The organism is Kineococcus sp. NBC_00420 (assembly GCF_036021035.1).
Classification (GTDB): domain Bacteria; phylum Actinomycetota; class Actinomycetes; order Actinomycetales; family Kineococcaceae; genus Kineococcus.
The window spans coordinates 5,279,825-5,336,524 of the sequence record NZ_CP107930.1 but is presented as its reverse complement, the minus strand read 5'-3'; the positions used below and the strand labels follow the sequence as shown (position 1 = coordinate 5,336,524).

The window sequence follows — 56,700 nt, the reverse complement described above, 5'->3', positions numbered from 1 at the left end:
CGCCTACGCCGAGGCCTTCGGCACCAACATCCCGGTCACCGACTCCTACCGGACGCTGGCCGAGCAGATCGACGTCAAGCAGCGCAAACCCGGACTCGCCGCGACGCCGGGCACGAGCCGTCACGGGTTGGGCATCGCCGTCGACCTCGGCGGTGGGATCCAGAACGCCGGCTCGCCGCAGCACCTGTGGATGGACCGCAACGCCGCCCTCTACGGCTGGATCAACCCCGCGTGGGCGCAGAACCGCGGTGGGCAGTTCGAACCGTGGCACTGGGAGTTCACCGACTGATGGTTCCCCGGCCGCCGGCCCGGCACGCGTTCTGCGCGTGGGAGGGACCGATCGCGATGGCCCACCGCGGCTTCTCCGCCACCCCTGAGCTCGCTGGGCTGGAGAACTCGCTGCCGGCCTTCGCGGCGGCGGTGGAGCTGGGGTACCGCTACCTGGAGACCGACGTGCGGGCCACGGCCGACGGTGAGCTGCTCGCCTTCCACGACGAGCGCCTGGACCGGGTCACCGACCTGCGGGGTGAACTGGCGAGGACGCCCTGGGCGCAGGTCCGCCGCGCCCGCATCGCCGGGCGGGAACCGGTCCCCCGGCTGGAGGACGTCCTGGGCTCGTTCCCGCAGGCCCGGTTCAACCTCGACGTGAAGACGACCTCGGCGATCCCGGGACTGGACGCGGTGCTGCGTCGGACGAGGGCGCACGGTCGGGTCCTGGTGACAGCGTTCGCGGAGGACCGTCGCCGGGCCGCGCTGACCGCCGTCGGCGGGGCCGAGGCGACGTCGGCGTCCTCGCGCTCCACCGCCCTGGCCCTGGTGGGGACCGGTCTGCGCACCCCGCCGCTGGTGCGGCGGGCCCTGGCCGGGGTCGACGCCGTGCAGGTCCCGGTGCGCCAGAACGGGGTCGAGGTGGTGTCCCGGCGCTTCGTCGACGCCGTGCACGGTGCGGGCGCGCAGGTGCACGTCTGGACCGTCGACGACGCCGTGCAGATCGGTGCTCTCCTCGACCTCGGGGTCGACGGGATCATCACCGACCGCGCCGACGTCCTGCGCGAGGTCCTGCTCGCCCGCGGTGAGTGGTCCTCGTGAGCACGACGCTCGACCCGGCCCTGGGGCGGGCGCGTCGTTCCTGGTACGTCTACGACTGGGCCAACTCCGCGTTCGTCACCACGACCCAGACGGTCCTGTTCGCGCCCTACCTCACGGTGCTGGCCCGCCGGGCGGCGTGCCCGGAGGCGCCGGACGGCTGCGCCCGCACCCTGTCCGTGCTGGGGTTGCCGATCGCCCCGGGTTCGCTGGCGCTCTACACGATCACCCTGGCGACGATCCTCGCGGCGCTGGTGCTGCCCTTCGTGGGGGCGCTGGCCGACCGCAGCCGTCACCGGCACCGCCTGCTGGCCGGTTTCGCCTGGGTCGGCGCGGCGGCCGGGACGGCGATGGTCGCGATGGGTGGGGACCGGTGGTGGCTGGGGGTCCTGCTGGCCCTCGTCGCGGTCGTCAGCCTGGTCTGCTCCCTGGTGGTCAACGACGCGCTGCTCTGCGACGTCGCGGCCCCGGAGGACCGCGACGAGGTCTCCTCGCGCGGGTGGGCCGCGGGCTACCTCGGGGGTTTCCTGCTGCTGGCGATCAACCTGCTGCTGGTGTCCACGCCGTCGACCTTCGGTCTCGACGACGAGTGGGCGGTGCGGGTCTCGCTGGCCTCGGCCGGGCTGTGGTGGGGACTGTTCACGTTCGTGCCGTTCTTCGGTCTGCGGCGGTTGCCGGCCCGCCCGGTGCTCGACCTCGCGCCCGGTGCGCAGGGGTCCCTGACGGCGCCGGTGCGCCAGCTGATCGCCACCCTGCGCGGGTTGCCGGCCCACCCCCAGGTGCTGCGGTTCCTGGTGGCGTACCTGATCTTCAACGACGGCATCCAGACCGTCATCGCGGCGGCGAGCGTCTACGGCCAGGAGGAGCTCGGCTTCAGCCAGGCGCAGTTGCTGACCACGATCCTGCTGGTGCAGGGCGTCGCGTTCCTCGGGGCGCTGCTCTTCGGCCGCCTCGCCGGTCGGTTCGGGGCGAAGCGGACCGTCATGGGTGGGCTGGGCCTGTGGACGGTGGTCGTGGTGATCGCCTTCGGGGTCCCACGGGGTGCGTTCCCGACGTGGCTGGGTCTGGCCGTGCTCATCGGAGTGGTACTCGGGGGGACGCAGGCCCTGTCGCGCTCGCTCTACAGCCGGCTGGTGCCGGTGGGGGCGGAGGCGGAGTACTTCAGCCTCTACCAGGCCGGCGAGCGGGGGACGAGCTGGCTGGGCACACTGGTCTTCGGGCTGGTCGCGCAACTGACCGGTTCCTACCGCCCGGCGCTGATGGCGTTGCTGGTCTTCTTCGTGGTGGGGGCGTTGCTCCTGTCGAGGGTAGATGTGGATGCCGGGGTTCAGCAGGCACGCCGAGGTACCGATCCAGTACGCTGAGTAACCAATCAACCTCGCTGCGCACATGACCTCCACACTCCGAGTGCGGAAGTCGCGGAACAGCGGGGGTCGTCACGGCGTTCAACCATCAAGTCCCCTTCACTCTCCCCGGACCGCGGGAGTAGCCGTGACGAGGGGGACGATGGGGAGGTCACTATGAGCGAGCGCAACCTGCGAGGGTCCCGCCTCGGAGCCGCGAGCCTCGAGAGCGAGTCCGGTGTCGAACCGGCCGAGCGCCAGATGGTCACGTACAACTGCCCCGAGGGGCACACGGTCGTGGTGCCGATGTCGCTGGAGGCCGACGTGCCTCCGTTGTGGGAGTGCCGCTGCGGGGCAGAAGCCCTGCGTGCGGACACCGACGCACCGGAGCGCAAGGCCGGCAAGCCGGCGCGTACGCACTGGGACATGCTCCTGGAGCGTCGCACCATCGCCGAACTGGAAGTCCTGCTCGACGAGAGGCTCGCGCTGCTCCGCAGCCGCGAACTGATCAAGCGCAGCGCCTGAGCCAGCGCGCACCACGAAGGCCGGTCCACCACCTGGTGGGCCGGCCTTCGTGGTGTCCGGAGCTGCCGGTCGGGGTCAGCGACCGAGTTCGCGCGGGTCCTCGACGACCTCACCGTCGACGATGTCGTCGTCCCGGACGACGTCACCCACGACGACCGCGCCCCCGGCCTCGCGCACGGCGCGTTCCACCCGGGTCCGCACCAGGCGGACGAAGAGGGCGCGCAGCAGCCGGCGCGTCGGCGGCAGGATGCACAGCAGGCCCACGACGTCGCTGATCAGGCCGGGCAGGATGAGCAGCACGCCACCGGCCCCCGCGAGGACGGCGTTGCCGACGACGCCGGGCTGCTGGCCGGGGACGGGCGCCCCGAAGGGCACCGACGCCGTCTGGCGGAACGCCGCCACCGCCCTGCGCCCGGCCCGGCGCAGCACGAGAGCCCCGCCGAACGTCTCGGCGACGATCAGCACGAACACCCAGCCACCGCCGACGAGGTGCCCGAGCTGGACGAGCAGCCAGACCTCCAGCGCCAGCAGCACCACCAGGCCCACCGGGATCCACGACGTCCAGCGGCGCCGGCGCACCGGGGGGAGGAAGGAGGCGCTCACGCCGACACCGGATCACCCGTGGGCGCGTCGGGGACCCGCCGCCGGGTGCCCCGGCCACGGCGGTCGGGCCGGGTGCCGCGGCGGGCGGTCAGCAGCAGGAGCAGCGCGAGGCCGCTCAGCACGTACTCGGGTCCGGCCCCGACCTTCGTCGCGATCGTCTCGGTGGAACGCAGCACAACATCTCCCTGGAGGACGTCCTGGGTGAACAACGTGCTCTCGTCGTGGGCCGTTCCGTCGGGGCTGATGATCGAGCTGACCCCGACCGTGGAGATCTGCACGACGGCCCGCCCGCTCTCCACGGCCCGCAGCCGCGACATCGCGAGCTGCTGGACGGCCTCACCGGAGTAGCCGAACGTCGCGTTGTTGGTCTGGACGACGAGGAACTGCGCGCCGGCCCGCACGGAGTCGCGGACGGTGTCGTCGAAGGCGACCTCGAAGCAGATGACGTCACCGACCCGGACGTCGTCCATCCGCAGCAGCCCGACGTGGTCACCGTGGACGAAGTCCCGGGTGACGAGGTCGACCTTGTCGCTGAACATCCGGAAGAAGGAGCGGTAGGGCATGTACTCCGCGAACGGGGCCGGTCGCTGCTTCACGTAGTGCCGGCTGTCGTCCTCGAGCGCCCCGGCGAGACCGTCCTGAGGGGTCACCACGATCCCCGTGTTGGAGACGAAGCGGCCGGGACCGTCGAGGACGGCCCCGACGAGCACGGGAGCGCCGATGGCGGCGGCCGCGGACTCGATGACGGCCTGCGCGTCGGCGTTCTCGTAGGGATCGATGTCGCTGGAGTTCTCCGGCCACAGCACGAGGTCCGGCTGCTGAGCCGTTCCCGCCCGGACCTCGGCCGCGAGGGCCTGGGTGGCACCGGCGTGGTTGTCGAGGACTGCGCGGCGTTCGGCGTTGAACTCCAGCCCGGCCTCGGGAACGTTGCCCTGGACCGCGGCGATGCGTCTGGTGCCGTCCTCCTCCCCCGTCGGGCGCGGGACGAGCGCGCCCGCCCAGGTGACCAGCACGGCCACGAGCAGGGACACCACCGCTGGACGCAGTCGTGGGGCGCTTCGCACCGCACCGAGGGGGGCGGGCAGACGGAACAGCGCGAGCACCGCGGAGGCCAGCAGCGCCCCGGCGAGGGCCGTCCCGAACGTCACTGCGGGCGAACCGCCCAGCGCGGCGAGCCCGAGGGTCGGGGAGTCGGCCTGGGAGAAGGCGATGCGCCCCCACGGGAACCCTTCGAACGGCACCCGCAGACGTGCTGCCTCCACGCCCACCCAACCGGCGGCGACAGCCAGCGGCGCCGTCCCCCAGCGGGCCCGCTGCAGGCGGGGCAGGAAGGTCCCCAGGACGGCGTAGAAGAGCGCACAGAGGATGGAGAGGGCCGACCAGGGGAGCAGGCCGACGTAGGTCCCGCTCCAGGCCAGCAGGGGGAACATGAACGCGAGGCCGAAGAGGAGGCCGGCCAGGAACCCGCGCCGCGCGCGCACCCCGTGGGTGGCCAGGCTCAGCAGGGCGATGCCCAGGACGGCGGTGGGCCACCATCCCGACGTCGAGAGGGACCCGGGGAACGCCGCCCACGTGGCGACACCACCCGCGAGGGCCAGCAGCAGCGCCACCGGCAGCTTCGCAGGAGCAGGATCGGCCGGTCGCACGCGCATCCCGCGAGGGTAAGCGAGAGAGGTGGGAACGGGGCCACCGCGGGTCGCGTCAGGTCGCGTCGAGTCGGGGCCGAACAACAGGTCGAGTCCGCGCGCCCTTCGTGCCGTCGCGCGCCCCGTCGGCCACGAGGTGCGTGCCGTTGTCTAGGGGTGCACGGACTCGACCCCGCCCACTCCGGTCGGTCAGCGCTCCACACGTCGTCGCAGGTGGTGCGGCTGAAACGGCGGTGGCGCGGCGCACCGATCGGTACTCCTCGTCGTGGACTGCACCTCAGAAGCTACTCAGCCGCCGCCTGCTGTCAACCTGCCCGTGACCTGCGACGACGTGCATCGCGGCAGGTCACACCCGACCCACGAGCAGCCACCAGCAGCCCTCGCCCGGCGTGTCGCCCGGCGTGTCGGACAACGGGTCGGACGACGGCAGGTGTCCTAGGACCGGTCGTGCACGACGACCCCGTCGACGACGGTCCGGCGACACACCGGCTCCGGCGCACCGGGCCCCAGGTCGGGCAGTCCCGGAGTCCCCGAACGGGCGTCCGTGCTCCACCCCGACAACCGACGGTCGGGAGCCTGCACCACGAGGTCCTGCACGTCCCAGACCGCGTAGGTCGCCGGTGCGCCCGGACGCAGGACGCCCGGGTGGCCCAGCCCCGCCAGCCGGTGACCGCCCCGCGTGTGGGCCAGGAACGCCGCCCGCACCGACACCGCCCGCGCCTCGTCGTGCCCGAACCCCGCCGCCCGCACCGCAGCCCACGGCGCGAACGGGGTCACGGGCGTGTCCGACCCGAACGCCAACGGCACCCCGGCCGCCGCGAACGCCGCGAACGGGTGGCTCGCCCGCACCCGCTCCACCCCGAGGCGGGTCTCGTACAACCCGCCCGGGCCGCCCCACCGCGCGTCGAACGCGGGCTGGACGCTGAGCGAGGTCCCGAACCGCGCCAACGCCGCCACCACCTCCGGCCCCGCCATCACCGCGTGCTCGACGCGGTGACCCGCCGAGGCCAGCGCCGGAATCCCCAGGTCACCCGCCACCGCCTCCAGCGCCTCCACGACCACCGCCAGCGCCGCGTCCCCGATGGCGTGGAACGCGGCCTGGACCCCCGCCCGGGTGCAGGCGTGCAGGTGGTCCCGCACGGCGCTCGCGTCCAGGTGCAGCGAGCCGCGGTGCCCGGGGGCGTCGGCGTAGTCGGCGCGCAACGCGGCCGTGCGGGAACCGATGGCCCCGTCGATCGTGAGATCGCCCCCCACCCCGGCGAGGCGCGCGCTCGTCCCCGCCAGGACCGCGGCGACCTCTTCGGGCGAAGCGACCCGGTGCGCGAGGTAGCCCACGACGTCCGGCAGGGCCTCGGCGTCCGAGAGCGCCTGCAGCGCCTCCAGGTCACCGGGCGGGGCGAGCCAGGGCCCGGACATCTCGTGGACCGTGCCGATCCCCGCGGCCGCCGCGGCCTGCAGGGCGGCCCGGCGGGCGGACTGCGCCGCCTGCGGGCTCAGCGCGTCCCAACGCGCCTCCAGCGCCGCGTGGTGGGCCTCCCGGCGCACCCAGCCGTCCTCGTCCCAGCCCTCCAGGCCGCGCAACGCCGCCGCCTGGGCCAACGACGTCGACACCAGAGCGCTGTGACCATCCACCCGAGACAGCAGGACCGGTACCCCACCGGCGGCCCGGTCGAGCTCGGTGCGCGTCGGGACCCGCCCGTCCTCGAAGCGGGACTCGTCCCACCCGAAACCGGCCAGCAACTCCCCCGGCCGCGCCCGGGCCGCCACCGCGTCCAGCAGGTCCCCCGCGCTGCGGACCCCCGCGAGGTCCAGCCCGGTCTCGCGCAGACCCGTCTCGGTGAGGTGCACGTGCGCGTCCACGAACGCCGGCGTGATCAACCGGCCGTCCAGCTCGACGACCTCGTCACCCTCCCGCGTCCACGCCGACGCGGCCTCCTCCGGCCCCACCCACGCGACCGAGGAGCCCTCCACGAGCATCGCCGTCGCGAACGGGTCGGCGGGTGAGTACACCGCCCCACCGCGGTAGAGCCGTCGGGTCGCACCAGCGCTGGGTTCCACGCGAGGCAGCGTAGGAGCCGCCCCGCGCGGGACCCACCGCAGGGTTCAGGCGCCCGCAGCCGCCGGCTCGCCCGCCAGGGCGCCCATGTTCGGGGCCTCCGTGACGCTGGCCGGGTCCGGAGCGGCCACGTCGACCGAGCTGCCCCAGTCGTAGTAGTCCATCGAGACGTTCAGCGTCGACCCCTCGACGGTGATCTGCTCGGTCATGCGCACCGGACGGTTCTGGTCGTCGACGTAGAGCGTGAACGGGATCGAACCCAGCTGCGCCGCAGCCTTCTTCGCCTCGTCGGTCTGCTGCTCGGCCGGAGCCAGCTCCAGGGCCTTCGTCGCGTCGATCGTCCCCGCGTACCCCTTCGCCTGCACCCCGCGCACGGAGATCTGAGCGACCTCCTTGACGCCGTCGGCGACACCCTGCAACTGCTCCAGCGACTTCGCCGGGTCCATCGAGGAGGTGTCCAGACCCGTCGCACCCAGCTGGTCCAGCGGCATCTTCATCCACTGCCCCTCGGCCGTCAGCGGTGCACCCGAGAGGTACGCCACACCGTCGACCATCCGGAAGGTCAGCTTCGACCCCCCGGCCTCGGCGGGCAGCGACATCGTCATCTCGAAGGCGTTCTTGGCGATGTCGAACGCGCCGTCACCCGAGAAGTTCAGCGCCTGCCCGGAGGCGGTGCCGTCCATCGTGAAGGAGAACTTGCCGCTCCCGGCCTCCTTCGACTGCACCGAGGAGGCCTTGACGACCTGCATCGCGGTCAGTTCGGTCGCGGGCGAGGACGTGGCGGTCGTCGGCTTGCTCGCGGAGTCGTCACCGCCACCACACGCCCCCAGACCGAGAGCGAGCACGGCCGCGCCGCTCACGGCCAACGTGCTGATCCGACGACGGCGACGGGTGCTGGTGTTCATGGAAGGTCCCCCCTGGTCGGGCTGTGACTTCGGTGTGGATTCGATTCCCACCCTCACAGCTTGACCCGTCCGGCGCTCGTCGGCGTCACCCATCCGGACCGAACCTCCACGACATCCGACGGACCCCACCCACCCCCTACGGTGAGGCTCATGACGTCGTCGACCGGGGCCCCCGCGCAGAAGCTGATGCTGATCGACTCCGCCTCGCTCTACTTCCGCGCCTTCCACGGCGTCCCCGAATCGATCACCGCCCCCGACGGGACCCCCGTCAACGCCGTCCGCGGGTTCCTCGACTCCATCGCCCACCTGCTCACCACCTACCGCCCCACCCGGCTCGTCGCCTGCTGGGACGACGACTGGCGCCCCGCCTTCCGCGTCGAGGCCCTGCCCTCCTACAAGGCCCACCGCGTGGCCCCCGACGGTGGCGAGGAAGCCCCCGACCTGCTGCTCCCCCAGGTCGACGTCATCGTCGACGTCCTCGCCGCCCTCGGCCTCACCCGCGTCGGCGCCCCCGGCTACGAAGCCGACGACGTCATGGCCACCCTCACCGTCCGCTCGAAGGACCCCGCCGACGTCGTCACCGGCGACCGCGACCTCTTCCAGCTCGTCGACGACGACCTCGGCGTCCGCGTCGTCTACTGCGGCAAGGGCGTCCGCAAGGCCGACCTCGTCGACCAACCCTGGCTGCACACCAAGTACGGCGTCAGCACCGGCCAGGCCTACGCCGACATGGCCGTCCTGCGCGGCGACCCCTCCGACGGCCTCCCCGGAGTCCCCGGCATCGGCGAGAAGACCGCCGCCGCCCTGGTCAACCGCTACGGCGACCTCGCCGCCCTCCTCGCCGCCGCCGACGACCCCACCACCGGGCTCTCCCCCGGCCAGCGCCGCAAGCTCCTCGACGCCCGCGACTACCTCACCGCCGCGCCCGTCGTCGTCAACACCGCCCGCGACGTCCCCCTCCCCGACCTCGACGACACCCTCCCCCGCGAACCCGCCGACCTCGACGCCCTCGGCGCGCTCGTCCACCGCTGGGGCATCCAGTCCAGCGTCGAGCGCGTCCTCACCGCCCTCGTTCAGTCCCGCGACTGAACCAGGCGCTCCCGCAGGAAACCCACGACCTGCCCCCGCGCCTCGAACGCCGGATGACCCGGGCGCTCGCGGACCTCGTGGGTGAGGACGGAGTGGGCGCCCTTCGAGAACCCGCCGGGGTTGCCCGGCCCGGAGTCGAGTTCGATGACCCGGAACGCCTCCCCGAGGCGGGCCGAGATCGTCGCGAAGCGCGCCGCGGGGACGGCAGCGTCGCGGGTGAAGCGCAGACCCAGTGCGCACACCGAACCCGTCGCGGCGCGTTCGGCGATCCGGTCCAGCTCCGCCGGGCTCGTCGCCGGGTCGGCCCGGTGCCTCCTCGACACGGGAAAGGGCAGGGCCGGTTGGCTCAGGACGGCGGCGCCCACGGAGTCGTCGACGGCCGCGGCCAACGCGAAACCTCCCGTGAAGCACATCCCGATGACCCCCACGCCCCGGCCCGGCGTGCGACCGGCGAGGTCGGAGGCCAGGGCGCGGAGGAAGTCGGTGAAGGGCCGGTGCGCCCCGAGCGCGAAGGCGCGGAACTCGCTCGCGACGCACAACCTCGCCACCGTCGCCGCGACGTAACCGGTGCTCGCCACCCGCCCGGGCGTCCCGAACGGCGAGGGCACGACGACGGTGAACCCCTCCGCCACCAGGTGGTCGGCCAAGCCGGCGACCTCGGGCGTGAATCCGGGGATCTCCGGGACGAGCACGACCCCGGGACCCTGGCCCCGTTCGTAGCAGTCGTAGGTCTGGCCCCCACCGGTGAACGGACTCCGGGCCCAGTCCTGCACCCTCCCGACCGGGGCGGTGTCAGTCACGGTGCAGCGCGTCCAGGACCGTGAGGTCGGCGGCGGAGATCTCGAAGTCGAGGTCGGCGTTCTCCGCGATGCGCGAGGGGGTCGTGCTCTTCGGCAGCGGCAGGACGTCCTTCTGCAGCAGGTACTTCAGGCAGACCTGCGCGACCGTGCGGCCGCAGTTCGCCGCGACCGCCGCGATCGCCTCGTCGTCGACGAGACCACCGGTGGCCAGCGGGGAGTACCCCTCGACGAGGATCCCCCGCTCCTTGCACCACGCCGTCGTCTCGTCCTGGGTGTTGCCGATGAACCAGCGGATCTGGTTCACGTGCGGCAGCACGCTCGTCGCGGCGGTCAGCGACTCCAGGTCGGCCACGGAGAAGTTCGAGACGCCGATGGAACGGGCCCGTCCGGAAGCGTGGATCTCCTCCAGCGCCGTCCAGACCGCGATGTTGCCCTCGCGGCAGTCCTTGCCCATCTCGCTCCAGGGCCACGGAGCGTGGACGAGGTAGAGGTCGACGTGGTCGAGCTGCAGGTCGGCCAGGGAGGCCTCGAAGCTGGCGAGGGCCTCGTCGTGGTCCTTGATCTCGGCGGGCAGCTTCGTGGTGACGAAGACGTCCTCGCGGGCCAGGCCGCTGTCGCGCACGGCGCGGGCGACGCTGGCCTCGTTGCCGTAGGCGCGGGCGGAGTCGACGTGGCGGTAGCCCGTCGTCAGCGCCGTCGCGGTGGCGTCGTAGGCGGCGTCCCCGTCGGGGATCTGCCAGGTGCCGAACCCGACCTGGGGGATCTCGACGCCGTTGGAGAGGGTGAAGGTGTCCGTCAGTGTGCTCACGCGCTCAGGCAACCACACGCTCCCCGCAGGTGCGCGGGCGTACCGTCCAGCATGGCCTTCGACGTCGCCGCGGACTACGACCGGTTCATGGGCCGCTTCGCCGTCCCCCTCGCCCGGCGGACGCTGACCGCCCTGGGACCCCGGCCCGGTCAGCGTGCCCTGGACGTCGGGTGCGGTTCCGGCGCCCTCACCGCGGAACTCGTCGGCGCGCTCGGTGCGCCGGCCGTCGCTGCCGTCGACCCCGCCCCGGAACCCGTCGCCGCGGTCGCGCGACGTCTCCCCGGCGTGGACGCGCGGGTCGCCGCGGCGGAGTTCCTCCCCCACGACGACGAGACCTTCGACCTCAGCGTCGCCCAACTCGTCGTGCACTTCATGGCCGACCCGGTGGGTGGGCTGCGGGAGATGCGCCGGGTGACCCGTCCCGGCGGACGCGTCGCGGCCAGCGTCTGGGACTTCGGCGGGCAACGCAGCCCGCTGACCACGTTCTGGACGGCGGTGCGCAGCCTCGACCCCGCGGCCCGGGGCGAATCCGGCCGGGCCGGGAGGGGGCAGGGCGAACTCGCAGACCTCTTCCGGGGTGCCGGTCTGCAGCCCGACCTCGACGACGAGCTCACGGTCGAGGTCGGCTACGACTCCTTCGACGCGTGGTGGGAGTCCTACACCCTCGGCGTCGGGCCGGCCGGGGACCACGTGGCCCGGCTGGGGCCCAGCGCCCGAGAGTCCCTGCGCCGGCGGTGCGCGGAACTCCTCCCCCACGGGGCGTTCACGGTGGAGGCCACCGCCTGGTTCGTCACCGCACCCCGGTGAGGGCCCCGGGACGGCTCAGGTCAGGGAGGTGTGGGCGACGACCCCGCGGCGCACCGCGTCGACGGCGTCCCGCGCCGCCTTGCGCACTCCGGGCTCGGTGGAGGCGATGCCGATCTGGTCCAGCAGGTCGACGAGCTGCTTGCACCGCCGCACGAAGTCGCCCGCGGCCAGGTCCGCCTCGCGGAGGACCTCGTCGAGGCGGTGCCCGCTGGCCCAGCGGTGCACGGCCCAGGCGAGCCCGGCGTCGGGCTCGCGGGTCGCGGGCACCTTGTGGTGGTCCTCGCGGTCGGTGAGGTCGCTCCACAAGCGGTGGGTCGTGGCGATGGCCGCCTCGACCTTGCGCGGGATGCGGTCGGGGCGTCCGCCCTCGTCGCGGCGCGACTCGTGGACCAGCGTCGAGACCGCGGCCGCGAGGTCGGGGGCGCTCAGCCCCGTCCACGCGCCGTGGCGCAGGCACTGGGCGACGAGCAGGTCGGTCTCGGCGTTGATCCGGCGCAGCGTGCGCCCCTCGTCCGTGACGGACAACCCGTCCGCCCCGAGGTAGTCCAGTTCCGCCAGCAGGTCGCAGACCCGGTCGAAGGTTCGGGCGATCGTGCCCGTGCGGCCCTCGATCTTGCGCTGCAGACCCTGGGTGTCGTGGCGCAGCTTCTCCTCGCGCACCGCCCAGCGGGCGTGCTCCTCGCGTTCGGCGCAGCCGTGGCAGGGATGGGCCTTCAACCGGTCGCGCAAGGTCGCCAGTTCCCGGTCCTCACCCGCCGTCGACGTCCGGCGGTGGCGCGGGACGTCGCCGCCCCCGACCTCGGCCAGGGCGTTGCGCAACGACGACGCCAGGTCGCGGCGTTCCTGCGGGGACCGCCAGTTGAAGTTCTTCGGGATCCGCACCCGCGTCACGGGTTCCACGGCACCGGAGAACTCAGCGGAGTCGATGGTCCGGACCTGGCGGTCCTGGCTGAGGATGCGCGGGGACGGCCCGTCGAACCCCTTCCCGGGCAGCAGGTCCAGGACGACGCCGAACGTCGCGCGCCGCCCGCCGGGGAGCTTCACCACGTCACCGCGGGACAGGCCCTCGATGGACTCGCGGGCCTCGCTGCGCCGCGCCGCGACCCCGGAGCGGGAGAGTTCCTTCTCGCGCTCGCTGATGGCCTGGCGGAGCGCGAAGTACTCACCGAAGTCGCCGAGGTGGCAGGTCATCGCCTCGGTGTAACCGCGCAGCGCCTCCTGCTGAGACCGGATCTTCTGCGCCTGCCCGACGACGGCCCGGTCAGCCTGGAACTGCGCGAAGGAGGTCTCCAGGATCTCGCGGGCCCGTTCGCGGCCGACCTGCTGCACGAGGTTCACGGCCATGTTGTAGGTCGGCCGGAAGCTGGAACGCAGCGGGAACGTGCGCCGCGAGGCGAGACCGGCGACGGCCTCGGGGTCGGTCTGGTTCGACCACAGGACGACGGCGTGGCCCTCGACGTCGATCCCGCGCCGCCCCGCGCGACCGGTCAGCTGGGTGTACTCCCCCGGCGTGATGTCGACGTGGGTCTGCCCGTTCCACTTCACCAGGCGTTCCAGGACGACGGAACGGGCCGGCATGTTCACGCCGAGCGCGAGGGTCTCAGTCGCGAAGACGGCCTTGACGTAGCCGGCCGCGAAGAGGTGCTCGACGGTCTCCTTGAACACCGGCAGCAGCCCGGCGTGGTGGGCGGCGAGTCCGCGTTCCAGCCCGTCCAGCCACTCCCAGTACCCGAGGACGGCGAGGTCGGAACTGGGGATCTCCGAGCAGCGCTCCTCGGCGATCGCGCGGATCGCCCGGCCCTCCTCGGGCGTGGTGAGCCGCAACCCCCACGCGACGCACTGCTGGACGGCCGCGTCGCAGCCCGCACGGCTGAAGATGAACGTGATGGCCGGTAGCAACCCGGCCTGGTCGAGGGTGTCCAGGATCTGCGCGCGCGAAGCGGGACGGCCGACCCCGGAGGGGCGGTGACCGCCCGGGCCGGGCCGCTGCTGGCTCCGGCGCCGACCGCGACCACCCGGTCCGGCGAGCCAGTCGGACCGGACCTGCTGGCGCGACATCGCGACGAGCTCGGGGTTGACGATGGCGCCCGGCACGAGCGACCCCTCGTCACCCTCCAGGGCCTCGCCGTCGGGATCGGTGAAGAGGTCGTAGAGCCGGGTCCCGACGGCGAGGTGCTGCCAGAGCGGGACCGGCCGGTGCTCGGACACGACGATCTCGGTGTCCCCGCGCACGGTGTCCAGCCAGGCGCCGAACTCCTCGGCGTTGCTGACCGTCGCCGACAGCGAGACGACCAGCACCTCCGAGGGCAGGTGGATGATCACCTCTTCCCAGACGGCGCCGCGGGAACGGTCGGCGAGGTAGTGGACCTCGTCCATCACGACGTAGCCGAGGCCGTCGAGCAGCGGGCTGTCCGCGTAGAGCATGTTGCGCAGGACCTCCGTCGTCATGACGACGACGGGTGCCTCACCGTTGACGGAGTTGTCACCCGTGAGCAGGCCGACGGCGGCGGAGCCGTGGCGCTCGACGAGCTCTGTGTACTTCTGGTTGGACAGGGCCTTGATGGGCGTCGTGTAGAACGCCTTGCGACCGGTCTGCAGCGCCAGGTGCGCCGCGAACTCCCCGACGACGGTCTTGCCCGCGCCGGTGGGAGCGGCGACGAGGACGCCGCGACCTGCTTCCAGGGCCTGGCACGCCTGCAGCTGGAAGCCGTCGAGCTCGAAGCCCACCGTGCTCGCGAACTGCGCCAGCTCGGTCCTGGAATCTTCGGTGCGACGGCGCGCTGCCGCGTAGCGTTCCGCGGGGCTCGCCATGGGCTGACAGTACGTCAGCCGAGCACCCGCAGCGCGCCCGGCACCACGGTGCAGGTGACGGGGAGGTGCCCGAACGGTTCGCCGTCGGCGTGGGGGTGCGGCTGCGCTGCGCCGGGGAGGACCTCGAGGGTGACGCTGCGGACCCGGTGGACGTGGACGGCGGGCAGCTTCAGGTGCGCACCCCGGCGAGCCCGGGGGAAGAGCTGCAACGCGGCGATCGGCGGCAGGCGGTCGACGACGACGACGTCGAGGAGCCCGTCCGTCGGGTCGGCGTCGGGGGCCATGAGGATGCCGCCGCCGTAGCTGCGGGTGTTGGCGACGGCGACGAGCAGGCACTCCTGGTCGACGGTGGTGCCGTCGAGGGTGATCCGCATCGGCAGCCCCCGGACGACGGCGAGCTCCCGCACCGCGGCGAGGGTGTAGCGCGCGGGCCCGCGCGGCCAGCGCCAGGAGTTGGCACGTTCGTTGATGAGGGCGTCGACCCCGGAGGCGAGGATGCTGCCGAACCAGTGCGACCCCACCCGCACGGCGTCGACCGTCCGCGACCGGCCCTCGTGCAGGGCCGTGGAGACGAGCTCCGCCGAACGCACCGGATCACCCAGCGGGAGGTCGAGCCCGCGGGCGAGGTCGTTGCCGGTGCCGGTGGGGACGATGCCCAGGGCGGTCGACGTGCCGGCGACGGCCTCGAGGCCGGCGTGCACCAGACCGTCGCCCCCGACCACGACGAGGGCCTCGAACTCGCCGGCTCGCTCGCGCGCGGCGCGAGCGGAGGAGGCGAAGTCGATGCCCGAGAGGTCGGTCACCGGGTGACCGAGGTGCTGCAGGGTCGAGAGGACGTGCGCACCTGCGACACGGCCGACCCCGCGACCCGCCGTCGGGTTCACGAGGAGGCCGACCCGCCCCCGAGAGGTCATCGGGTCAGATGGCGCTGGCTTCGTCGTCGCTGAGGTTCGTGTAGTCCGGCTCGTCGGAGTTCTTCGAACGGCGACGGTCACTGAGGAGACAGATGACCGTGGCGACGGCGAAGAGGATGAGCAGTGGGCAGGCGAGCAACAGCATCGTCGTGATGTCGGACGTCGGCGTCACGATCGCGGAGAAGAGGAAGCTCAGGAAGACGCTGATGCGCCACTGCTTCAGGATCGCCTTGCCGGACAGCAGGTGGGCGAAGTTGAGCCCGACCAGGACCACCGGCATGAGGAACCCGACGCCGAAGGCCAGGATGATGCGCATCGTGAAGCTGAGGTAGATCGAGGAGTCGATGACGTTCGACCCGTTCTCGGGGGTGAAGTCGATGAGGAACCGGACTGCGTTCGGCAGAACGCTGTAGGCGATCCCCGCCCCGAGGAGGAACAGTGGCACCGCAGCGGAGATGAACCCCACCGCGTAGCGACGTTCCTTCCGGGTCAGCCCCGGCGTGATGAACGCCCAGAACTGCCACAGCCAGAACGGACTGGAGGCGATGACACCGACCCAGATCGCACCCTTGATGGCGAAGTCGAAGGCAGACCCGACCTGACCGAAGTTGATGCTGACGTTGCTCAGGTTCTTGGCCGCCGCAGCCTTGACCAGCGGGTCCTGGATGAGACCGAAGATCCCGCCGTGGAAGCTGGGCAGACCCCAGAACGGCTCGTTCCACCCACGCCACAAGAACCAGCCCAGCACGCTGCCGATCAACAGGGCGATACCGGCCTTGACGGCGCGGTTGCGCAGCTCCTTCAGGTGGTCCATGAGGGGCATGCGCCCCTCGGGATCCTTGGAGGAGCGTCGTCGGACAGTGGTGACGGCCATGTCAGGGATGCGATCTCAGGCGGTGCGGCGGGTCAGGACGCGCGCGTCTGGTGCTCGGACGCCGCCTTGGCCTGCGCCTCTTCGGCGGCCAGCTTGGCTTCGAGGGCCGTGGGTTCGGAGTCGAGGCCGGCGGCGGTCGGAGACTTCGTGGTCTCCTCCTTGCCGTCGTTCTTCATCTCCTTGACCTCGGACTTGAAGATGCGCATCGAGCGGCCGAGGCCACGCGCGGCGTCGGGCAGACGCTTGCTGCCGAACAGCGCGATGATCAGCACGACGAGGATGACGAGCACCCAGGGGTGGTCGACGAGGTTGCGGAACATCAGTCCTCCAGGGTTGGACGAAGCGCGGCCATCGTACGTCGATCGAAGCCGTCTGTGGGACAAGCATGCGCGTCGAGTCGCCCGAATACCTCTCTTGAGGCGTCTCCGGGGCACACTCCCGGTGAACACCCAGGAAGCACGAGAGCCGCCCTGCGGACGCCGTGGCGTCCGCGGAGCGGCTCTCGGGAGTGTGGGGTGCGTCAGCGCACGGTGCGCAGGCCGCGGGCGGCCAGCGAGGCGAGGTCGTCGCAGGAGTCGAGCACGAGGGCGAAGTCCAGGACGTCGTCCCAGGCGATGGTGGAGCCGTTGTGCTCCTCCATGGCCTCGGCGGGGATGGTCCAGCGCTCCACGGCGACGCCGCCGGAGACGAGCAGCGCGACGACGTCCTCGCCGGCGGGCTTGCGGACCTCGTCCTTGCACTTGGGGCAACCGAAGGCGTAGAACGACCGCTCCTTGGCGGAGCACACCACGAGGCGGACCTGCTTCGGGGTCAGTTCAACGTCGCCGCAGCAGGGGCAGGAAGCCTTGATCGTGGTCATCTCGAGCACCTTCCGTTTCGTGGTGTAGGTCCGGCGGACGCTTTCCGCCGTCCGACAACCACTGCTTCGGCACGTCCTCGCGATCCCTTGAACGCCCTTTCGGCCCCAACCTTGACACATGCCGTGACCTTGTGCGTTCACTTCGTTACACACAGTCGCCGAAACGGCTCAGCGGTACCTCTCCAGGGCGGCCAGGGCGCCGTTGCGCACGTCCACGGCCAGCTCCGGCGGGTCGACGACGCGGGCACCGGCACCGAGGCGCAGGAGCAACCGGTGCACCCAGTGCGTGTCCGCCGTGCGGAGCCTCACGCGCAGGGCGGCCTCCTCCCAGCCGTCCTCCGGCGCGTCCTCGACGGAGTCGACGGGGTAGTAGTCGACGACCCACGCGGCCTGCTGCGCAAGGTCGATGGTGACGACGAGGTCGTCCGGGCTGGGCTTGAACAGGTCGGAGCCCACGTCGCGCGAGACCGCCTGCGTCGGTGGGGTCCCGTCGACGTCGAGGACCTCGGCGGACTCGATCCGGTCGACCCGGAACAACCGGACGCCCTCGGCGCGGTGGCACCACGCCTCCAGGTACCAGCGTCCCTCCACGCTCACCAACCGCATCGGGTCCACGTCGCGTTCCGTGCGCTCGTCGCGGCTGGGCACGAGGTAGCTCAGGTGCAGGCGCCGGTGATCGCGCAGGGCGGCCCGGCAGGTCTCGAGGACACCGGCGCTCTCCTCCCCCGAGCTGACGTCCACGGTCACCGACCCCGCGGCCCGGCCCGCCTCCCCCGTCGCCTCCGACAGCTTCGCCGTCGCACCCTCGAGGGCCTCGCGGTCGTGCAGACCCGGGACCTGGGCCAGCGTGCGCAGACCCACGAGCAGGGCGACGGCCTCGTCGACGCCGAGGCGGGCCGGGCGCGCGATCGGGTCGGCGTTGGAGAGGTAGATCCGCCCGGAGTCCCAGCGGGCGTCGATGAGGTCGTCGGGCATGTGCCCGGGCGTCCCGCAGACGAAGAGCAGCTCCAGGTCGTGCACGAGGTCGTCGTCGCTGATGCCGAAGTGCTCCGAGGCCTCCTCCAGCGGGATGCCCTGGTGGGTGAGCAGGTAGGGGACCATCGCCAGCAGCCGCGACAGCCGCTCCGTCGACGCGCTGCCGCTCATGCGCCCGCCGCCCCACGGAGTCGACGCACCACGGCGTCGCGCAGGTCCTGCGGTGCGAGGACCAGGACGTCCGCGCCGTAGCCGGCGATCTCGTCCGCGCTCACCTCCACGTCGCTGACCTCCACCACGACCACGTCCTCCCCCACGCTCTCTCCCGCGCCCACCTCGACGCTGCGGGCCCGGCGTCGCAACGCCAGTCCGCTGCCCTCCGTGACCAGCAGCCGTGCCTCCCGGGGCGGCCGGACGGGTCCGATGCTGCCCGCGACGATCTCGCGGGGGTCGATGCCCGCGGGCACGTCGTAGCTGCCGGCCCGTCCGATCCGCTTGACCGCGGAGGCGACCCGGGACAGACGGAAGACCCGCGAGTCCGCACGGTCCCGGTCGTGCCCGACGAGGTACCAGCGCCCGTGCCAGCTGACGATGGCCCACGGTTCGACGTGGCGGGTCGCGGGTTCGCCGCCGGCGCGGCGGTAGGTGAAGGACACCGGGGTCTTGTCGCGGGTCGCGGCGTAGAGCGGGTCGAAGGCGGGTTCCGCGGTGCGCACCCGCGGTTCCACGCCGATGAGGGAGCTCTCGTCGGGTTCGACGCCGAGGCTGCGCAGCTTCACCAGCGCGCGGGTCGCGGGGCCGGCGAGGCTCGCCTGCTGCCAGACCCGGCTGGCCAGCGACAGGACGGCGAGCTCACCCGGGGTGAACCGGATCTCGGGCAGCGCGTAGGCCTCGCGGTCGATCCGGTAGCCGGCCTCGTCCTCGAACAACGGGTCCTCGCCGCCGGTGTCGAGGGGGACGCCGAGTTCGCGCAGGTCCTCCTTGTCGCGCTCGAACATCCGCTCGAAGGCGACGGTGGTGGCGCAGTCGGCGTACTGCGGGACGGCCGTGCGGATCTGCTCCTTGGTGAGCCAGCGGCGCGTCGCCGACAGCGCGATCACGAGGTTCAGCAGCCGTTCGGTGCGACGGGCTCCGCGGGCAGCCGCGGCCGCCCCACCCGGTGGGCTCGAGGACGTCGCTGGGGTCGTCGTCATGGTGAGCCGGACGCTACCGGAACCGCGCGCGGAAGCACCCTGCGTACGCTCGAAGCGTGACGATCCGGTGGCGTTCTGCAACTGTCCAGCGACTCGGGGCGTCGTGGCCCGGTTCCCAGGAGCTGTTCGCGACCCTCGCGTCGGGGCCCGAGGCGGGCGCCGAGGTGAAGGCCCTGGCCCACCCCGACCTCGTCGGCTTCCCGCAGCCGGGCGAGCGGGTGCTGCTCAACACCTCCGCGCTGGCCCGGGGCCTGGGGACGGGTGGCTACGCCCTCGTCGTCGCGCTGCCCGACGCGTTGCCCGCCGATCCGCCCGCCGGGCCCGGCCACCTCGTGAAGGCCCGCTACACCCCGCTGCAGACGATGGTCCTGGGCGTGGACGACCAGGAGTCGGAGCACCACGCCCTGCTCGCCGACGCCGACGACCTCGACGCCACCCCCGTCGTCGTCGCCGACCTGCACTCCGCGCTGCCCGCGATCCTGGCCGGGGTCCGCGCCGAGGCCCCCGACGCGAGAGTCGTGTACGTGATGACCGACGGCGGGGCGCTGCCGGCCGCGTTCTCCCGCGCCGTCGCCGGGCTGCGGGAGGCGGGGTGGCTCACGAGCTGCGTGAGCACGGGCCAGGCCTTCGGGGGCGACCTGGAGGCCTCGACCGTCCACACCGGTCTGCTCGCGGCGAAGCTCGTCGCGGGCGCCGACGTCGTCGTCGTCGCTCAGGGCCCGGGCAACCTGGGGACGGGATCACGCTGGGGCTTCTCCGGCGTCGCCGTCGGTGAGGCCCTCAACGCCGCCGCCGTGCTGGGGGGCCGCCCCGTCGCGGCCCTGCGGGTGTCGCAGGCCGACGCCCGCGACCGCCACCGCGGTGTCTCGCACCACACGCTCACCGCGGTCGGGCGTGTCGCCCTGGCCCCCGTCGACGTCGTCGTCCCCGACTCCCCCGGCGCGTTCTACGACCGCGTCCGCGAGCAGGCCCGCTCCCTCTGCGGCCGCCACACCTACGTCGAGATCCCCGAAGCCGGCCTCGACGACGCCCTGGCGACGAGCCCCGTCCGCCTCTCGACCATGGGCCGAGGCCTCGACACCGACCGCGCCGGCTTCCTCACCGCCGCCGCCGCCGGCCGCCACGCCGCCCGCCTCCTCACCTCGTGAAGGGGAACGTGGTGCGTGGCCCCCTAGAAACTGCCTGATCGAGCCTCGCCGACCCCGTGGCCGTTCAGGAGTCCCACGAAGGGCAACGCACAAGGGCGGCGGCTGACCCTCGTCCTCGGATGTCCGGAGTGAGCGCCGACGCCAGGACGTGAGTCCTAGCGCGAACCAGCGCGAACGGAGTATCCGAGGACGAGGGTCAGCCACCGCCCGGAAGCAGACCCGAGGGGACTAGCTGACGTCCACGAGGTCGACGACGAAGATCAGGGTTTCCCCACCTTTGATGGCGCCGCCGGCGCCGCGGTCCCCGTAGCCGAGGTGCGGGGGGATGACGAGCTTGCGCCGGCCGCCGACCTTCATGCCCAGCAGGCCCTGGTCCCAGCCCTTGATGACCATGCCCGCGCCGACGGGGAAGTCGAGCGGCTGGCCGCGGTTCCAGGAGGAGTCGAACTCCTCGCCGGTGCTGAAGGCGACGCCGACGTAGTGCGCGCTGACGGTCTTGCCGGGGGTGGCCTCGGTGCCGTCGCCGACGATCTCGTCGGTGATCACGAGGTCGGCCGGCGGCTCGCCCTCGGGGAAGTCGATCTCGGGCTTGGTGCGTTCAGTCATGGTGGGAACCCTAACGTCAGCGTCGTCGGTGAGGACTCAGTAGCCGTCGAGGATGTCGACGACGAAGATCAGCGCACCGGCGGGCTGGCCACCGGTGGGCTCGTCGCCGTAGGCCTTGGCGGCGGGGATGACGAGCAGCACGCGACTGCCGACGGTCTGGCCGATGAGGCCCTCGTCCCAGCCGGTGATGAGCTTGCCGGCCCCGATCTGGGTCTCGAAGGCCTGGGAGGTCCACGAGGTCTGGAAGACCTTGCCGTCGGCCAGCGTCGCGCCGACGTACTGCATCTTGACGTTCATGCCCGGGGTCAGCGGGGCGCCGGTGCCCTGGATGAGCGGCTGCACGATGGTGTCGGCGGGCGGGGTCGGGTTCGAGACGGTGAAGCCGGTGGGGACGTTCTTGTCGTCGTAGGTCACGACGGGGAGGTCCGCGGGCGGCGTCACCGGGGTGCCCTCGGCCATCGAGGGGATGACGCGGACGACGTCGGCGACCATGACGATGGTCGTGGAGGCGTCGACGTTCTCCTTGCCGAACTGGCTGACGGAGTTGCCGAACCCGTCGGCGGGGGCGATGGCGATGACGAGGCGGTCACCGACCTTGGTCCCCACGAACCCGCGGGCGAGTCCCTTGGTGATCTCGGCGAGGGTGAAGCGGGCGTTGGTCTTGCCGTAGCTGGAGTCCAGCTTGTCGTGGGTGGAGCCGGCGTAGAGGACGTAGGCGAACTCGACCTCGTCGGTGGCCTTGACCTCGGCCCCGGTGCCGGGGGCGACGATCTTGCGCGAGGTCTGCGTGACGGTCAGCGGCGGGGTGAAGTCGACGGTCGGTTCGATCGTCGGGTTCACCTCACCGGTGACGGTCACGGCGAGCTTCTCGTCGTCGACGGCAGGTTCGATGGTGTTGGCGGACTCGGTCGCCGACGCGCTCTGCTCTGCCTCGGTGGGCGCGTCCCCCTCGGAGGCGCAGGCGCCGAGCAGGGTCATCGCCAGGGCGGCGGAGGCGGACAGGACGGCGGTACGGCGGCGCACGGAGGTCCTCACAGTCGTGACGGTCGAGGTGGAACTGCCTCACCCTAACCGTGGAGCCTGTGCCCGCGCCGCGAGACCGATCACATGCTGTCGATGAGCCGTTCCACACGGTCGTCGACGGCCTTGAACGGGTCCTTGCACAGGACCGTGCGCTGCGCCTGGTCGTTGAGCTTCAGGTGCACCCAGTCGACGGTGAAGTCGCGGCGCTTCTCCTGCGCGGCGCGCACGAAGTCGCCCCGCAGCTTGGCGCGGGTCGTCTGCGGCGGGACGCTCATCGCCTCGAACACCTCGATGTCGGAGCAGACCCGGTCGGCCATCCCCCGGTCGGCGAGCATGTAGTGCAGGCCGCGCTTGCGGTGGATGTCGTGGTAGGCGAGGTCGAGGCGCGCGATGCGCGGCGACGTCAGCGGCAGGTCGTGCTTGGCCATGTAGCGGTCCAGCAGCTTCTTCTTGATGACCCAGTCGACCTCGTGGTCCACCAGGGAGAAGTCCTGCGTCGCCACGGCCCGCAGCGCCCGCTCCCACAGGTCCAGGACGCGCTTGACGTTGGGCGTCTGCAGTCCGCGGTGCTCGACGAACTCCTTGGCCTTCTCCAGGTACTCCTCCTGGATCTCCAGCGCGGAGGCCTCACGGCCGTTGGCGAGACGGACGGGTTTGCGCCCCGTCATGTCGTGACTGATCTCCCGGATGGCCCGGATGGGGTTCTCCATGGTCATCTCCCGCAGCACGACGCCTTCCTCGACCATCCGCAGCACGAGGTCGGTGGCGCCGACCTTCAGCATCGTCGTGGTCTCGGACATGTTGGAGTCGCCGACGATCACGTGCAGGCGCCGGTAGCGCTCGGCGTCGGCGTGCGGTTCGTCGCGGGTGTTGATGATCGGGCGGCTGCGGGTGGTCGCGGAGGAGACGCCTTCCCAGATGTGGTCGGCGCGCTGGGAGAGGGAGTAGACCGCACCGCGGGGGGTCTGCACGACCTTGCCGGCGCCGACGATCAGTTGGCGCGAGACGAGGAAGGGGATGAGGACGTCGGAGAGGCGACCGAACTCCCCGTGCCGCGACACCAGGTAGTTCTCGTGGCAGCCGTAGGAGTTGCCCGCGGAGTCGGTGTTGTTCTTGAAGAGGAACACCTCACCGGCGATCCCCTCCTCCTCGAGGCGTCGTTCGGCGTCGACGAGCAGGCCTTCGAGGGTCCGCTCCCCCGCCCGGTCGTGGACGACGAGCTGGCGGATGTCGTCGCACTCCGGTGAGGCGTACTCGGGGTGGGAGCCCACGTCGAGGTAGAGGCGTGCGCCGTTCTTCAGGAACACGTTGCTCGAACGGCCCCACGACACGACCTTGCGGAACAGGTAGCGGGCCACCTCGTCCGGGGACAGCTTGCGCTGTCCCTCGAACGCGCAGGTGACTCCGAACTCGGTCTCGATCCCGAAGATCCGGCGATCCATTTCCCCACCTTAGGCACTCGGGCGCCGTGCGGCGCAGCGAAACGCGTCGAGCCGACCGGAGCGGTCAGTCCGCCGGGGCGAGCAGTCCTGCGAGGACGGGACCGGTGAGGCGGCGGAACGTCCGCCGGTCGCGGGTGCGGTCGAGGACGGCGACCTCGAGGTGGTCGGTGGCGATCCGGCGCGGTCCGGAGCCGGCGGCCTCGGCCGCGGCGTCGGAGCCGAGGGCCTCGACGGCGAGCTGGACGGCCTCGGCCAGGGTGAGCCCGGCGTGCCAGCGTTCGCCGAGCTTGGTGGCGATCTGGTCGGCGGAACCGCCCATGGCGACGTAGCCGTGCTCGTCGGCGACGGACCCGTCGTAGGTGAGGCGGTAGATCTGGTCGGTCTCGGGGGTGCGTCCGACCTCGGCGACGACGAGTTCCACCTCGTAGGGCTTCGACTCGGTCGTGAAGATCGCCCCGAGGGTCTGCGCGTAGGCGTTGGCCAGGCCGCGGGCGGTGACGTCGGAACGGTCGTAGGAGTAGCCGCGGACGTCGGCGTAGCGGACGCCGGCGACGCGCAGGTTCTCGAACTCGTTGTACTTGCCGACGGCGGCGAAGGCGACGCGGTCGTAGATCTCGGAGATCTTGTGCAGCGCCCGGGAGGCGTTCTCGGAGACGAAGGCGATGCCGTCGGCGTGGGCGAGGACGACGACGGCGCGGCCGCGGGCGATGCCCTTGCGCGCGTAGTCGGCCTTGTCCTTCATCAACTGCTCGGGCGAGACGTAGAACGGCGTGCTCATCGTCAGTTCCCTCCGCCACCGTTGCCGGCGCTGATGCCGGGGTTGCCTCCGGGGTTGCCGCGCCGTCCGGCCACGACGGCCTCGACGACGGGTTCGAGTTCCTCGTCGGGGACACGCCGGTAGCCCTGGAGGGTCGCGACGCCCACGACGGGCCAGATCTTGCGCAGCAGGTCCGGGCCGCCGGTGGCGGAGTCGTCGTCGGCTGCGTCCCAGAGGGACTCGATGGCGACGCGGATCGTCTCGGCCTCGGTCATGCCCGGGCGGTACAGCTTCTTCAGCGCACCGCGGGCGAAGATCGACCCCGACCCCACGGTGTGGTGGTCGCGTTCCTCCGACCGCCCGCCGGTCACGTCGTAGCCGATGATGCGGCCCCGGCCGGCGTCGAGGTCGTAGCCGGCGAAGAGGGGGACGACGGCGAGACCCTGCATGGCCATGCCGAGGTTGGCGCGGATCATCGTCGAGAGCCGGTTCGCCTTGCCCTCGAAGGACATCAGGGCACCTTCGAGCTTCTCGAAGTGCTCGAGTTCCACCTGGAAGAGCCGGATCATCTCCACGGCCAGCCCGGCGACGCCGGCGATCCCGGCGCAGGAGTGCTCGTCGGTCTGGAAGACCTTCTGGATGTCGCGCTGGGCGATCGTGGGCCCGGCGGTGGCGCGCCGGTCACCGGCCATGACCACCCCGTCGGCGAAGACGAGGGCCACAATCGTCGTCGCGTGCGGCGCCTCGCCCGCGCCGGGTCCCCCACCGGGCAGCGGTCCGGTGGGGGGCAGCGTGCGGGCGGAGGGCAGCATCTCCGGCGAGTACTCGCGGACGAAGTCGGTGAAGGACGAGGAACCGGGCCGCAGGAACGCGGCGGGCAACCGTCCTGACTGATCGCTGGAGTGGTTCACCCTTCGGACCCTACCCGGCGCCTCCGCAACGTGCCGGGAGAGCCGGGTGGGACACGAGGGGCTCGCGCCGGGGGTGGCAGGGGCTACTGCCCGCCCTTCTGGACGAAGCCGCGCACGAACTCCTCGGAGTTGGACTCGAGGACCTCGTCGATCTCGTCGAGCAGCGCGTCGACGTCGGCGTCGGTCTCCTTGGTCTGGGCACTGGCGCTGCCCTGCGCGGGGACGGCGGGGGTCTCCTCGACCTCCTCCTCGCGGCGGCTCGGGCGCTGCTGCTCCTGTCCAGGCATCGGCTGGCTCCCTCTGACGGCTCGGCCTCCCGGGTCCTGCGACCCGGGTCGTGTTCCGACACTAACCCCGCCACGCCCGCCCGGCGCGGAAGTGCGGCCTGCGTCACCCGTTGGTGAGGGCGGCCACGAGTTCTTCCGCGGTCTCGCATCGGTCCAGCAGCGCCCCGACGTGCTCCTTGGTGCCCCGCAACGGCTCGAGGGTGGGGACGCGCTGCAGGGCGCCCCGCCCGGCGATGTCGAAGATCACCGAGTCCCAGCTGGCCGCCGCGACGCGCGGGCCGTAGCGGGCCAGGCACTCCCCGCGGAAGTAGGCGCGGGTGTCGGTCGGGGGGTGCTCCACGGCGCGGGCGACGTCGGCGGGGTCCAGGAGGCGTTCGACCTGGCCACGCTCGGCGAGCTTGAGGTAGAGGCCCTTCTCGGGCCGGATGTCGGACCACTGCAGGTCCACCGCGGCCAGCCGGGCGTGGTCCCAGTCCAGGCCGTCGCGGGAGCGGTAGCCCTCGAGCAGGCGCAGCTTCGCGATCCAGTCGACCTCGCGGGCCGCGGAGAACACGTCGGTCTCCAGCTTGGTGAGGATCTGCTCCCACCGGGTGAGGACCTCGACGGTGTCGGCGTCCGCGTCCTCGCCGTAGCGGTCGGCGACGAAGGCCTGCGCGGCCTCCAGGTAGGCCCGCTGCAGCTGCACCGCGGTCATCCGGCGCCCGTCGCGCAACCGGACGAGCTGGGTGAGGCCGGGGTCGTGGGAGACCTCGTGCAGGGCGCGGACGGGTTCGGCGAGCTGCAGGTTCCCGGCGGGGCCACCCTCGAGCGCTCCCGCCTCGAGCATCGCCAGGACCAGGGAGGTCGTCCCGATCTTGAGCAGCGTCGCGACCTCGCACATCGTCGCGTCGCCGATGATCACGTGGAGGCGACGGTACTTCTCCACGGTGGCGTGCGGTTCGTCGCGGGTGTTGATGATCGGGCGCTTCATGGTGGTCTCCAGCCCCACCTCGACCTCGAAGAAGTCCGCGCGCTGGCTGATCTGGAACCCGGGCCGGGCGGAGTCCTGCCCGATCCCCACCCGACCGGCCCCGGTGAACACCTGCCGGGAGACGAAGAAGGGGGTGAGGTGGCGCACGACGTCGGTGAAGGACGTCGAGCGGTTCATCAGGTAGTTCTCGTGGGTGCCGTAGGAGGCGCCCTTGCCGTCGGTGTTGTTCTTGTAGATCGTCACCGGGGTCAGCCCGGGCGTCGCCGCGACCCGGCGCAGCGCCTCGAGGAGGATCAGCTCCCCCGCCCGGTCCCACAGCACCGCGTCGCGCGGGGTGAGGATCTCCGGTGAGGAGTACTCGGGGTGGGCGTGGTCGACGTAGAACCGGGCCCCGTTGGTGAGGATGACGTTGGCCATCGTCGGGTCCTCGGTCTCCGCGGTGACGACGTCGGAGGCGTTGGGCGCGGCCCGCCTCGTCCCCGGCGAACGGCCCGGCGCGTCGGTCAGCTGCGAGGGGTGGGCCTTGGCGCGGTCGATCTCGTACCCGCGCGCGTCGCGCAGCGGCGCCTCGTCCTCGTAGTCCCAGCGGGCCCGCGAACCGCCCGTGAGGGAGCTGCGCATCGAGCCCGTCGCGGGCGAGGCGTAGGCGTTGACGACCTGGGCCGAGAGCAGCATCGGGTTGGCGCCCGGGTCCCCCGGCACCGAGATGCCGTACTCGGTCTCGATCCCGGTCACACGCCTGACTGTCATGCCGAGGACCCTATGCGGCTCACTCCGTGCGCAGCGCGACGACCGGGTCCAGGCGTCCCGCCCGACGCGCCGGGAACACCCCGAAGAAGATGCCGACGGCCGCGGAGACGACGAACGCCACCACCGGGCTCCACCACTCGATCGTCGCCGGCAGCGGGGAGAGCTGGTTCACCGCGATCGACCCGGCCACCCCGATGAGGATGCCGATGATCCCGCCGACGCTGGTCAGCAGGACGGCCTCGACGAGGAACTGCACGAGGACGTCGCGCTGGCGGGCGCCGAGGGCCTTGCGCAGCCCGATCTCCCGGGTCCGTTCGCGCACCGAGACGAGCATGATGTTGGAGACCCCGACCCCGCCCACGAGCAGCGAGATCCCCGCGATCGCGGCCAGCACCGCCGTCAGCAGCCCGAGGATCTGGCCGATGACGCCGAGGATCTGGGTCTGGGTGACCGCGCTGAACGTCTGGTCCGGGTACTGCGCCTTCATCGCCCGCCACAACTTGTCCGACAGCGCCGGGACGACGTCGGAGGACGGCGCCTTCACCGCGAACGCGTCGACGCGGTCGAGGGAGAACAACCGCTGGGCCGTGGTGATCGGGATGTGGATCTCGTTGTCCTGGGAGACCCCGAAGCTCTCCCCCTTCTCCCGCAGCACCCCGATCACCTGGAAGCGGGTGCCCGCCACCGTGATCTGGCGGCCCAGCGGGTCCGCCCCGGGGAAGAGGTTCTGCGCCGCCTGCGAGCCCAGCACCGCGACCCGGCGGCGGGCGTCGACGTCGACGGAGGTGAAGTACTGGCCCTCGGCGACCGGGCGGGTGAGGACCCGGGGCAGGTTCTGGTCCGCGCCCTGGATGGTGACGAACCGCTCGACCGTCCCGGCCCGCACCTGCGCGCCCGTGGAGACCCGCGCCGTGACGGCGCTCTCGTCGCCGACCACGTCGGCGAGGACCTTGCCGTCCTGGACCTGCATCGTCGACGTCGAGGGCGCGTTGGAACCGAGGTTGTTGGTGTCGAACTGCCCGGGCACGACGAGGATCAGGTTGGAGCCGAGACCTTCGACCTGGGACTCGATCTGGTTGCGCGCCCCGGACCCGATGGAGACCACGACGATGACGGCGGCGATGCCGATGATGATGCCGAGCATCGTGAGCAGGCTGCGCATCCGGTTGCCGCGCAACGCGTCCAGTGCGACGCGGAACGCTTCGAAGCCCTTCACGCGTCGGCTCCGTCCGCCGTGTCGCGCTCCACCAGGCCGTCACGCACCCGGACCTGACGGCGCGCGCGGCCGGCGACCTCGTCGTCGTGGGTGACGAGGACCACCGCGACGCCCCGGGCGGAGTTCAGCTCCTCCAGGATGCGCATCACCTCGGCCCCGTTCTTGGAGTCGAGGTTGCCGGTGGGTTCGTCGGCGAGCAGGATCCGCGGTTGGCCGACCAGCGCCCGCGCGATCGCCACCCGCTGCTGCTCGCCGCCGGACATCTGGGTGGGCCGGTGGGTCAGGCGGTGCCCCAGGTTCACCGCCTTCAACGCCTCGGCCGCCATGTCGCGCCGCTCGCTGCCCTTGACGCCGCGGTACAGCAGCGGCAACGCCACGTTGTCGATGGCGCTGGAGCGCGGCAGCAGCTGGAAGGCCTGGAACACGAACCCGATCTCCTCGTTGCGCAGCTCCGCGAGCTCCGCGTCGCCCAGGTCGGCGATGTTGCGCCCACCGACGCGCAGGATCCCCGACGTCGGACGGTCCAGGCAGCCCAGCAGGTGCATCAGCGTCGACTTGCCCGATCCGCTGGGGCCCACGATCGCGGCGTACTCCCCCTCCGCGACGGTGAAGGTCACCCCCCGCAGCGCGTCGACCGTCGTGTCGCCGAAGCGGTAGGAACGGGTGACCTCGACCGCCTCGATCGCGGCCGCGCGCAGCGTCGGGTGGTGCTCGGGGGACGGGATCAGCGCGCGCTCCTGGTCGTGGTTCTCGTGGTTCTCGGTGGTGTCCTGCGGGTGGCCCGTGTCGGGACGGGTCACGAGACCTGCTGTCCCTGCTTCACGCCGGCCGCGCCCTCGGTGACGATCTCCTCGCCGCCGTCGAGACCCTTGGTGATCTCCACGTCGGTCTCCCCCCGGACCCCCACGGTCACCGCGCGTCGCTCCGCCTTGCCGCCGGAGACGATCCAGACGGTGTCGGAGTCCTTCGCGCCGTTGTCGGACCCGGCCCGCACCACGGCCGCGGCCGGGACCTCCACGACGCCGTCCACCTCCTGCACGACCAGCGACACCGTCGCCGACATGCCCGGCAGCGGCGTCGCCGCCGGGGTGCCGTCCCCGCCCGTCCCGCCGTCGTAGCTCAGGCGGACCGTGTACGTCACCGAGCTCCCGCCGCCGCCCTTGGGCGTCGGGTCGATGCTTGTGACCGTCCCGTGGTACTTCGCCCCGGGCACCGCGTCGATGTTCACGTCGGCCCCGATCCCCGGCTTCACGCTCAGCACGTCCGTCTCGTCGACGTCCGCCGTCAGGCTCAGCGTCGACGCGTCGATGACGTTGAGCACCGTCGCCCCCGACGCCACGGCCGCACCCTGAGCCAGCACCGGGGCACCCGCCGCACCGGAGTCCGACCCGGCGGCCGCGGCGGGCAACGACACCCCGCTGCCCGCCAGCAGCGCCTCGGCCCCCGCGGGCAGGTTCGCCGACCCCGAACCCCCCGTCGCGGACAGCGACACCTTTCCCGAGATCGGCGCCTTCACCACCAGGGCGTCCACCGTGGCCTGCGCCGCCGAGACCGCCGCCCGCGTCTGCACGCGCTGGGCCTGACCCAACGACGACACCGCCGTGTCCAGGTTCCCCAGCCCCGCGTTCACCTGGTCCACCAGGGCCTGCGTCTGCGAAGCCAGCAGCTGGTACTGCGTCCGCGAGGACTGCACGGCCGCCAGTGCCGCCGCCCGCGCCGCGGGGTCCGCGATGGCCTGCGCCTGGGTCTCCGCCTCGGAGAAGCGCGCCGCCGCGTCCGCCGCCGCCTTGCGCTGCTGCGCCGCCACCTGCGAGGCGCTCTTCGCCGAGCCGGACCCCGAGGACCCCGACGCCGCGGCGTCCTCGTCGGCCTGCTTCGCCTGCGCGAGGTTCGACACCGCCGACGGAGAGTCGATCGTCATCAGCACGTCACCGGCCGCGACCTGCTGGCCGTCGCTCACGTTCAACGTCGCCACCGTCCCCGCCGCCGGGGACTTCACCACCGCCGAGGCCCGCGGCTGCACCGTCCCCGGCGCGTCGACGACCTCCGCGACGTCACCCCGGGCGACGGTCGCCGTCGACAACGCCGGAGCCTCGTCCTTGCTGCACGCCGAGGCGACCAGCACGAACGAGGCCCCGACGGCGACGGCGGACAGGGCACGGAGGGGACGCCGGGACGGGCGCGGAGTCGTGAGGTGGGCTCGCACCTGGTCACACTAGGGCTTGCCCGAGCGTCCACGGGTCCACCTCAGGCGTGGTCTTCGACACCTGCCCCTCCCCCCTGGGTCGCACCCCGGACACCGGTCCCTACCCTCGAACGGGTGAGCACTCCGGGCCAGGAACTCGTCGACCTCTACGACCCGACGGACCGTGCCGGACGGGTCACCGGCAGTGCCCCACGCGCCGAGGTCCGCGCCCGCAACCTCCCCCACGCCGCCACCGGCGTCCTGCTGCGCGACCCCGCCACCGGCCGCGTCTTCGTGCACCGCCGCACCGACGTCAAGGACCTCAACCCCGGCGCCCACGACTGCCTCGCCGGTGGCGTCGTCGACGCCGGCGAGACCCCCCTGCACGCCGCCCACCGCGAACTGCGCGAGGAACTCGGCCTCGACGCCGACCTGCGCCCCGTCACCACCACCTGGTACCGCGACGACACCACCCACTACCTCGCCCACGTCTACACCGCCGACTGGGACGGGACCCCCCTCACCCTGCAACCCAGCGAGGTCGCCGAGGGCTGGTGGGAGGACCCCGTCACCCTGCGCGACCGCCTCGCCGACCCCGCCTGGCCCTTCGTCCCCGACACCCGCGCCCTCCTCGCCGCCTGGCCGCGCTGGTGGGAGACCGGACGTGCGGAAGGCCGCCCCCGCTGACGAGGACGGCCCTGCGCACCACCGGACGGGAAGCGACCTACAGGTACTGACCCGTGTTGGCGACCGTGTCGATCGAGCGGCCCGCCTCCGTGCCCTTCTTCCCCTGCATCAACGTGCGGATGAAGACGATCCGCTCACCCTTCTTGCCCGAGATCCGGGCCCAGTCGTCCGGGTTCGTCGTGTTCGGCAGGTCCTCGTTCTCCTTGAACTCGTCCACGCACGCACTCATCAGGTGATCCACCCGCACCCCCTTCTGGTTCAGGGTCAGCAGGTCCTTGATCGCCATCTTCTTCGCCCGGTCCACGATGTTCTGGATCATCGCGCCCGAGTTGAAGTCCTTGTAGTACAGGACCTCCTTGTCACCGCCCGCGTACGTCACCTCGAGGAACTCGTTCTCCTCGCTCTCGGTGTACATCCGCTCCACCGTCGCCCGGATCATCGCCTCGACCGTGAGCTGCTTCGTCCCCCCGTTCACCGCGACGTCGTCCGCGTGCAACGGCAGGTCCGGCGTCAGGTACTTCGCGAAGATCTGCCCCGCGCTCTCCGCGTCCGGACGCTCGATCTTGATCTTCACGTCCAGCCGGCCCGGGCGCAGGATCGCCGGGTCGATCATGTCCTCGCGGTTCGAGGCGCCGATCACGATGACGTTCTCCAGGCGCTCCACCCCGTCCAGCTCCGACAGCAGCTGCGGCACGATCGTCGTCTCCACGTCCGAGGACACCCCCGACCCACGGGTGCGGAACAACGACTCCATCTCGTCGAAGAACACCACCACCGGCGTCCCGGCGCTCGCCTTCTCCCGCGCCCGGGCGAAGATCAGCCGGATGTGGCGCTCGGTCTCGCCGACGTACTTGTTCAGCAGCTCCGGACCCTTGATGTTCAGGAAGTAGCTCTTGGCCTGGCTCTCGCCCCGCAGCTCCGCGGCCTTCTTGGCCAGCGAGTTCGCGACGGCCTTCGCGATGAGCGTCTTCCCGCACCCGGGCGGGCCGTAGAGCAGGATCCCCTTCGGCGGGCGCAGACCGTGCTCGCGGAACAGGTCCGCGTGCAGGAACGGCAGCTCCACCGCGTCGCGGATCGCCTCGATCTGCGGCCCGAGGCCACCGATGTCCTCGTAGTCGATGTCCGGGACCTCCTCCAGGACCAGCTCCTCGACCTCCGCCTTCGGGATCCGCTCGAAGGCGAACCCGGACCGGGTGTCGATGGTCAGGGAGTCCCCGACCCGCAGCGGGCCGTCCATCAACGGACCGGCCAGACGTACCACGCGCTCCTCGTCGGCGCGCGCGAGCACCAGGACCCGCCCGTCGGGCAGGATCTCCTTGACGGAGGCGAGCTCGCCCGTGCGCTCGTAGTCGAACGCCGCCACCACGTTCATGGCCTCGTTGACCATCACGTCCTGGCCGGGCTTCAACGAGTCCAGGTCGATCGCCGGGCTCACCGCCACCCGCATCCGCCGACCCGCCGACATGATGTCGGCCGTGCCCTCACCGGCGGCCTCCAGGAACGTCGCGAACTGCGCGGGCGGCTGACCGAGACGGTCCACCTCCGACTTCAGCGCGACGATCTGGTCCCGTGCCTCGCGCAGCGTCGTGGCGAGGCGGTCGTTCTGGGCACTGACCTGGGCGAGTCGGGTCCGGGCGGCTCCGAGCTGTTCCTCGAGCGCGGTGAGATGGCGGGCGTCCCGCTCACCTCCGCCGCCGAAGCGGCGCTGGGGCTCCGTCATGGCGCATCTCCCCTCTGGGTGGATGCGTTCGACAGTAACCCGCGGACCCGGGATCGCGCGGTGGATTCGACGTCGGCGCGTTGCCGGCCGGTCACCGAGGGCGTCGGACCACGAACGTGACGTGCGTCTGCGGCCAGGCCAGCTCCGCACCCGTCACCGCGTCCCGCACCGAGGCCCCCACCGACAGCCGGTTCTCCACCAGCCACTCGTTGCGCCACGCCCCGCTCACCGGCTCCACCCCGAACCCCACCCCCTCCAGCAGCTCGACCCAGTCCGGCCACGTCATGTCGCAGAACCGCTCGTGGCACTCCGAGAGCCAGCTGTCCACGTAGTCGCGGGTGGTGAGGAACTCCATCGCCGCCCGCAGGGTCAGCTCCGCCACACCAGGCCCGACCCACCGCACGTCGCAGCGCCCGCCGGAGAGCGCCGGGAAGTCCTGCGCGAACTGCACCAACCGCTCCGCCGGCGACATCGCGCCCACCACGGCCGCCACGTCCCCACCGTCCAGACCGGCCAGGTCCCGCGGCGCCACCCCCGCACCGACCCCGTCCAGCACCAGGTGCACCAGCCGGTCCCCCTCCCGCGGACCCAGCACGTCGGAACAGACCCACACCCCGCCCGGCGCCGTGTGCTCGAAGATCCGCTCCGCCAACCGCTCCAGGTCCGCCCGCCCCGCGCCGTAGCTGGCGATCTCGTGGGTCAGGGCCACCGTCAGCGTCGTGCTGACCGACGCCACCGGGAAGACCGCCGAGCGCAACAGGTTGCGCTGGGCGAAGAAGACGTTGGGGTGGGCGAACACCCCCTGCGCCCGACGGTGCTCCGCCTCCGCCACCAGGTGCCGCGACACGTCCACCCCGTAGAGGTCCGACTCCGCCAACCGCGGGTCCCGAGCCGCCCGCTCCAGCAGACCCCCCGCCGCGCAGCCCAGGTCCACCACCCGCCCCGGCTCCACGAACGCCGACACCAGCTCCCACTTGCGGTCCGAGGCGTCGTCGAAGGCCGCCGTGTAGCTGCGGTAGTCCCGCGTCGACGTCAGGTCCCCCTCCGTCGAGACCGTCGGGTCCGCGTGGATCAACGCCACCTGCGCCGCCAGCCCGTACCGGTCGTAGAAGCGCACCACCTCCGGGTGCGCCAGCTCCCGCCACCGCCCGTCCCCCGCGGCCACCATCTCCAGTACGTCCCACGGACGCGCCGGACCCGCCGGGTCCCCGTCCTCCACCGCCACCACCCGGAACCCCAGCTCCGCGTACATCGCCGCCACCCCCGGGGTCGAACACGCCAGCACCGTGTCCTCCGGGGTCGCCGCGACCCCCGTGGACAGCTCCACGCTCGCCAGCACCGTCCGCGCGAACCGCGGACTGGCCGGGACGTCCGCGACCGGCGCCACCAACGACGCCAACCCCTCCACCGCGGACACCCGCTCCACCATCGCCTCCCGCCGGTGACCCGGCAGCGGGTTGCGCCTCGTCCCGCTGTGCGTCGCCGACGTCACCGCCCACACCACGTCCGCGTCGACCGCGCACACCACCGGAACCCCCGCGGAGTCCACGAGCTCCCCGGCCAGCAGAGAACGCAGGTACCGCGTCTGGAAGGACGTCACGAGGTGGTGGCGGCCGGGGAACAGGACGTGACGCACGACGAGGGACACGCCGTCCACGCTACGGTCAGCCCCCAGCACCCCGAGGAGAGACGTGACCCACACCCAGCGCGCAGCCGCGCTCGACGCCGCCGACCCCTTGGCCCCCTACCGCGAGGAGTTCCTCCTCGACGCGGCCCCCGCCGTCACCTCCTACCTCGACGGCAACTCCCTCGGCCGCCCCTTGACCGCCACCCCCGCAGCGCTCGACACCTTCCTCCACCAGGAGTGGGGCGGTCGGCTCATCCAGGGCTGGACCGAAGGCCCCCACGGCGGCTGGATGGACTGGCCGACCCAGCTGGGAGACCAGATCGGCCGCGTCGCCCTCGGCGCCGCCGCCGGACAGACCGTCGTCGCCGACTCCACCACCGTCCTCTTCTACAAGCTCGTCCGCGCCGCCGCCGCCGCCGGACAGGCCGAGGGCCGCGACGAGATCGTCTGCGACACCGACAACTTCCCCACCGACCGCTTCGTCCTCGAAGGCATCGCCGCCGAGACCGGCCTCACCCTGCGCTGGATCGAGACCGACCCCGCCTCCGGGATCACCCCCGACCAGGTCCGCGCCGCCGTCGGCCCCCGCACGGCGCTCGCGACCTTCAGCCACGTCGCCTACCGCTCCGGCCACCTCGCCGACGCCGCCGCCATCACCCGCGTCGTCCACGACGCCGGCGCCCTCGTCCTCTTCGACCTCTCCCACTCCGCCGGATCGGTGGAACTCGAACTCGACGCGTGGGGCGTCGACCTCGCCGTCGGCTGCTGCTACAAGTACCTCAACGGCGGACCCGGAGCCCCCGCCTTCGCCTACCTCGCCACCCGCCACCAGGGCAGCCACCCGCAGGCCCTGCGCCAACCCGTCCAGGGCTGGATGGGCCACGCCGACCCCTTCGCCATGGGCCAGGGCTACCAGCCCGACCCCGGGATCCGGCAACTCATCTCCGGCACCCCACCCATCGTCGCCATGGTCCCCGTCCGGGTCGGCCTCGACCAGCTGGAACGCGCCGGGATCGCCGCCGTCCGCGCCAAGTCGACCGCACTGACCACCTTCGCCCTCGACCTGGCCGACGACCTCCTCGCCCCCCACGGCGTCACCGTCGCCACCCCGCGTGAGCCGGAAGCCCGTGGTGGACACATCACCCTGCGCCGCAGCGACTTCCGCGACGTCACCGCCGAACTCTGGACCCGGGGCGTCGTCCCCGACTTCCGCACCCCCGACGGGATCCGCCTCGGCCTCGCCCCGCTGTCCACCAGCTTCACCGAGGTCCTCCACGGCGTCCTCGCCCTCCAGGAGATCGTCGAGGCCACCCGGTGAGCGAGAACACCCGCAAGCTCGAGGACGGAGTCGTCACCGACTTCACCCGTGACATGTCCTACGGCGAGTACCTCCACCTCGACGAACTCCTCACGTCCCAGCACCCGCTCAGCACCCCCGAGCACCACGACGAACTGCTGTTCATCATCCAGCACCAGACCTCGGAACTGTGGCTCAAGCTCGTCCTGCACGAACTGCGCTCCGCCATGACCGCCATCGCCGGCGACGACCTCAAGACCGCGCTCAAGAACATCGCCCGGGTCAAGCACATCCAGCGCACCCTCACCGAGCAGTGGTCCGTGCTCGCCACCCTCACCCCCACCGAGTACTCCCAGTTCCGCGGGTTCCTCGCCAACTCCTCCGGCTTCCAGAGCCACCAGTACCGCGCCGTCGAGTTCGCCCTCGGCAACAAGAACGCGACGATGCTCGACGTCTTCGCCCACGACGCCCCCCGCCACCGCGAACTCAAGACCCTCCTCGAAGCCCCCAGCCTCTACGACGAGTTCCTCCGCTACCTCGCCCGCCACGGACACGACGTCCCCACCGAACTCCTCGACCGCGACGTCACCCGCGCCCACGTCCACACCCCCGCCCTCGTCGCCACCTTCCGGACCATCTACGAGGACGCCGAGCGCTACTGGACCGAGTACGAGGCCTGCGAGGAGTTCGTCGACCTCGAGGAGAACTTCCAGCTCTGGCGCTTCCGCCACCTCAAGACCGTCGAACGCACCATCGGCTTCAAACGCGGCACCGGCGGCTCCTCCGGCGTCGACTTCCTCGCCCGCGCCCTCGACCTCACCTTCTTCCCCGAGCTCTACGCCGTCCGCACCGAGATCGGCTCGTGAAGCTCACCGCCGTCGCCGCCCCCGGAGTCCTCACCGGCTCCGTGACCGGCCAGGCCGTCTTCGACGCGGCGCTCGCCGCCCGCGGGATCGAGGGCGACCTGGTCCTGACGAGCTCCCCGGCCGAGTTCGCGGCCGCCCTGCGCGCCGCCGCCGCGGACGGGGAGTTCCTGCTCGTCGCCGGCGACGACACACCCGCGGATCACCTGCTGGTCGGTGCCGGTGTCCCCGGTGCGTGCGTCGTCCGGGTCGACCTCGACGCCCGCGAACCCGACACGTCCCGCTGCGTCCGCCGCCACGTCCGCTGGCGCGGGATGCAGGGCCTGGCCTTCGGCGTCGACGACTGGTTCTTCCACGCCAGCGACCCCGGCACCCGGCACACCTACGGCGCGGACCGGGACCAGCACGCCGACCTGCGCCTGCCTGCGGGCGAGGGCCCGTTCCCCGTCGCCGTCCTCGTCCACGGCGGCTACTGGCGCTCGCGCTGGGACGCCGACGTCATGCACCCGCTGGCCGTCGACCTGACCGCCCGGGGGTTCGCGACCTGGAACGTGGAGTACCGACGCCCGGACCGGCACGGCTGGGACGCCACGACGGCGGACGTCGCCGCGGCCCTCGACGCGCTGCGGGACCTCGACGCGCCCCTCGACCTCGACCGGGTCGTCACCCTCGGCCACTCCGCCGGCGGTCAGCTCGTCACCCGCCTCGCCGCCGACCGGGCCACCGGGAGCGGGATCCGTCCCGCCCTCACCGTCTCCCTGGCCGGCTGCCTGGACCTGACGTCGATCCACGCCCGCGGTCTCAGCGAGCACGCGGTCGCCGCGGCCCTCGGCGGCACCCCCGAGGAGCTGCCCGAGGTCTACGCGGCGTCCTCCCCGATCGATCGGCTGCCCCTCGGTCTCCCCGTCGCGGTGGTCTGCGGGGTCGGCGACGACCCGGACCTGCTGGACGCCTCGCGCCGGTTCGCGACCGCCGCCGGCGCCGCCGGCGACGACGTCACGGTCGTGGAGGCGCCCGGGCACCACTTCTCGGTCATCGACCCCACCTCCGACGTCTGGTCGCGGGTAGCCCGTGTGGTGGTGTCGCGCGTGCACGGCTGAGTCCCGCCCCGGTACCCTTCGTCGCGGCGGATCCGGCGGACGGTGGGAGACAACGGTCGATGTCGTGGGTCTCGCGGCTCGACGCGTTCCAGCGCAAGCACCCGGTGGCGAGCTACCCGCTCGCCGTCGTCTACAAGTTCTTCGAGGACCAGGGCGCCTACCTGGCGGCTCTCGTCGCCTACTACGGCCTGCTGAGCCTGGTCCCGCTGCTGCTGCTGCTCTCGACCGTCCTGGGCTACGTGCTGTCCGGGAACCCCGGCGCCCAGCAGGCGATCCTGAACTCCGCCGTCAACCAGATCCCGGTCATCCGGGACGAGGTCGGTGACCCCGGATCCCTGGGCGGTGGTGCGGCGACGGTCGCGATCGGCATCGCGGCCGCCCTCTACGGCGGGCTCGGGGTCGGGTTGGCGATCCAGAACGCGGTCAACATCGCCTGGGGGATCCCGCGCAACGAACGTCCCAACCCCTTCAAGGCACGGCTCCGCTCGTTGCTGCTGATCGTCACGGCGGGACTGTTCGTCATCGGCACCACGGTCCTGAACATCGTCGTCGGTGACGTCTTCGGCGGGAGCGCTCTGCTGGAGTGGGTCTCGCGGGTGGGGTACACCCTGCTCGCCGGGGTCGGCTTCACCATGGCCTTCCGGCTCGCCGCGGCCCACCGCCCCCCGTTCCGGACGGTTCTCCCCGGGGCGCTGACGATGGCCGTCGTCTGGCAGTTCCTGCAACGGTTCGGCAGCACCCTGACCGGGCTGGTCAGCGAACGGTCCAGCATCTCCAACCAGGTCTTCACCGCCGTCCTCGGCCTCATCGCCTTCCTGTTCATCACCTCGTGCGTCGTCGTCCTCTGCGTCGAGGCCGACGTCGTCCGCGTCCGCAAGCTCTACCCGCGGGCGCTGCTGACCCCGTTCACCGACTTCGTCGAACTCACCGAGGGCGACGAACGCGCCTACACCCACATCGCGCAGGCCCAGCGGCACAAGGGTTTCGAGCGGGTCAGCGTCGAGTTCGACGAATCACCGCTGACGGCCCAGCCGCCCCGCGAGGAACGAGCAGACGGTGGTCTGGAGCGGGTGGTAGAGGATGACCGGTAGCACCACCAGCCCGACGACGTGCGGCGGGAACAGCACGGTCGCCATCGGCAACCCGGTGGCCAGGGACTTGGTGGAACCGCAGAAGGCGGTCGTGACCCGGTCCGCGCGGGAGGCGCCCCACCACCGCGGGACCCACCAGGCGAACGTCAGCGCCACGGCCAGCAGCAGCGCCGCGCAGCCGAGGACGACGAGGACCTCGGCGGGCGTCACCTCGCTCCAGACGCCTTGGCGCACGCCACGACTGAACGCGGCGTAGACGACCGCCACGATCACCCCGCGGTCCAGCAGGGTCAGTCGCCCCTTGTGGGCTCGGACCCAGCCACCGATCCAGCGGCCCAGCAGCAGGCCCAGCAGGAACGGGACGAGCAGCTGCAGCACGATCCGCCCGATGGCCCCGGCGTCGGGCCCGGCCCCCGTGGAACCGAGCAGCAGCGCGGCCAGGACCGGGGTGAGGCCGATGCCCGCGAGGTTCGACACCGTCGCGCTGACCACCGCCCCGGGGACGTTGCCGTGCGCCACCGCGGTGAACACGACGCAGGACTGGACGGTCGAGGGCAGGGCGCAGAGGAACAGCAGACCGGCGACGAGACCGTCGTCCAGGACGTGGCCGACGACGAGCGCGAGGCCCATCCCCAGCAGCGGGAAGAGCAGGTAGGTCGTCGCCGCGACCGAGCCCTGCAGCCGCCAGTTGCGCAACCCCGCGACCGCCTCGGCCGGCGCCATGCGCGCCCCGTAGAGGAGGAAGAGGACCCCGACCCCGATCGTCGTGCCCCAGGAGAACCCGGTCGCGACGGCGCCGCCGGCGGGCAGCAGCGCGGCGACGAGGACGGCCGAGAGGATCGCGACGACGAAGGGTTCCACCCTGCGCAGCACGGGAACCCGGGACCAGCGCAGCACGCCGTGACTGTACCTTTCGGGACATGGCTCTGATCAGCGTCGCGGAACTGCAGGCCGAACTCGGCGGCGGGCGGCCGCCGGTCCTGCTCGACGTCCGGTGGGCGCTCGGTGGTCCCGACGGCGCGCAGGAGTACGCGCGGGGACACCTCCCCGGTGCGGTGTACCTCGACCTCGAGACCCAGCTGTCCCGGCCCCGCCGGACCGGTGAGGGGCGCCACCCGCTGCCGGATCCCGTGGCGCTGCAGGAGGTCCTGCGCGGTGCCGGGATCAGCGACGACACCCGCGTCGTCGTCCACGACGCCGCCACCTCCACGAGCGCGGCGCGCGGGTGGTGGGTCCTGCGCTGGGCGGGCCTCGCCGACGTCCGGGTGCTCGACGGTGGACTGGCCGCGTGGACCGCGGCCGGTGGGGTCCTCACCACCGACGTCCCGTTGCCCGGACCCGGCGACGTCACCGTGCGCCCGGGATCCCTGCCCGTGCTCGACGCCGGGTCGGCCGCCGCCCTCGCCCGCACCGGGGCCCTCCTCGACGCCCGCGCTCCCGAGCGCTACCGCGGTGAGGTCGAGCCCGTCGATCCCGTCGCCGGTCACGTCCCCGGTGCGCTGAACCTCCCCACGACGCAGAACCTGGACGCGACGGGCCGGTTCCTGGCCCCGGAACGGCTGCGCGAGCGGTTCGCCGACGTCTCCACCGGACCGGTCGGGGTCTACTGCGGCAGCGGGGTCACCGCCGCCCACACCCTCCTCGCGCTCGAGGTCGCCGGCATCCCCGCGAGGCTCTACCCGGGTTCGTGGTCGGAGTGGGTCGCCGACCCGTCGCGGCCGGTCGCGACCGGCCCGGACGCCGGCTGATCGTGTTCTCCGTCGAACGCGTCGAGGACGGCGTCTCCACGGTCGTCTACCGGGTGCGGACCGACGACGCGACGTACTACCTGCGGGTGGGGGAACGGCCCGGCGACGACCTGCGCACCGACGCGGAACTGCACTCCCGGCTGGCCGCGGCGGGGGTTCCGGTGCCCGCCGTCCTGCACACGCAGTTCGACGCCGGGCTCGACCGGTGGGTCGCTCTGACCACGGAGGTCCCCGGCGCGCCGCTCTCGCGCGCCGAGGACGCGCCGGCCGTCCTGGAGGCCGCCGGTCGCCACCTCGCCGTCCTGAACTCGATCCCCGTCGACGGTTTCGGGTCCATCGTCCGTGACGGCCCGGGCTGGCCGCTGCGCGCGGAGTTCCCCACCCACCGCGAGTTCGTGGTGTCCCACCTCCCCGACCCGTGGCCGGGTCGGCTCACCGAACTCTTCTCACCCTTCGAACTCGACGTCCTCGAGGGGCTGATCGCCGAGCAGTGCGGCCTCGACGTCGTTCCCGCCCTCGCCCACGGCGACCTCGACGTCACCCCCGTCTTCGTCCAGGACGGCGTGTTCACGGGTTTCATCGACTTCGGTGAGGCCCGGGGCGCGGAACCGTGGTTCGACCTCGCGCACTTCCTGCTGCACGACGGGGAGAGGCTGCCCGCTCCCCTGCTGCCGCACCTGCTCCGCGGGTACGGCGTCGCGCCGTCGCAGCGGGTGCTGCGCCGCAGCGCGGTGCTGCTGGGGCTGCGGCAGGTGTGCCGCTGGTCCGGCCCGCTGCGGAACCTGCCCGCCGACCACCCGATGGTGCTCGACCGGGTCCGTCGGCTGCGCGAGTTGATGGTCTGACGTCTCCGCCCGCACGCGGGAGGGACCCGGAGCCCGACGAAGTCCGCCGGCGGGTCGGTCGCCCGTGCCCTCTCGGCCGGGGTGGAGGCCCTGGGTGTAGTTTTCCGGACGTGGTCGACGGCGACGAGACGAAGCGAACCAGGATCATCCACGTCGGGCTGGGCGGGTGGGGAGGCGACTGGGAACGGCGGGCGATACCGCCGGTCCCCGAGGTCGACCGCGTCGCCATCGTCGACGCCCACGAACCGACGCTGCGCGCGGCGCAGAAGACGCTGGGTCTGCCCGACGAGATGTGCTTCTCGTCGGTGACCGAGGCCGCGGAGAACGTCCAGGCCGACGGTGCCCTCGTCACCGCGCCGATGGACTTCCACGTCCCGGTCGCGCTGGAGGCCCTGGAGGCCGGCCTCCACGTCCTGGTCGAGAAGCCGTTCGCCGGCACCGTGGCCGAGGCCCGGACGGCCGTCGAGCGGGCGGAGGAACTCGGCCTGGTCCTGCAGGTCAGCCAGAACTACCGCTTCTACCCGGGGGCGCAGACGGTGCGCAAGCTCATCGCCGACGGGGAGATCGGGGACCTCTCCGTCGTGCACGTCGACTTCCGCCGGTGGGACCACGACGCTCCCGTCGACAGCTACCGCCACTACCAGTTCCCGCACCCGCTGATCTACGACATGGCGATCCACCACTTCGACCTGCTGCGGATGACGACCGGCCGCGAAGCCGTCAGCGTCTACGCCAAGGTCACCGACCCGACGTGGAGCAAGTACGCCGAAGAGGCCTCCGCGGTGCTCGTCATCGAACTCGAGGGCGGGCTGGTCGCGAGCTACCGCGGGAGCTGGGTCTCGCGGGCCGAGCAGACCTTCTGGGACGGTGAGTGGAGCTTCGAGGGCGAGAAGGGCCTGGTGACGCTGGCCGGTCGTGGGGACCGGGGTCCGGTCGACGACGCCGTCACCCTCGGGCTCGGCGGGAAGCCGGCGACACCCGTGGCCCTGCCGGACATGCCGCTGTGGGGGCGCTCCGCCGGTCTGCGCCAGTTCGCCGCCGCCGTCCAGGGCGGAGCGGCCCCGGACGTCACGGGGCGCTCCAACCTCGGCAGCGTCGCCCTCATGGAGGCCGCCGCCCGGTCCGCCTCCTCCGGTCAGGTCGAAGCCGTGGAACGGATCGGGGGGACCCTCGCGTGAAGGTGCTGGTCTGGAACGAAGGCGTCCACGAACGCAACCAGAACCCGCCGGACATCGGCGAGTACTACCCCGACGGCATCCACGGCGCCATCGCCGCCGGGCTGCGGCGGCTGCTGCCCGACGCCGAGGTCTCCACCGCGACGCTGGCGGACCCCGAGCACGGTCTCAGCGAGGAGGTCCTCGTGAGCACCGACGTCGTCCTCTGGTGGGGCCACGTCGCCCACGACCAGGTCGACGACGCGGTCGTCGAACGCGTCAAGGCGCACGTGCTGGGGGGCATGGGGCTCCTCGCCCTGCACTCCGCGCACTTCTCGAAGATCTTCCGGAACCTGCTCGGCACGACGTGCTCGCTGGCCTGGCGGAACGAGGGCGAGCAGGAGCTCGTCTGGAACGTGAAACCGTCCCACCCCATCGCTCAGGGGATCCCCAGCCCCATCGTCATCCCGAAGCAGGAGATGTACGGGGAACTCTTCGACATCCCCGACCCCGACGACCTGCTGTTCATCAGCTCGTTCGCCGGGGGCGAGGTGTTCCGCTCCGGGGTGACCTTCACCCGCGGTCGCGGGCGGATCTTCTACTTCAGCCCCGGCGACCAGGAGTACCCCGTCTACCAGCAGTCCGAGATCCAGCAGGTGCTGGCCAACGGGGTGCGGTGGGCCGCCCCCGCGCCCGGCGAGCGTCAGGTGCCGGGCGTCACGAACCCGCCCCGGCAGTGGCTGCTCTGACGCCCGCCCGCTGAGCTCACTCCTCGGTCGGCTCCTGGGCGGCCGCGGAGGCCTCGGCGCCTCGGGCGGCCTCACGGGCCGCCTTGCGCACCTTGCGGTCGGAGACGGGACGGTCGCCGTACTCGGTGCCGTCCTCCCCGTTCGCCTCGACCTGGTCGACCTGGTCGCCTGGTTCGACCTCGAGGTCGTCGGGGGCCTCCGTCGCCACGGGAGTGGTGGGGTAGGCCCCCGGCGCGGGACGGCGCTTGCGCAGCGGCGGCTTCACCCCGTCGGCGAGGCGGCGGGTCGTGATGAGGAAACCGGTGTGCCCGATCATCCGGTGCTGCGGACGCACGGCCAGACCCTCGAGGTGCCACCCGCGCACCATCGACTCCCACGCCTCGGGTTCGGTCCAGCGGCCGGAGTCGCGGGCCGCCTCGGCGACGCGGGAGAGCTGCGTGGCCGTCGCGACGTAGCAGATCAGCACCCCGCCGGGCGCCATCGCATCGGCGACGGCGTCCAGGCACTCCCACGGCGCGAGCATGTCGAGGACGGCCCGGTCGGCCTGCAGCCCCACCCCCGGCAGGGTCTCCACCAGGTCACCCACGCGCAGCGTCCACGCGGGGTGGCCACCGCCGAAGAACGTCTCCACGTTCCCCGTCGCGACGTCGGCGAAGTCCTGGCGTCGTTCGAAGGAGTGCACCTGTCCGCCGTCGCCGACGGCCCGCAGCAGCGACATCGTCAGCGCACCGGAGCCCACACCGGCCTCGATGACGACCGCGCCGGGGAAGATGTCGGCCATCGCCACGATCTGCCCCGCGTCCTTGGGGTAGACGACCGCGGCACCGCGGGGCATCGAGAGGACGAAGTCCGGCAGCAGCGGCCGCATCACCAGGTACTGGATGCTCGCGGTGTTCACGATGGTCGTCCCGTCGGGACGGCCGATGAGGTCGTCGTGCAGGAACTTGCCGCGGTGGGTGTGGAACTCCTTGCCCGCGGTGAGGGTGATGGTGTGCATCCGGCCGCGGGGGTCGGTGAGCTGCACGCGTTCCCCCTCGCGCAGAGGTCCGCGACGCGTGTGGGCGCCGGTCGGCGGCGGGGTGGGGGTGTTCACAGGAGGTCCTTCCAGCGGGGGTGTTCGGGGAGGTGGGTCAGCGGGCCGTGACGGCCTGGATGACGTCGGAGGTGTGCAGCAGACCCCGCACCCGACCCTGACCGTCGATGATGACGTGCTCACCGGGACGGACCTGGACGGCGTCGAGCAGGTCCTCACCGGCGAGGTCCTCGGCCAGCCAGGAACGCGGCGGTAGGGCCCGGGCGGTGGCCCCGGCCCCCAGCGAGGTCCGGCGTCCCGCCGGGACCTGACGCAGCGCCGTGGTGTCGACGACGGCCACGGGCACCCCGTCGTCGGTGACGAGGACGACCTCGAGGTCGCGCTGCGTTCCCGACGTCGCACCGGCGTCGATCGCGGCACGTGCCGAGCGCACGACCTCCTCGACGGTGGCCCGGGCGTTCACCCCGATCGCGGGACGCAGCAGCACCCGCGCGCTCAGCGCCGGCACCCGACGCTGCTGCGTCGCGTACTTCAGGGCACCCGAGGCCCCCTGCCACAGCAGCGAACCGACGAGGCCGGCCCAGACGACGTCCGTGATGGACGTGCCGAAGCCCAGCAGCCGCGGGCCGAAGAGGGCCCCGACGAAGACGACCACCGCGAGGACCCGCCCGACCCAGCCGGCGACGACGGTCCCCGCGAGCCGGTCGCCGCGGACCTTCCAGACGACGGCCTCCAGCGCGTGCCCACCGTCCAGCGGGAGCCCGGGCAGCAGGTTGAAGACGGCCAGCAGGGCGTTCGACAACGTCAGGGCCCCCAGCAGCAGCCCGGCGACCCCGCCGCCGTCGGGCTGGTCCCGCACGGCGCCACCGACCTGCCACGCCACCAGGGCGATGACCGCGTTGACGATGGGACCGACGACCGCGATGACCAGGCTGCTGCCCGGTCCGGTGCGCCCCTCGTGGGAGGTGAACCCGCCCCACACGTTGAGGACGATGCCGGTGACGCGCATGCCGGACCACTTCGCCGCCAGGGCGTGCGCGACCTCGTGCAGCAGGACCGAGATCAGCAGCAGCACCGCGTAGCCGAAGGCGACGACGTAGGACGCCGGTCCCGCGACCTGGCGTTGGACGACCGGAGCGAAGATCACGACGATGAGCGCCGCGAACAGGAACCACGAGGGCGCCAGCAGCAGCGGTACGCCGAACGGGCGGCCGAGACGTATGCCGCCCCTCACGATGCCGATCTCAGGGTGCAGCGGTCGACGAGCATCCGCCGATCCTAGGTGGCCCGCGACGTCGCTCAGATCGGGGACCACCCGGCTGCGCCCTAGAGTGAGATCGTGACCACCGGCGTGCAGCAGGTCGACGCACCCCGGCGGGCGCTGTCGCCCTCGCGCGCAGCCGACTTCATGCAGTGCCCGTTGCTCTACCGCTACCGGACGATCGACCGGCTGCCGGAGGCCCCCACCGAGGCCGCCGTGCGCGGCACCGTCGTGCACGCCGTCCTCGAGCGCCTCTACGACCTCCCGGCCACCGAACGCACCCTGGAACGGGCCTGCGCGATGGTGGAACCGCAGTGGCAGGAACTCCTCGACCGCGAACCCCGGGTGCGGGCCCTCTTCGGTGCCGACGCCGACCGCGACGACGTCGTCGCGGAGGCGCTCACGGGCTGGCTGGCCAGCGCCCGCACGCTGCTCGGCAAATACTTCGACCTCGAGGACCCCACCCGCCTGGAACCCGAGGCCTGCGAGCTGCGGGTCGAGGTCGACCTCGAGAACGGCCTGGTGCTGCGCGGCATCGTCGACCGCCTCGACGTCGCCCCCACCGGGGAGATGCGCGTCGTCGACTACAAGACCGGCCGCGCGCCCTCCGAGACCTTCGAGACGAAGGCGCTGTTCCAGATGCGCTTCTACGCCCTCGTCCTGTGGCGCATGCGAGGTGAGGTCCCCCGGCTCCTGCAGCTCGTCTACCTCGGATCCGGTGAGATCCTCCGCTACGCCCCCGACGAAGGCGACCTGCTGGCCACCGAGCGCAAGGTGAAGGCCCTGTGGGACGCCATCGAACGCAACCGGGCAGCGGGCGACTGGCGCCCGAAACCGGGACGGATGTGCTCGTGGTGCAACCACAAGGCGATCTGCCCCAGCTTCGGCGGGACGCCCCCGCCGCTGCCGCTGGAGACCCCCGTGGTGCGCGAACCCGTCGAGGTCCCGGGACTGGACGAGTAGGCCGACCCGCCGGGCGGGCACCACCGTCACAGGTCGCGGGTGAACCGCCCGAACCGCTCGACCGCCGCGGGGACGTCCCAGCTGTGCCAGGCACCGGCCAGTTCCTCCGACACCGCACCCGGTACCTCGCGCACGATCCGCTCCGCGGCCCGGGTCATGACGGGGAACGTCTGCTCGCCGACCACGGCCAGCACCGGCAGTTCCCTCCCCAGGAGTTCGCCGAGGTTCCCGCTCGCGGCCCACACCAGCGACTCACCGTCGGCGCGGTAGGCGGGAGCCTGGGCGACGAACCGCGGGTAGAACGGCATCTGCTCGAGGCCGGCGCGGAACTCCGCCGGCATGTCCCGCACGTACTCCGCCGCCGCCGCGGCGAGTTCCCCCACGTCGAGGAGACGGGTGACGTCGTCGTGCCAGCCCTGCACCTTCGCCAGGTCCTCCTGCTCGTCCAGGGGTGCCTCCCACAGGACCAGCCCGTCGACGGGTACGCCCCGCGCGGCGGCCGCCAACGCGATCGAAGAGCCGGAGGAGTGCCCGACCAGGACGGCGTGACCACCGACCTCCTCGACCAGGGCGGCGACGGCGGCGAGTTCGCGGTCCAGGGTGACGTCACCGGTCGCGGGGCTCTCACCGCGCCCGACGCGGTCGTGCACGACGGTGGTGAACCCCACCTCCGCCAGACCCCGGGCGGTCGCGGTCGTCTGCGGATCCATGGCGCGGTACGGCCCGGCGCCGGCGACGAAGACGATCGCCGGCCCGCTCCCGTACCGGTCGAAGCGGACGAGGTCGCCGCGGTCCGTGGTGAGGTCGCTCATGCCACTGCGACCCGCCGCGCCGCGGGAACTCATCGGTCGTCCCCCTCGACCGGGCTACAGGGTGTCGAGGACCCGCCCCGCAGCGATCGCCCCCAGGGCCGCGACGTCCACCTCGGCCAGCGACGCCACCCGGCTCCGCCCCGCCGCCGCGGGGATGGGCACCATGTGCGGGCACGCCAACACGTGCGCCCCGGCCGCCTCCCCCGACGCGACACCCGTCGGGGAGTCCTCGATGGTCACGCAGTCCCCCGGCGCCACCCCCAGCAGCTCCGCCGCCCGCAGGTACGGGTCCGGCGCCGGTTTGCCCCGCTCCACCTCGTCACCCGCCACGACGACCGCGAACGCGCCCGGCAGCATCCGCGCCACCGTCTCGGCCAGGCTGCGGTACGACATCGTCACCAACGCGCACGGAACCCCCGCCGCCGACAACGCCCCCAGCAGCTCCACCGCGCCCGGCCGCCACACCACCGCGGCGCTCACCTGCGCGATGACCGCCTCGATCAGCTCGTCCACGACCACGACCGGATCCAGCCGGACCCCCGTCGCGCGCTCGACGTGCTCGGCCAGGACGCGCCCCGAATCGGGCAGCGCACTCCCCACCAGCTGCAACGCCTGCTCGTGCGTCCAGGTCGCGCCGTACCGACCCACCAGCGCCGTCTCGGCCGCGATCCAGTGCGGTTCGGTGTCCACGAGGGTCCCGTCCATGTCCCACAGGACAGCGGCGGGAACGGGCGCGGGTGTCGTCATGTCGGGCTCCATCGGTACCGGAGTCTAGGGTTGACCCGTGCCAGAGCAGCGTGTGGTCCTGCGCGATCCCGTCGTGATCGCGGCCTTCGAGGGGTGGAACGACGCCGGCGAGGCCGCCAGCGAAGCCGTCGCCCACCTGCACGAGGTGTGGAACGCCGTCGACGTCATGGAGTTCGACACCGAGCTCTACCACGACTTCCAGGTCAACCGGCCGACCGTCCACTACGACGAGAACGGCCGACGCCAGCTCACCTGGCCCACCACCCGCGTCTCCTACGCCCTGCTGCCCGACGCCCCCCGCGACGTCCTCCTCGTCCGCGGCATCGAACCGTCGATGCGCTGGAAGACCTACGCCCGCGAGGTCGTCGAGCAGGCCCAGGCCCACGGCGCCTCCCTCGTCGTCACCCTCGGCGCGCTCCTCGCCGACGTGCCCCACACCCGCCCGCTGCCCGTCACCTCCAGCAGCGAAGACCCCGACCTCGTCGAGAAGCTCGACATCGAACCCGCCCGCTACGAAGGCCCCACCGGCATCGTCGGCGTCGTCCAGGACGCCGTCGCCACCGCCGGCATCCCCTCCATCTCCCTCTGGGCGGCCGTCCCCCACTACGTCGGGCAGCCACCCTCGCCCAAGGGCACCCTCGCCCTGCTGCGACGCGTCGAAGAACTCCTCGACCTCGCCGTCCCCCTCGGCGACCTCGTCGAGGACTCCCGCGCCTGGGAACGCGGCGTCGACGAACTCGCCGCCGAGGACAGCGAGATCGCCGAGTACGTCCAGCAGCTCGAAGAGGCCAAGGACACCGCCGACCTCCCCGAAGCCTCCGGCGAAGCCATCGCCCGCGAGTTCGAGCGCTACCTCCGCCGACGCGACGACCCACCGCGGCGGGGCTGACCGGGTGACACGCCTGTGACCTTCCCCCGCCAATCCCATGATCACGCCATGATGGGACCGTGCGCCACGGACCTCCCGGGCGTCGCAGAGGGGACGACGAAGTGAACATGGTCGATGCCGTCAAGCACGGGTTCTTGAACTACGCCCGCTTTTCGGGCCGGGCCCGGCGGTCGGAGTTCTGGTTCTGGACCCTGTTCACCTTCCTGGTGAGCATCGTGGCCTCCGTCCTGGACCGGGTCCTCGGCACCGGGTTCGCCACCCAGTACGGCGAGAGCGGCGGCGTCGTCCAGACCATCACCGGCCTCGCCCTGCTCGTCCCCGGTCTCGCCGTGTCCTGGCGCCGCCTGCACGACATCGGCCGGTCCGGGGCGTGGTACCTCACCCTGCTCATCCCGCTCGCCAACATCGTCTTCCTCGTCATCCTCATCGTCTGGGCGTGCAAGGACAGCCAGCCCGGCCAGAACCAGCACGGCCCCAACCCCAAGGGGATCGGGGGCGGGTACGGGGAGTTCCCCGGTCAGCCCCCGCAGTTCGGCGGACCGAGCCAGTACGGCCAGCCCGGCCAGTTCTGAGACCACCACGGCAGGGGCGACCACGACGACGTGGTCGCCCCTGCGGCGTTCTCGCCCTGGACGGGAAGATCACGCCATGATGGGCTGACGGCACGACGACGACGATGACCAAGGAGGCCCTGTGTCCTGGCGGCTGGAAACACCACGCGTCCTCGTCGTCGACCTCGACGGGTCCAAGGGCAGCGCCGTGCGCGCCCAGACCGGCTCGATGGTCGCCTACGAAGGAGACGTCCAGTTCAAGAACGCCGGCATGGGCGGCGGCGGCGGACTCCGCGCCGCCCTCAAGCAACGCGTCACCGGCGAACACCTCTCCCTCATGGAGGTCACCGGCCGCGGCACCGTCCACTTCGCCGTGAACGCCGGCTACCTCCTCCTCCTCGACCTCGCCGGCGACGTCCTCAAGGCCGAGTCCGAAGGCCTCCTCTGCCTCTCCGACAGCCTCAAGACCGACGTCACCTTCACCGGCCTCCAAGGCGCCTCCAGCGGCCAGGGCCTCTTCACCACCACCGTCACCGGCCACGGCCAGGTCGCCCTGCTCTCCCTCGGCGGCCCACCCATCGCGCTGCGCGTCAGCCCCCAGTTCCCCCTCGTCGTCGACCCCGACGCCTACATCGGCGCCGTCGGCAACGTCACCCAGTCCTTCGTCACCGACGTCTCCTGGCGCAACCTCGTCGGCGAGAGCTCCGGCGAAGCGTTCTCCCTGCGCTTCGAAGGCCAGGGCATCGTCTACCTCCAGCCCGAGGAGCGCTGATGGGCTTCACCAAGGTCACCTCCAAGGTCGTCCTCGCCGAGGTCCGCCCCGGCCAGGAGGTCCTCGCCCGCCGCGGCGCCATGCTCGCCACCACCGGCACCATCGCCTTCTCCCCCGTCGTCGGCGGACCCGGCGGCGGCGCCTACGGCGACGGGATCGCCTCGGCGCTCGCCCGCGGCATGCAGGGCGAGGCCGTCCCGCTGATGGTGGCCGAGGGCAACGGCTCCGTCCACTACGGCTACCACGGCCACCACGTCACGGTCGTCGACCTCGACGGGTCGCAGTCGATGTCCGTCGAGGCGGACCGGTTGCTCGCCCACGACGCCGGCATGTCGAGCTCGGTCGTGTTCCTCGGCCAGCAGGGCGGCCTGCGCGGTGCCGTCCGCGGGGCCGTGACGGGCCAGGGGTTGTTCACGACGCAGCTCTCCGGACGGGGTTCCGTCGCCGTCCTCTCCCACGGCGGGACGTTCGCGCTGAAGGTCGGCGGGAGTCGCCAGGTCGTCGTCGACCCGCAGGCCTACGTCGCCCACGTCGGCAACCTCCGCCTCGACGTCGCGACGGCGGTGTCCTGGCGCGACGCCGTCGGACGCGGGTCGGGTGAAGGTGTGCAGCTCAAGGTGTCCGGCGAAGGAACCGTCTACGTCCAGGCGAGCGAGGAGAAGCTGTGAACCCGACCCCGCTGGACCCGCAGACGCTGCCGGAGCACGACAACCTCCCGGACAACCCTTACGCCTACTGCGTGAAGCTCACCGGTCCGCTGTTCATGCAGACCGGCACGATGATCGCCTACTACCCCGTGGGCGGCGGGACGATCCGCTTCGAACCGCTGACCGCGACGTCGATGACGGCCATGGTCGCCAGCCACTTCTCCTCACCCCTCTACAGCCGGGACTGGGTCGTGACCAACGGTCAGGGGCACGTGATCCTGGGCGATCGCGGGTACGACATCAACTCCTACGACCTCGACGAGGGGAACCTCACCGTCCGCGCCGCGAACCTGCTCGCCTTCGACGCCGGGCTGGAACTCAAGGAGTCCATCATCCCCGGGTTCCTCACCCTGCTCGGGACGGGGAAGTTCCTGGCCAGTTCCTCGGGACCGGTCATCTTCGTGGAACCGCCCGTCCGGGTGGATCCCGAAGCCCTCGTGGGGTGGGCCGACTGCCCCGCCCCCTCGCAGCACTTCGACGCCGGCTGGATGGGGCACTTCCTCGGCGCCGCACGGGGAGCGCTGTTCGGGACGCGGTCGGGCGAGGAACGCCAGTACGACTTCACCGGCTCCGGGACGGTCCTGCTGCAGAGTTCCGAGCGGATGCTCGAGGACCCGCAGGTCGTGCGCCGACTCGAGGCCGAGGTCCGTCAGCTGGGACCGAACCAGCTGCAACACCTCTCCGGGGTCATCCAGTCCCAGATCCAGCAACAGCGGCAGTGATCCCGCGGGTAGGTTCGTCCGGGTGATCGACCTGCCGGAACTGCTGCGCACGCACCCCGTCCTCGACGGGCACAACGACCTGCCCTGGCGGATCCGCGAGGAATTCGGCTCCGACCCCGCCGCCGCGGAACTCGCGACGGGCCGGCCGGTCCTGCACACCGACATCCCCCGGATGCGCGCCGGCGGGCTCGGCGCGCAGTTCTGGTCGGTGTTCGTCCCCTCGGACTGGGAACACCCCGCCGCGGTGACGGCGACGTTCGAGCAGATCGACGTCGTGCGGCGGATGGTGACCACCCACCCCGACGTCTTCGCGTGGACCCCGACCGCCGCCGACGTGCGCACCGCGATCTCCGCGGGACGCATCGCCTCGTTGATCGGCGCCGAAGGCGGGCAGAGCATCGCCGGTTCCCTCGGGGTGCTGCGCCAACTGCGCCGGGCGGGGCTCGCCTACCTGACGTTGACGCACAACGACAACACCGCGTGGGCGGCCTCCGCCACGGGAGAACCGGTCGACTTCGGCCTCACGGACTTCGGACGGGACGTCGTGCGCGAGATGAACCGCACCGGGGTCCTCGTCGACCTCTCCCACGTGCACGAACGGACCATGCACGACGCTCTGGACGTCACCACCCGCCCGGTGATCTTCTCGCACTCCTCCACCCGGGCCGTCACCGACGTCCCGCGCAACGCCCCCGACGTCGTCCTGGAACGGTTGCGGGACAACGGTGGCGTCCTCATGGTCACGTTCGTCCCCGCGTTCGTGAACGCGTCCTGCGCCGAGCACCGCGCCGCGGCCGCCGCCGAACAGGCACGCCTCGGCCTGAGCGGCGCCCCCTACGGCCCCGTCGGTGCGCAGGAACCCGTCGCGGACTTCGCCTCCTGGCTGGTGCGCAACCCCCGTCCGCGGGCGTGGCCGACGTGGCGGACCACGTCGACCACGCCCGCGAGGTCATGGGCGCCGGGCACGTCGGACTCGGCGGCGACTACGACGGCACCGACGAACTCCCCGTCGGCCTCGAGGACGTCTCCGGGTACCCGAACCTGCTGCGGGAACTGGCCGACCGCGGCTGGTCCGCAGCGGAACTCGCCGGTCTCACCAGCGCCAACGCGCTGCGCGTCCTGGAGGAGGCGCAGGACGGCACCAGCGTCGACTGAGCCCCGACGTCAGGGCAGGACGACACCGAGCAGGGCGGAGACGGTGCGACGCACCAGGTCCGGCGCCTCGGCGTCGTCACCCGGCTCCGCCGTCGCGGCCTCGACCCACGCGTCGACGGCCGCGACCGCACCCGGCCCGTCGAGGTCGTCGGCCAAGCGCGCACGGACCGTGGCGAGGAGTTCCTCAGCCGCGGGTCCGCTCGCCGCGGAGACGGCGGAGTTCCAGCGGGCGTACCGCGCCTGGGCCTCGGCCAGGACCTCGTCGGTCCACTCCCACTCGGCGCGCCAGTGGTGGGCGACGATGGCCAACCGCACGACCGCCGCCGGTACCCCCGCGGCGACGAGCTTCGAGACGAGCACCAGGTTCCCCTTGGACTTGCTCATCTTCTCGCCGTCGAGGGCCACCATCCCCGAGTGCGCGTACGCGCCGGCGAAGGGACGTGACTCCGGCCGCAGCAGGTGCGCGTGGGCCGCGCCCATCTCGTGGTGCGGGAAGACGAGGTCGCTGCCCCCGCCCTGGACGTCGATCGGCATCCCCAGGTGCTGCAGGGCGATCGCGGTGCACTCGATGTGCCAGCCGGGACGGCCGCGTCCGAGGACACCCCCGTCCCAGGCGGGTTCACCGGGACGTTCGACGCGCCAGAGCAACGGGTCCAGCGCGTTCCGCTTGCCCGGACGCCGCGGGTCGCCGCCCCGTTCGGCGGAGAGTTCCAGCATGGTCTCGAGGTCGTAGCCGCCCACGGTGCCGAACGCCACGTCGGAGTCCACCGGGAAGTACACGTCGCCGTCGGGGCCGCCGTCCACGCCCGCCACCCGGTAGGCCGCGCCGGCGGCGAGGAGGTCGCGCACCGCGGCCGAGACCAGGTCGACGGCTTCCACGACACCGAGGTACTCCTGCGGCGGGACGACCGACAGGGCCGTCATGTCCCCGCGGAACAACTCGATCTGGGACAGGGCCAGGTCGCGCCAGTCGACGCCCGTCGCCTCGGCCCGTTCGAGCAGCGGGTCGTCGACGTCGGTCACGTTCTGCACGTAGCGGACCTGCAGGCCCGCGTCCCGCCAGGCCCGGCCCAGCAGGTCGAAGGCCACGTAGGTGTTGGCGTGCCCCAGGTGCGTCGCGTCGTAGGGCGTGATCCCGCAGACGTAGAGCGTCGCCGTCCCCGACTCCGGGCCGACGGGCACGAGGCCGCCGCTCGAGGTGTCGTGCAGGAGGACGCGGGGGCCGCGACCGGGGAGGGTCGGGACTTCGGGGACGGGCCAGGAACGCACGGTCCGAACCTACCTGGCCCGGGAAACGCTCAGAACGGCGGCCACGGGATCGTGCGGTGACCCCGCGCCCGGGGCAACCGGTCCGCCTGCAGCAGCTGCTCGGTCCGCTCGAGGGTCGCGACGACCTCCTCGACGCTCAGGAGCTCACCCAGCAGCGCTCCGAGGGAGCCGTTCAGGTCGGCCAGCAGGCCGGCGAGGACCTCGCGCTCCTCGGCTAGCAGGTGGCTCCCGCCGAACCCCCAGAGGACGGTCCGCAGCTTGGGTTCCTCGTGGAAGGTCAGACCGTGGTCCACCCCGTGGACGGCCCCCGACCAGCCGGGCAGCACGTGCCCGCCCTTGCGGTCGGCGTTGTTGAGCACGACGTCCAGGACGGCGATGTGCCGCAGTCGCAGGTCGTCGGCGTGGACCAGCGCCACCGGGCGGCCCGCACCGTCCTCGGCCTGCAGCACGGTGTGCCAGCCGTCCGCCACCCGGCGCGGCGCGACGATGTCGATGAGGCCCGCCCCGGCCGACGGCAGCACCACCTCATCGGGGTCGGCGGGTTCTGCCCCGTCCTGCTGCAACCAGAGCTGGACGGAGCCCGGACCGAGCGGCCCGTCGCGGAACACGGTGGGGGGCACCACGTTCCAGCCCGTCACCGCGGACACCGCGTACGACGCGACCTCACGTCGCGCCAGTGTCTCGTCCGGGAAGTCCCACAGCGGACGCTCCCCCGCGACCGGTTTGTAGACGCACGCGAGTTCGCCCTCTGCGCCGTCGACGACGGCGTAGAGCGTCGCGTTCGAGGCGTCCACGAGCCGGCCGCGCACCTCGATCTCCCCCGCCACCAGCCGGGCCAGGGCGTCCTGCTCGGCGACGCCCGCGAACGTCCCGTTCAGCGTCGGTACCCGTTCGCGCGCGGGCAGATGTGCCCGACGGGATCCAGCGGACCCGCGCAGAACGGGCACGGCGGACGACCGGCCGCGACGAGGGCCAGGGCGCGGGTGGCGAAGGCCCGTGCCGTCGTCCCGTCGAGCGAGACCCGCAGCAGGTTCCGGTCCGGGGTCAGGTCCGGGACCTCCGGGTCCACGTCCTCCTCCGACGCCTCGAAGCACTCGATGACCACGACGTCGCGTTCGCCGTCCCAGGCCAGGCTCATCGTGCCGACCCGGAACTCCTCGTCGATGGGGACGTCGAGCGGGGCGGTGTCCTCCGACCCCGCGGCCGGCATCGCGGGAACGGGAGCCTGACCGCCGGAACGGCGCACGATCTCGTCGAGGAGTTCGCCGACACGTTCGGCCAGGGCGGACACCTGCGTCTTCTCCAGCGAGACCGACGTGAGGCGCTTCCCGCCCCGGGCCTGCAGGAAGAACGTCCGGGCCCCGGGCTCGCCGACGGTGCCCGCCACGAAGCGTTCGGGCGGGTCGTACTCGTACACGGGCATGGTGGCGACCCTACGCCGCGCCGGTGCTGCCACCGACGACCGCGTCCGAGGACGCCTCGGCACGCTTGCCCGCACGTCGGGTGCGCTTCTTGGCCGGGGCGAAGCCGGCCAGGTCGCCGCCGGAGTCGTTCGTGCGGATCACGAACGGTCGCAGTGGTGCGTAGCGGATGACCGACACCGAGCACGGGTCGGCGGAGATCCGCTGGAAGAGGTCGAGGTGCATGCCGAGGGCGTCGGCCAGGATCGCCTTGATGACGTCCCCGTGGGTCACCGCGACCCAGACCGCGTCGTCACCGTGCTCGGCCGCGACACGGGCGTCGTGTTCACGGATCGCCACCACGGCCCGGTGCTGCATCGTCGCCAGCCCCTCGCCCTCGGGACCGGGGAACACCGCGGCGGACGGGTGCGACTGCACCGTGCGCCACAACGGCTCCTTGGCCAGGTCCTTGATCGCCTTCCCGGTCCAGTCGCCGTACTTGCACTCCCCCAGCCGATCCTCGGTGAGCACGTCGGGACGCGGGCCGGACGGCCCGTCGAGGGAGCGGAGCTCGCCGGCGGTCTCCTGGCAGCGTTCCAGCGGTGAGACGACGAAGGAGGCCACCGTGACCGGGGCCAACCGTCGCGCCAGCGCCTGCGCCTGCCCCCGGCCGACGTCGTCGAGGTGCACGTCGGGGGTCCACCCGGCGAGGACGCCGGCGGTGTTGGCGGTGCTGCGGCCGTGGCGGACGAGCAAGAGGGTCGGCACCCCTTTAGCTTATGGGCTTCGCCGTGTGCGTCAGTCACGGCGATGCGGGCTGATTGGGTGTGCGCATTGGCTCCGGTAACTGAATTTCCCAAGCTGTCGGTCGAGCCGGAAGACCGTGACGGGGGCACGATGTGCTCGTGATCGTGGACGTGGCCACCTACCAGGACGGCAAGCGCTCGGA

General features: G+C 72.3%; 57 protein-coding genes and 2 pseudogenes (2 of these 59 only partly in view). 25 read left to right on the top strand and 34 right to left on the bottom strand.

What is annotated here, in order from left to right; translation table 11 throughout:
- The 4 genes from OG218_RS26060 to OG218_RS26045 all read left to right on the top strand — a co-directional run.
- Positions 1 to 289, top strand: partial view of a M15 family metallopeptidase gene (locus OG218_RS26060; protein ID WP_328296128.1) — the 3' portion only. 998 nt of this gene lie to the left of the window's left edge; 289 of the gene's 1,287 nt are visible here — the last part of the coding sequence; the start codon falls outside the window, past its left edge; it ends in the stop codon at positions 287 to 289.
- Positions 265 to 1,089 carry a glycerophosphodiester phosphodiesterase family protein gene (locus OG218_RS26055; RefSeq protein ID WP_328296127.1) on the top strand — a complete coding sequence of 275 codons (825 nt, stop codon included), beginning with the start codon at positions 265 to 267 and terminating at the stop codon, positions 1,087 to 1,089. The genes OG218_RS26060 and OG218_RS26055 overlap by 25 nt, the downstream gene beginning before the upstream one ends.
- Positions 1,086 to 2,450: an MFS transporter gene (locus tag OG218_RS26050; RefSeq protein ID WP_328296126.1), complete on the top strand. Its 1,365-nt coding sequence runs from the start codon at positions 1,086 to 1,088 to the stop codon at positions 2,448 to 2,450. Before OG218_RS26055 ends, OG218_RS26050 begins: the two co-directional genes overlap by 4 nt.
- Positions 2,451 to 2,606: 156 nt before the next feature.
- Complete coding sequence (locus tag OG218_RS26045) at positions 2,607 to 2,954, top strand: RNA polymerase-binding protein RbpA (RefSeq protein WP_328296125.1); 348 nt, start codon at positions 2,607 to 2,609, stop codon at positions 2,952 to 2,954.
- Between the two features lie 75 nt (positions 2,955 to 3,029).
- Here OG218_RS26045 and OG218_RS26040 read toward each other — a convergent pair whose 3' ends face one another.
- The 4 genes from OG218_RS26040 to OG218_RS26025 all read right to left on the bottom strand — a co-directional run bounded on the left by OG218_RS26040 (position 3,030) and on the right by OG218_RS26025 (position 8,164).
- Positions 3,030 to 3,557 (bottom strand): FxsA family protein, encoded by a 528-nt coding sequence (locus tag OG218_RS26040; protein ID WP_328296124.1) that lies wholly within the window; start codon positions 3,555 to 3,557, stop codon positions 3,030 to 3,032.
- Positions 3,554 to 5,209 (bottom strand): apolipoprotein N-acyltransferase, encoded by a 1,656-nt coding sequence (gene lnt / locus OG218_RS26035; protein ID WP_328296123.1) that lies wholly within the window; start codon positions 5,207 to 5,209, stop codon positions 3,554 to 3,556. Before lnt ends, OG218_RS26040 begins: the two co-directional genes overlap by 4 nt.
- A gap of 429 nt (positions 5,210 to 5,638) precedes the next feature.
- Complete coding sequence (locus OG218_RS26030) at positions 5,639 to 7,180, bottom strand: amidohydrolase (protein WP_380162076.1); 1,542 nt, start codon at positions 7,178 to 7,180, stop codon at positions 5,639 to 5,641.
- 126 nt (positions 7,181 to 7,306) lie between these two features.
- Complete coding sequence (locus OG218_RS26025; protein WP_328296121.1) at positions 7,307 to 8,164, bottom strand: hypothetical protein; 858 nt, start codon at positions 8,162 to 8,164, stop codon at positions 7,307 to 7,309.
- A gap of 150 nt (positions 8,165 to 8,314) precedes the next feature.
- Here OG218_RS26025 and OG218_RS26020 point away from each other — a divergent pair, with 150 nt between their 5' ends.
- Positions 8,315 to 9,253 (top strand): 5'-3' exonuclease, encoded by a 939-nt coding sequence (locus tag OG218_RS26020; protein WP_328296120.1) that lies wholly within the window; start codon positions 8,315 to 8,317, stop codon positions 9,251 to 9,253.
- Here the strand turns inward: OG218_RS26020 and OG218_RS26015 are convergent.
- Entirely contained in the window at positions 9,238 to 10,053 is an 816-nt protein-coding gene (locus OG218_RS26015) for a dienelactone hydrolase family protein (RefSeq protein WP_328296119.1), read from the bottom strand. The two genes, OG218_RS26020 and OG218_RS26015, sit on opposite strands and share 16 nt — an antisense overlap.
- Positions 10,046 to 10,861 carry an aldo/keto reductase gene (locus tag OG218_RS26010; RefSeq protein ID WP_328296118.1) on the bottom strand — a complete coding sequence of 272 codons (816 nt, stop codon included), beginning with the start codon at positions 10,859 to 10,861 and terminating at the stop codon, positions 10,046 to 10,048. Before OG218_RS26010 ends, OG218_RS26015 begins: the two co-directional genes overlap by 8 nt.
- 51 nt (positions 10,862 to 10,912) lie before the next feature.
- Between OG218_RS26010 and OG218_RS26005 the strand changes: the two genes are divergently transcribed.
- Positions 10,913 to 11,668, top strand: coding sequence for a class I SAM-dependent methyltransferase (locus OG218_RS26005; protein ID WP_328296117.1), 756 nt, complete (start codon positions 10,913 to 10,915; stop codon positions 11,666 to 11,668).
- 15 nt (positions 11,669 to 11,683) lie between these two features.
- On the opposite strand, the gene OG218_RS26000 is transcribed toward OG218_RS26005, so the two are convergent.
- The 7 genes from OG218_RS26000 to OG218_RS25970 form a co-directional block, all read right to left on the bottom strand.
- Entirely contained in the window at positions 11,684 to 14,479 is a 2,796-nt protein-coding gene (locus tag OG218_RS26000; protein ID WP_328296116.1) for a DEAD/DEAH box helicase, read from the bottom strand.
- Between the two features lie 14 nt (positions 14,480 to 14,493).
- Positions 14,494 to 15,393: a diacylglycerol/lipid kinase family protein gene (locus OG218_RS25995; protein WP_328296115.1), complete on the bottom strand. Its 900-nt coding sequence runs from the start codon at positions 15,391 to 15,393 to the stop codon at positions 14,494 to 14,496.
- A 4-nt stretch (positions 15,394 to 15,397) separates the two neighbouring features.
- Positions 15,398 to 16,267 (bottom strand): twin-arginine translocase subunit TatC, encoded by an 870-nt coding sequence (gene tatC / locus OG218_RS25990; protein WP_328296114.1) that lies wholly within the window; start codon positions 16,265 to 16,267, stop codon positions 15,398 to 15,400.
- Between the two features lie 32 nt (positions 16,268 to 16,299).
- Positions 16,300 to 16,587, bottom strand: a complete 288-nt coding sequence (tatA, locus tag OG218_RS25985; RefSeq protein ID WP_328296113.1) for a Sec-independent protein translocase subunit TatA — start codon at positions 16,585 to 16,587, stop codon at positions 16,300 to 16,302.
- Positions 16,588 to 16,787: 200 nt separating this feature from the next.
- A complete protein-coding gene (locus OG218_RS25980; RefSeq protein WP_328296112.1) occupies positions 16,788 to 17,126 on the bottom strand; it encodes a hypothetical protein in 339 nt (112 codons plus the stop codon).
- Between the two features lie 168 nt (positions 17,127 to 17,294).
- Positions 17,295 to 18,272, bottom strand: a complete 978-nt coding sequence (locus OG218_RS25975) for a helix-turn-helix transcriptional regulator (RefSeq protein ID WP_328296111.1) — start codon at positions 18,270 to 18,272, stop codon at positions 17,295 to 17,297.
- On the bottom strand, positions 18,269 to 19,294 hold the full coding sequence (locus tag OG218_RS25970; protein WP_328296110.1) for a helix-turn-helix transcriptional regulator: 1,026 nt from the start codon (positions 19,292 to 19,294) through the stop codon (positions 18,269 to 18,271). The genes OG218_RS25975 and OG218_RS25970 overlap by 4 nt, the downstream gene beginning before the upstream one ends.
- Before the next feature lie 56 nt (positions 19,295 to 19,350).
- On the opposite strand from OG218_RS25970, the gene OG218_RS25965 reads away from it, so the two are divergent.
- A complete protein-coding gene (locus tag OG218_RS25965) occupies positions 19,351 to 20,442 on the top strand; it encodes a DUF3866 family protein (protein WP_328296109.1) in 1,092 nt (363 codons plus the stop codon).
- Positions 20,443 to 20,670: 228 nt separating this feature from the next.
- Here OG218_RS25965 and OG218_RS25960 read toward each other — a convergent pair whose 3' ends face one another.
- The 10 genes from OG218_RS25960 to OG218_RS25915 form a co-directional block, all read right to left on the bottom strand.
- On the bottom strand, positions 20,671 to 21,048 hold the full coding sequence (locus OG218_RS25960) for an FKBP-type peptidyl-prolyl cis-trans isomerase (protein ID WP_328296108.1): 378 nt from the start codon (positions 21,046 to 21,048) through the stop codon (positions 20,671 to 20,673).
- Positions 21,049 to 21,084: 36 nt separating this feature from the next.
- Complete coding sequence (locus tag OG218_RS25955) at positions 21,085 to 22,083, bottom strand: FKBP-type peptidyl-prolyl cis-trans isomerase (RefSeq protein ID WP_328296107.1); 999 nt, start codon at positions 22,081 to 22,083, stop codon at positions 21,085 to 21,087.
- 68 nt (positions 22,084 to 22,151) lie between these two features.
- Positions 22,152 to 23,513: a Pup--protein ligase gene (pafA, locus tag OG218_RS25950; RefSeq protein ID WP_328296106.1), complete on the bottom strand. Its 1,362-nt coding sequence runs from the start codon at positions 23,511 to 23,513 to the stop codon at positions 22,152 to 22,154.
- A 64-nt stretch (positions 23,514 to 23,577) separates the two neighbouring features.
- On the bottom strand, positions 23,578 to 24,291 hold the full coding sequence (gene prcA, locus OG218_RS25945) for a proteasome subunit alpha (protein ID WP_328296105.1): 714 nt from the start codon (positions 24,289 to 24,291) through the stop codon (positions 23,578 to 23,580).
- A gap of 2 nt (positions 24,292 to 24,293) precedes the next feature.
- Complete coding sequence (prcB, locus tag OG218_RS25940; protein ID WP_328296104.1) at positions 24,294 to 25,181, bottom strand: proteasome subunit beta; 888 nt, start codon at positions 25,179 to 25,181, stop codon at positions 24,294 to 24,296.
- 83 nt (positions 25,182 to 25,264) lie between these two features.
- Positions 25,265 to 25,468, bottom strand: coding sequence for a ubiquitin-like protein Pup (locus OG218_RS25935; RefSeq protein ID WP_328296103.1), 204 nt, complete (start codon positions 25,466 to 25,468; stop codon positions 25,265 to 25,267).
- A 103-nt stretch (positions 25,469 to 25,571) separates the two neighbouring features.
- Positions 25,572 to 27,188 (bottom strand): depupylase/deamidase Dop, encoded by a 1,617-nt coding sequence (gene dop / locus OG218_RS25930; RefSeq protein WP_328296102.1) that lies wholly within the window; start codon positions 27,186 to 27,188, stop codon positions 25,572 to 25,574.
- Between the two features lie 19 nt (positions 27,189 to 27,207).
- The gene (locus OG218_RS25925; protein ID WP_328296101.1) at positions 27,208 to 28,404 is read right to left on the bottom strand and encodes an ABC transporter permease; all 1,197 of its coding nucleotides are present in this window, start codon (positions 28,402 to 28,404) and stop codon (positions 27,208 to 27,210) included.
- Positions 28,401 to 29,102, bottom strand: coding sequence for an ABC transporter ATP-binding protein (locus OG218_RS25920; protein ID WP_442906563.1), 702 nt, complete (start codon positions 29,100 to 29,102; stop codon positions 28,401 to 28,403). Before OG218_RS25920 ends, OG218_RS25925 begins: the two co-directional genes overlap by 4 nt.
- 98 nt (positions 29,103 to 29,200) lie before the next feature.
- Positions 29,201 to 30,610 carry an efflux RND transporter periplasmic adaptor subunit gene (locus tag OG218_RS25915; RefSeq protein WP_328296099.1) on the bottom strand — a complete coding sequence of 470 codons (1,410 nt, stop codon included), beginning with the start codon at positions 30,608 to 30,610 and terminating at the stop codon, positions 29,201 to 29,203.
- 114 nt (positions 30,611 to 30,724) lie between these two features.
- On the opposite strand from OG218_RS25915, the gene OG218_RS25910 reads away from it, so the two are divergent.
- On the top strand, positions 30,725 to 31,276 hold the full coding sequence (locus OG218_RS25910; RefSeq protein ID WP_328296098.1) for an NUDIX domain-containing protein: 552 nt from the start codon (positions 30,725 to 30,727) through the stop codon (positions 31,274 to 31,276).
- Positions 31,277 to 31,313: 37 nt separating this feature from the next.
- On the opposite strand, the pseudogene arc reads toward OG218_RS25910, so the two are convergent.
- Together arc and OG218_RS25900 are read right to left on the bottom strand one after the other, a co-directional pair.
- A pseudogene (arc, locus tag OG218_RS25905) lies at positions 31,314 to 32,948 on the bottom strand (proteasome ATPase); the annotation flags it as partial.
- Positions 32,949 to 33,087: 139 nt separating this feature from the next.
- The gene (locus OG218_RS25900; protein ID WP_328296096.1) at positions 33,088 to 34,644 is read right to left on the bottom strand and encodes a class I SAM-dependent methyltransferase; all 1,557 of its coding nucleotides are present in this window, start codon (positions 34,642 to 34,644) and stop codon (positions 33,088 to 33,090) included.
- 43 nt (positions 34,645 to 34,687) lie between these two features.
- Here OG218_RS25900 and OG218_RS25895 point away from each other — a divergent pair, with 43 nt between their 5' ends.
- From OG218_RS25895 to OG218_RS25880, 4 genes are read left to right on the top strand one after another with little or no spacing between them, the layout of a single operon-like run.
- Entirely contained in the window at positions 34,688 to 35,941 is a 1,254-nt protein-coding gene (locus tag OG218_RS25895) for a kynureninase (protein WP_328296095.1), read from the top strand.
- Entirely contained in the window at positions 35,938 to 36,786 is an 849-nt protein-coding gene (kynA, locus tag OG218_RS25890) for a tryptophan 2,3-dioxygenase (RefSeq protein ID WP_328296094.1), read from the top strand. The genes OG218_RS25895 and kynA overlap by 4 nt, the downstream gene beginning before the upstream one ends.
- Positions 36,783 to 37,883 carry an alpha/beta hydrolase family protein gene (locus tag OG218_RS25885; RefSeq protein WP_328296093.1) on the top strand — a complete coding sequence of 367 codons (1,101 nt, stop codon included), beginning with the start codon at positions 36,783 to 36,785 and terminating at the stop codon, positions 37,881 to 37,883. The genes kynA and OG218_RS25885 overlap by 4 nt, the downstream gene beginning before the upstream one ends.
- Positions 37,884 to 37,942: 59 nt before the next feature.
- Positions 37,943 to 38,974, top strand: a complete 1,032-nt coding sequence (locus OG218_RS25880; RefSeq protein WP_328296092.1) for a YihY/virulence factor BrkB family protein — start codon at positions 37,943 to 37,945, stop codon at positions 38,972 to 38,974.
- On the opposite strand, the gene OG218_RS25875 is transcribed toward OG218_RS25880, so the two are convergent.
- The gene (locus tag OG218_RS25875; protein ID WP_328296091.1) at positions 38,897 to 39,871 is read right to left on the bottom strand and encodes a bile acid:sodium symporter family protein; all 975 of its coding nucleotides are present in this window, start codon (positions 39,869 to 39,871) and stop codon (positions 38,897 to 38,899) included. The genes OG218_RS25880 and OG218_RS25875 overlap by 78 nt on opposite strands.
- A gap of 23 nt (positions 39,872 to 39,894) precedes the next feature.
- Here OG218_RS25875 and OG218_RS25870 point away from each other — a divergent pair, with 23 nt between their 5' ends.
- From OG218_RS25870 to OG218_RS25855, 4 genes are all read left to right on the top strand, one after another.
- Positions 39,895 to 40,722 (top strand): sulfurtransferase, encoded by an 828-nt coding sequence (locus tag OG218_RS25870; protein WP_328296090.1) that lies wholly within the window; start codon positions 39,895 to 39,897, stop codon positions 40,720 to 40,722.
- A complete protein-coding gene (locus tag OG218_RS25865) occupies positions 40,671 to 41,567 on the top strand; it encodes a phosphotransferase family protein (protein WP_328296089.1) in 897 nt (298 codons plus the stop codon). The genes OG218_RS25870 and OG218_RS25865 overlap by 52 nt, the downstream gene beginning before the upstream one ends.
- A 110-nt stretch (positions 41,568 to 41,677) precedes the next feature.
- The gene (locus tag OG218_RS25860; protein ID WP_328296088.1) at positions 41,678 to 42,745 is read left to right on the top strand and encodes a Gfo/Idh/MocA family protein; all 1,068 of its coding nucleotides are present in this window, start codon (positions 41,678 to 41,680) and stop codon (positions 42,743 to 42,745) included.
- A complete protein-coding gene (locus tag OG218_RS25855; protein ID WP_328296087.1) occupies positions 42,742 to 43,470 on the top strand; it encodes a ThuA domain-containing protein in 729 nt (242 codons plus the stop codon). Before OG218_RS25860 ends, OG218_RS25855 begins: the two co-directional genes overlap by 4 nt.
- Positions 43,471 to 43,486: 16 nt before the next feature.
- On the opposite strand, the gene OG218_RS25850 is transcribed toward OG218_RS25855, so the two are convergent.
- Together OG218_RS25850 and OG218_RS25845 are read right to left on the bottom strand one after the other, a co-directional pair.
- Positions 43,487 to 44,563: a tRNA (adenine-N1)-methyltransferase gene (locus tag OG218_RS25850; protein WP_328296086.1), complete on the bottom strand. Its 1,077-nt coding sequence runs from the start codon at positions 44,561 to 44,563 to the stop codon at positions 43,487 to 43,489.
- A 37-nt stretch (positions 44,564 to 44,600) separates the two neighbouring features.
- Positions 44,601 to 45,737 carry a site-2 protease family protein gene (locus OG218_RS25845; RefSeq protein WP_328296085.1) on the bottom strand — a complete coding sequence of 379 codons (1,137 nt, stop codon included), beginning with the start codon at positions 45,735 to 45,737 and terminating at the stop codon, positions 44,601 to 44,603.
- A 105-nt stretch (positions 45,738 to 45,842) separates the two neighbouring features.
- Between OG218_RS25845 and OG218_RS25840 the strand changes: the two genes are divergently transcribed.
- Positions 45,843 to 46,727 (top strand): RecB family exonuclease, encoded by an 885-nt coding sequence (locus tag OG218_RS25840; RefSeq protein ID WP_328296084.1) that lies wholly within the window; start codon positions 45,843 to 45,845, stop codon positions 46,725 to 46,727.
- Between the two features lie 26 nt (positions 46,728 to 46,753).
- On the opposite strand, the gene OG218_RS25835 is transcribed toward OG218_RS25840, so the two are convergent.
- Positions 46,754 to 47,572 (bottom strand): alpha/beta fold hydrolase, encoded by an 819-nt coding sequence (locus tag OG218_RS25835; RefSeq protein ID WP_328296083.1) that lies wholly within the window; start codon positions 47,570 to 47,572, stop codon positions 46,754 to 46,756.
- A gap of 21 nt (positions 47,573 to 47,593) precedes the next feature.
- Positions 47,594 to 48,286 carry an HAD family hydrolase gene (locus tag OG218_RS25830; protein ID WP_328296082.1) on the bottom strand — a complete coding sequence of 231 codons (693 nt, stop codon included), beginning with the start codon at positions 48,284 to 48,286 and terminating at the stop codon, positions 47,594 to 47,596.
- Between the two features lie 37 nt (positions 48,287 to 48,323).
- On the opposite strand from OG218_RS25830, the gene OG218_RS25825 reads away from it, so the two are divergent.
- The 7 genes and pseudogenes from OG218_RS25825 (at position 48,324) to OG218_RS25800 (ending at position 53,082) form a co-directional block, all read left to right on the top strand.
- Positions 48,324 to 49,175, top strand: a complete 852-nt coding sequence (locus tag OG218_RS25825) for a PAC2 family protein (RefSeq protein ID WP_328296081.1) — start codon at positions 48,324 to 48,326, stop codon at positions 49,173 to 49,175.
- Positions 49,176 to 49,282: 107 nt separating this feature from the next.
- Positions 49,283 to 49,747, top strand: a complete 465-nt coding sequence (locus OG218_RS25820; protein ID WP_328296080.1) for a DUF805 domain-containing protein — start codon at positions 49,283 to 49,285, stop codon at positions 49,745 to 49,747.
- A 121-nt stretch (positions 49,748 to 49,868) separates the two neighbouring features.
- Entirely contained in the window at positions 49,869 to 50,498 is a 630-nt protein-coding gene (locus OG218_RS25815; protein ID WP_328296079.1) for an AIM24 family protein, read from the top strand.
- Entirely contained in the window at positions 50,498 to 51,166 is a 669-nt protein-coding gene (locus tag OG218_RS25810) for an AIM24 family protein (RefSeq protein WP_328296078.1), read from the top strand. Before OG218_RS25815 ends, OG218_RS25810 begins: the two co-directional genes overlap by 1 nt.
- On the top strand, positions 51,163 to 51,927 hold the full coding sequence (locus OG218_RS25805) for an AIM24 family protein (protein WP_328296077.1): 765 nt from the start codon (positions 51,163 to 51,165) through the stop codon (positions 51,925 to 51,927). Before OG218_RS25810 ends, OG218_RS25805 begins: the two co-directional genes overlap by 4 nt.
- Positions 51,928 to 51,949: 22 nt before the next feature.
- A pseudogene (locus OG218_RS26745) lies at positions 51,950 to 52,639 on the top strand (dipeptidase); the annotation flags it as partial.
- Positions 52,640 to 52,836: 197 nt separating this feature from the next.
- Positions 52,837 to 53,082, top strand: a complete 246-nt coding sequence (locus tag OG218_RS25800) for a membrane dipeptidase (RefSeq protein WP_328296076.1) — start codon at positions 52,837 to 52,839, stop codon at positions 53,080 to 53,082.
- A 9-nt stretch (positions 53,083 to 53,091) separates the two neighbouring features.
- Here the strand turns inward: OG218_RS25800 and mshC are convergent, their stop codons facing one another.
- The 4 genes from mshC to OG218_RS25780 are packed head-to-tail and all read right to left on the bottom strand — an operon-like array spanning position 53,092 to position 56,519.
- Positions 53,092 to 54,351 carry a cysteine--1-D-myo-inosityl 2-amino-2-deoxy-alpha-D-glucopyranoside ligase gene (gene mshC / locus OG218_RS25795; protein WP_328296075.1) on the bottom strand — a complete coding sequence of 420 codons (1,260 nt, stop codon included), beginning with the start codon at positions 54,349 to 54,351 and terminating at the stop codon, positions 53,092 to 53,094.
- 29 nt (positions 54,352 to 54,380) lie between these two features.
- Positions 54,381 to 55,229 (bottom strand): SCO1664 family protein, encoded by an 849-nt coding sequence (locus OG218_RS25790; RefSeq protein ID WP_442906562.1) that lies wholly within the window; start codon positions 55,227 to 55,229, stop codon positions 54,381 to 54,383.
- Complete coding sequence (locus OG218_RS25785; RefSeq protein ID WP_328296073.1) at positions 55,226 to 55,774, bottom strand: DUF3090 domain-containing protein; 549 nt, start codon at positions 55,772 to 55,774, stop codon at positions 55,226 to 55,228. The genes OG218_RS25790 and OG218_RS25785 overlap by 4 nt, the downstream gene beginning before the upstream one ends.
- Positions 55,775 to 55,784: 10 nt before the next feature.
- Complete coding sequence (locus tag OG218_RS25780) at positions 55,785 to 56,519, bottom strand: histidine phosphatase family protein (protein ID WP_328296072.1); 735 nt, start codon at positions 56,517 to 56,519, stop codon at positions 55,785 to 55,787.
- A 137-nt stretch (positions 56,520 to 56,656) separates the two neighbouring features.
- Between OG218_RS25780 and corA the strand changes: the two genes are divergently transcribed.
- Positions 56,657 to 56,700 carry the start of a magnesium/cobalt transporter CorA gene (gene corA, locus OG218_RS25775; RefSeq protein WP_328296071.1) on the top strand. The gene runs 952 nt beyond the window's last position, so the window shows 44 of its 996 coding nt (coding positions 1-44); its start codon is at positions 56,657 to 56,659; the stop codon falls past the right edge of the window.

Coding starts and splice junctions, on each gene's coding strand:
- lnt (WP_328296123.1), bottom strand. CDS start 5,209: ATGCGCGTGCGACCGGCCGATCCTGCTCCTGCGAAGCTGCCGGTGGCG.
- OG218_RS25960 (WP_328296108.1), bottom strand. CDS start 21,048: ATGACTGAACGCACCAAGCCCGAGATCGACTTCCCCGAGGGCGAGCCG.
- OG218_RS26000 (WP_328296116.1), bottom strand. CDS start 14,479: ATGGCGAGCCCCGCGGAACGCTACGCGGCAGCGCGCCGTCGCACCGAA.
- dop (WP_328296102.1), bottom strand. CDS start 27,188: ATGACAGTCAGGCGTGTGACCGGGATCGAGACCGAGTACGGCATCTCG.
- OG218_RS25835 (WP_328296083.1), bottom strand. CDS start 47,572: ATGAGTTCCCGCGGCGCGGCGGGTCGCAGTGGCATGAGCGACCTCACC.
- OG218_RS25995 (WP_328296115.1), bottom strand. CDS start 15,393: ATGACCTCTCGGGGGCGGGTCGGCCTCCTCGTGAACCCGACGGCGGGT.
- tatC (WP_328296114.1), bottom strand. CDS start 16,267: ATGGCCGTCACCACTGTCCGACGACGCTCCTCCAAGGATCCCGAGGGG.
- OG218_RS26020 (WP_328296120.1), top strand. CDS start 8,315: ATGACGTCGTCGACCGGGGCCCCCGCGCAGAAGCTGATGCTGATCGAC.
- OG218_RS25980 (WP_328296112.1), bottom strand. CDS start 17,126: ATGACCACGATCAAGGCTTCCTGCCCCTGCTGCGGCGACGTTGAACTG.
- OG218_RS25970 (WP_328296110.1), bottom strand. CDS start 19,294: ATGACGACGACCCCAGCGACGTCCTCGAGCCCACCGGGTGGGGCGGCC.
- OG218_RS25870 (WP_328296090.1), top strand. CDS start 39,895: ATGGCTCTGATCAGCGTCGCGGAACTGCAGGCCGAACTCGGCGGCGGG.
- OG218_RS25830 (WP_328296082.1), bottom strand. CDS start 48,286: ATGACGACACCCGCGCCCGTTCCCGCCGCTGTCCTGTGGGACATGGAC.
- OG218_RS25810 (WP_328296078.1), top strand. CDS start 50,498: ATGGGCTTCACCAAGGTCACCTCCAAGGTCGTCCTCGCCGAGGTCCGC.
- OG218_RS25975 (WP_328296111.1), bottom strand. CDS start 18,272: ATGAGCGGCAGCGCGTCGACGGAGCGGCTGTCGCGGCTGCTGGCGATG.
- pafA (WP_328296106.1), bottom strand. CDS start 23,513: ATGGATCGCCGGATCTTCGGGATCGAGACCGAGTTCGGAGTCACCTGC.
- OG218_RS26045 (WP_328296125.1), top strand. CDS start 2,607: ATGAGCGAGCGCAACCTGCGAGGGTCCCGCCTCGGAGCCGCGAGCCTC.
- OG218_RS25935 (WP_328296103.1), bottom strand. CDS start 25,468: ATGCCTGGACAGGAGCAGCAGCGCCCGAGCCGCCGCGAGGAGGAGGTC.
- OG218_RS25785 (WP_328296073.1), bottom strand. CDS start 55,774: ATGCCCGTGTACGAGTACGACCCGCCCGAACGCTTCGTGGCGGGCACC.
- OG218_RS25880 (WP_328296092.1), top strand. CDS start 37,943: ATGTCGTGGGTCTCGCGGCTCGACGCGTTCCAGCGCAAGCACCCGGTG.
- OG218_RS26030 (WP_380162076.1), bottom strand. CDS start 7,180: ATGCTCGTGGAGGGCTCCTCGGTCGCGTGGGTGGGGCCGGAGGAGGCC.
- OG218_RS26005 (WP_328296117.1), top strand. CDS start 10,913: ATGGCCTTCGACGTCGCCGCGGACTACGACCGGTTCATGGGCCGCTTC.
- tatA (WP_328296113.1), bottom strand. CDS start 16,587: ATGTTCCGCAACCTCGTCGACCACCCCTGGGTGCTCGTCATCCTCGTC.
- prcA (WP_328296105.1), bottom strand. CDS start 24,291: ATGAGCACGCCGTTCTACGTCTCGCCCGAGCAGTTGATGAAGGACAAG.
- OG218_RS25820 (WP_328296080.1), top strand. CDS start 49,283: ATGGTCGATGCCGTCAAGCACGGGTTCTTGAACTACGCCCGCTTTTCG.
- OG218_RS26025 (WP_328296121.1), bottom strand. CDS start 8,164: ATGAACACCAGCACCCGTCGCCGTCGTCGGATCAGCACGTTGGCCGTG.